This is a genomic window from Leptolyngbya sp. AN02str (genome assembly GCF_050565595.1).
GTDB lineage: Bacteria > Cyanobacteriota > Cyanobacteriia > Elainellales > Elainellaceae > Kaiparowitsia.
Genome location: NZ_JBNXVR010000017.1, coordinates 1 through 57671 on the forward strand (window position 1 = coordinate 1; position 57671 = coordinate 57671).

Below are 57671 nucleotides of genomic sequence, written 5' to 3' on the forward strand. Positions count from 1 at the left end.
AGCGTTGGCAAAAGTCGTCGATGTCACAAAACACTTCTTCTAAACTAGTCATAGGAGGGGCTCTGCTGATGTTTCTCTTAAAGCTCAGCTTATCCAGTCCCTCCCTTTCTTATCCATAACTCAGGTTCTCGTAGCAGAAGAGCATGGTACTCGACCGTTTCGTGGATAGGCAAACTACCCAACTAAGAGTTCCAGCCTTGCTCAGCTTGGTCTAGCACATAAGCAGCGACATCTTCGATCTGGACATCATCCAAACGGCCCTTAAATGCAGGCATGGCATTTTTACCATTCCGAACTTGATTCTGAATCGCTTCGATCGAGGCCATTTCGTATTTTTCTAAATCCGCCTTTTGGAGCGTTTTCGCTGGATTAACCATGTTGCGTCCATTCATATGGCAAGAGGCACAATTTGCCCCAAAAACCTTAGCCCCATTGGAAAAGTCAGCCGCCAGAACAGATGGCGCAAAACTAAATACAGTGACGATGAGCAACAGCACAGCACACAAAATTCGTTTCAAGGGAATACCTCTCTCGGATCTCTGGACTGTTTCCCATTTTCATGACCCCATTTTCAACTGTCAAAAGACGCTGCGTCAAAGATGACAGCAGCTTAATGCATGCTTATGTTTCACTGCCGTGGTACGTAAATGGCTGTTATGAACCAAGAATAAATTCCCCCATGCACAACAACCATTCACATGCCTAGGGCATGCAAAGCCATGAAGCATACAGGGTGAGCATGATCGACCGGATACGGTTAGCAAGGCTAGATTGAAAGACAGCAAGCCACTCACCAAAGAGGCTTATTACAATGCTCAATTGAATACCAATGCTCAACCAAACCGTACTAAAGATAGGAACGCGATCGTTAATCGTTAAGTAGTTGTACTGGACGATTTTGGCATTGCAGTGAGGCTTCCAAGACCACCCATCTGCATTTTTTGATAAATTCCCTTGGTTGGAGCTAACCAGACCTTTCCCGTTCCTCGAAACGTTTGCAGGAATCCCTCACCACTGGCCAAGGTTCCAAACAAACTCTTCGTTGATTTCTCAACCGAAAACTCAATATTACCAGTCCGTAATATGGCAAAATTACCGTCTACTTGCAATGTCTCATTCTTCAACTGAATACATCGAACCTCTTTGGCAGGCACAGGCAACTCAAAGACGCAAATCCCGTCCCCCTGGATCTTCGTTTGGAAGAATCCCTCACCTCCCAAAAATGCTGATGAGGCGTTCTTTTGCATGGCAATTCCCACGTTCAATTGTCCTTCCGAACAGAGGAATATTCCCTTGTCAGCAATCAATTCCTCATTTCGAAGTTGATATATCAAGAAGTGGCCAAAGGATGGCTCTAGGTAAAGCTCACCCGTTCCCCGGTAGCGAGGTTTGAACGCGACCTCACTGGTCAGCATTTTATTCAGCATGGCTTTCCCAATGCCAGCCATCCCCCCCGACTTGTTTTCCATCTCTAAACGGCCATGCATAAAATGCAACGCTCCCGCTTCAATTTGGGCTTCACTGTTGTGAAGCGTAATCTTTACTTGCTTTAGCCGTAGTCCAGCCTGGTTTGCAAAGAAAATAGTCTGAGCTGTAGATGGATCGTGAGAGCCAGACAACGTGCGATAGGCCAATACCTCCACCTTGAAACCATGATTTTTCGCCACGTCCATTACCTGAAGCACATCTTCTGAGCTTTGAGCAGCCAGTTGAGTAGATGCGTTGCTCGTTGCAGAAAAGGGAGAGAGAGGCGCGATCGCATCGGATTCGGATTCAACCATGTCACCCTGCGAAGCACGAGTCTGAGTGAGTTGCTTGGCCCGCTCAAACAAACCACTAACTTTCGAGGCCAGCATCCAATCTCCTGGCTCTTGCCGAACCTCGGTTTCAGGAACAATCAAGCCGTCGATCACAGCCTGAACCAAATCACAAGGAGACAAAGGGCCAACTTCCTGCCCCATTCGCTTGTAGTACCACAAGACAGCCATAGGATTCTCCTTAATACTTACTCCCCAACATAGGGCACACGGTAGCCATCAGACATTGGAGCATGCAGCACATTAACACAAATCCAAACGATCAGCGATTCAAAAATTCGGATTATCGCAAATTCAGAAGGTTAGATTATCGAATTTTCAAAAATTCAAATCATCAAACTAGAAAGTATCTCCTGACATGCCATAAAAGAGATCACGAGAATCTCCTGCCATATAAAGCTTTGAGTGGCCTTCAACCAAAACACTCACTAATCGATTCATCCAAATTGTTGCCAATCCAAATGATAGGATTAACAGATTTTGATTAATTTGAAAATTCAAATTAACAAATTTTTGGATTGCTAAACACTTAAATTAGATATAATTCGGAAATCCAGTAATTTAAGTTGCCATGCAAATCGTGGTCGCAGTTTCTCTAAGTGGGGGACAAGGAAAAACGACTCTAACGTTGTTGCTGTCTCGTCTGCTGAACCAGATGGGGAAAAAGGTGTTAGTGCTTGACGCAGATCCACAAGCGAACTTGACCTTTTACACAGGGACAGAGCTTGCCAGAGATGAACCATCTCTTTTGGAGGTGTTACAGGGGAGTGTCGAGATTGCAGAAGCCATTGTTGAAGCTTCGGATGGTCTATTTATCGTGCCTTCAGACACAACCCTGTCCCAAGTGAATGATTTTTTAGCGGCTTCAGGGGCGTCCGCAAATATTTTGAGGTTAAGGCTGAAACCTGTTCGGGACATTTTTGATTTTTGCTTAATTGACGTGCAACCCACAAAATCTCAGCTTTCCGTCACGGCACTGGGGGCCGCAGATCTGCTCATTATTCCAGCCGAAGCCACGACAAAAGGAACAAACTCAGTCTTAGAAACACTAACGTTTGTTGACAAACAGGAGGCGATCGAAGCGTTTAGAGGCAGCATCCTTGGGATTGTTCCATTTCGAGATCGATGGGTAGGCTCAAATCAGACAGAAGAGAGCCGCGATAATGTGGCTGCAATGAAAGAGATTGCACAAGACCGAGAGATCGCCCTATTCCCTTCGATCCTGGAGTCTGAGCAGTTTAAGCGGGCAATTCGTCAAGGTAAATCATTAGCTGAATTGGGCTATCCAAATCTGGAGTATCCACTTCAAGCAATCGTGGAGGCAATCAATGAGTGATGCGTTAGAACGACTAAGGGCACGCACAGCAGGAAAGAGGCGCGTGCCTCCAAGACAAGATGAATGGGGTCCTCAGCATAGCCCAGAACCGCAAATGCCCGCAGCATTACCAGTTGAACCTAAAAGAAGGGCGGTTGGCAAAAAACGGCAGGGCTGGAAGCAAATTCATCCTTATGTCCCTGAAGAGATCTACGCAGCTCTGAACCTGGAAATTGCGAAAGCGAAAGCGGCGGGAGATGCCGAAATTGACCAAAGTGCTGTTATCCTCCCTCTTCTCGTTCAGTGGCTCAGCGAGCGAGGGGTCGAAATCAACCTAGATCTTGAATAATTGCGCTTCCGATAATCTGGATTTCCATTCATCCAGATTATCGGAAGCGCTTTAGGATTACGATGGGATTCATTGTCGTGAACTTGGATATTGTATGATGCTGAATTACACTAAAATTACACTACAAAATTATTACTATGCCAAGACGCCTCAATCGAAAGTGTGTAGCGTGTGCAGAGCTTAGTGTGGAGGATGCGATCGCGCTCCATGGAGATGAAGGAGACGGTTGCTGGGAGCCTAGCAAGTGCCATCGTCGGAGATCCCACTACCGTCATCGAGATGACAACAATCGGCGGCGACGGCGACAAGGCTTGGCGGTAAAAGATGGTTTGCTACCGTCCCCAACGGCGTATGGAGCGGTACTCTTATTGGTACGTGATGGAGCAGATCAACCAATTCATGCGATTGGGGTTGAGATATGGCAAGGCAATCAAAAAATTGAAGCGATCGCGGCTCAACACACGATTGGCATGCGCAGCAGAGACATTCAAACCTACCTGCAAGAGTTGTTAGGAAAACTAACCGAAAGCTACGGAATCGCCAAATTTGATCCCCCTCCAAAAGAGATCCCAATCAGCCAATGTCCAATTCCAGCCTGCCCCCATACCCATGAGTAGCAAAGAGTTAGACGCTGCAATCAAGGATGCGATCGCGGACCCAAGAGAAGCAAACATTGGGGAATTGTGCATCATGCTCGATGCCGTTTTGGTAGACCTCCCCCATCACCAACAATTAGAGCAAGGTGGTCGTTACATCGCTCAAATTGCTGAAGTATTTTGGATGAGAGTTGATGCCTTAGCTTGTGAGCGTCCAGATGTGGTTGAAGATGCGATCGACCTTTCTAACTTTTTTCGACAAAGTTTATCTTTGCCAATCGAAAATTTTTCTCACTCAATTCCTAGGTACAGGGCACAGAAGGCCAACCCCAACAAGCCTCTCAAGCCCTTACCTCAAAAGACGATTGAAGAGTGGATTGAATCGGCAGAAGTCAAGCGAAAAACGATTTTCTCACTATCTCATCATGAGGATATTGAAGGCTGGGCACGGCGAGTCAGTACAGTTTTACAAAGACCCATGTCCTTTCATGAGCTGCAAATAGCTTTAAAGGATGCACCATGGATTGAGATTTGGATGGGAATTTTGTTGGGCGGGTTTGAGGTTGAAATAGAACCAGAAGAGGCGGATAGCGAAAGTTTTTACAGGGCCAATTTTGTCGTTCATCCCAAATAACGTTTCAATAGTTGGGTACGACCAAATGCTGCGATCGCTCCTCGTCGTGACGATGTTTGAGTAGATCCCTGCTGCCGACCTATACAGATGCATCAACAGATATAGAATTTCCTGCCTGCTTTCAACTGAATTAGAACTCACGCAACATCCATTCCGGACAAGCAGCAACAACATTGAGTGAAATGGACATTACGCAATTTTACTCAATCCACTATGAGTTATGTGTTGTATTTTGTACTGAGCACACAACCCACATGCGCAGGTTTGACCGATATTTTTGGGGAAATTGACCATAGAAGGTTAGCTTCTTCCAAACCCATCAGGGACCTCTAGATGGTTGTGTAGCAAAGCTGTGATCAGTCTTATATTTTACAGGAAGATCCATGAAGCGCATTCCTCTCCTGCTTGCCAGTTCGCTTTTGGCAATGGTGCCAGTATCGGATGGTTTAACTCAACCTTCCGTTTGTACAGATGCTGTAGTGAGTTGCATGGCCCTGCCCAGCCGCATCAGTTCTACAGCAGTAGGCAGTTCGCCCATACGGGTTACCGGGCTCATCATTAACCGACAGCGTCTTGGCAATCATAATTTTCTAAGGTGGGGAGGCACGGTAACCAATGTCGGTCGTCAAACCGTATTCGTTGAAAAACTGATCGTGCGCGTAACCAGGTCGGATGGCCGCACCTCTAGGGTCGAGACAACAGACATCACTGTTTGGAGACATCTTTCGCCAGGGTCTTCTGCCACAATTGACTATCCGATCTCTTTTGAAAGCCCGATGCGGATTACTGGGTTCGAGCTTTTGGCCGTAGATGCTCAATGGTAAAGCTACCTGCTTAATACCGTGATTGATACAACGCTAAGCGCTCTATCAATGTAGAAATCATGGAAAACCCCTCATGAGAATGACTTTTACCGCTCTCATGGGGGGTTCAAAGCTATTCAGCACCATCAGCCTAAACTTTCACAAAGCATGCTCAGTTAATCGTTAAATCAGCCCTCAAAAGCTTTAGATCAATGGCTTTCATGTTCTTGAAGCGATCGCACAAAGTATTTCTTCTTCACTTGGAGCGATCAGTATTGGAAAGGTGGCGATCGCCTCAACTACAGCCCCAACAGCACTGCAAGCTCTATTAACTAAGCCTGACGCACGTGTGTCAGGTACCGAGGGCTGAGCCTCGATACCCGACACACGCACAGCAGATTAGGTAGAATTGCGTAAACCTATCAACCAGCAATGATTGCTTCAATTTGACTGAGCAGTTCTTCGAGCTGCTGACTCTTGTCTGGATTTTTCCAGACCCGCTTATTCTTTTTCGCCTGTTGCATGACCTGTGTTAAGCGATGATGCAATGCTGGTTTCGAGGTTTCCTTAACCTCACTTGTAAGCGATTTCACTCGTTGTTTAATTTCGGAAAGACTAAGCCCTTTTTCCGTTGCTTCTTGAATGAGGTGGAAACGGGTCTCTGCATCTTTCACGCTGGCTAAAATAATTCCCTTGGTGTAGTGAATATCTCCCTGTCGAATACTCGCAAGAATTTCTGGGGGTTTCTTAAGCAGCGGCAGCCGAGTCGCAACAAAAGATTGCCAGGTAATACGCCCAACCGAATCAAAGACCTGTTTAACAACTTCCGCTTCAGGGCTAACCAAAACGTTTTGGTTAGAAATGCCCTTAGCCGCATTGTTCATTCGATAGAGCAAGCTGACCGCTTCTTCCATGCTGCAACCCAGCTGAATTTCAAGCAGGCGCAAGGTATTATCAAGCTCTTCTAATGCACTAAAATCGCGACGGTTTGCATTTTCTGAAATTGCCGCATGAAACGCGGTGCGGTCGTCCCAGTTGAAGACCTTGATGGGAACTGTTTCCAACCTAAGGATTTCTGCCGCTTTGTATCGACGAAGCCCAGCGACTAGCTCATACTTATCCGGCTGAAAAGGATGGGGACGAACCCACAACGCAGAGCGGATACCATTGATTTGAATATCGTTGTGCGCCCATTGGTTCAGCTCATCAGGATCATAGTAGTGACGCACAGGGTTACCGTCTGGCACAAAGGTAAAGGTGCAAAGAACAGACTGAAGCAGAGCGACTTGGTCTTGGGCCTCCTGTGCAGCTTGGGTAATTTGCTGAACAACAGCTTGCCCAAAGACAAAGCTAAGCTCTTCACTTTGGGCGATCGCATCCTTGAGTTTTCGACGAGTAGTCATGATTGAGACTCAAATAACATTAAAGCTTCTGTTAGTAGATTATGAAAACAACGGGCTGCCGCCTTAGCCGCACCTCCCTTCATCCGAAATACAGTGCTGGCTTGGCCCGGAGCATCTTTAATACACTGGCGATCGGGAAGGGTTGTATGCAGCAGCGGCAAAATTCCCTGATTTAGGGCTTCTTGCGCTTCTCGCAACAGAATTGTGTTGTCCTTTACAGCATTGAGATAAAGAGCCGCCGAGGGTGATCCGGATCGGATTTCTTTAGCCTGCCGAACAAACTGAACAATCTTGCCTGTACTGGCCAGGTCTATCATCGAATCTCGACAGGGAATCAGGATGAGGTCAGCGCGAATTAGAATCGCCTTTGTCACCTCATTAGCATTACCAGGGCCATCGACAATGACCATGTCATAGTGACTCGACAGCTTAGGTAATTCGTCAAATAGTAGCTCTGGATCGCTAATGACGGTATACGGTAACTTGAGTTCTGCAATCCAGGCGGAAGAACTTTGCTGCCCGTCTGCATCAACTAAGACGGTAGAGATACCTTGTTGCACAAACCAATCTGCAGCATGCACAGCGCCGGTTGATTTCCCAGCACCTCCTTTTTGGTTGGCAAACGCCAGGATTTTGGGAAGTTTGGCTGGAAGTTCTGAGGGTTTGGCCGCTTTGAGTTTGGGCATGAGTTAAATAACCAAAACCTATGGTTTGATAGTATCACCGTTTACGAGACATGGCACAGAATTTTGGATATTAACCAAAACGTTTTGGTTAATATCCAAAATTCTGTATTGGCATCCTTGCAGCCTCTTTAGTTTTGGCATAGGTGCTGCACACCAGAACTTTATCTGACCTTAAAAACCGTTCCTTCTAGACAATCCAGCACGATTTCGAGGTCGTGATAATTCAGCCAGCAGCTAAACCTAAGTTCATGCTCTTTAGAAACCCATCAGATATCCCATCGTTCACTCACCCAATCCGAAATCACACCAGTCAAAGCTGTATTGATATCTTGGATAAAGGTCTTCAACTATCCCAGAGATTCTAAATCCGTACTTAATTCATGATTTGCTGAAAGAATGAAATCTAGCCGTGTCTCGCTTTTGGCCATTGCCCTGGTGGGTTCCCTGATGGGCGGTTGTTCTGCGATTATTGGCGATCGCGTTGATCCAGGAAATGTTGCTCTGCTGGTTGATAACTACGGTGGTGAAGCAACCCGAGGCGTTGAGAATGCACAGCTCTTCACAGGCGGGCGAGTTACCTATAACTCCGTAACTCAAACGCTGTACGAGTTCCCCGTATTCTTCCAAACCCTAAATTTCGAGGGCGACCAAACCATTCCCTTTTCTCTATCTGGTTCTCGTGCAACGGTTGACTTAGGCGTAACCTATCGATTTAGGACAGATGCGGTCAGTGGCGATCGCCCTAACTACACGTTTGTTCACTCCTTCTTTCAAAAGTATCGAGTGGCCCCTGAAGTGTTCTCAGCCACAACATTGAGAAACGGACTGCGAGACTGCGCAAACGAGGCAGTTGCAGGGAGCAACCCAGTTGAATTTGCCAGTGCTCCCACACGCTTTCAGGAACCATTAACCAATTGTTTGACCGAAATGTTTCCCAAAATTGAACTGAAGGAAGTTTCTTTACTGTCTCCACCAGTTCTGCCCGAGGCCATTCAAGCCTCAATCAACAATGCCTTTCAAGCTCGGCAAGATGCTGAAGTCGCCAATGCTCGCCGCCAGCAGGCCGAAGCAGAAGCGGCGGCTAACCGGGCAAAGGCTGAAGGCGATGCAGCAGTTGAAGTGATTCGAGCCCAGGCCCGAGCTGAGGCAAACCGTTTGGAAGCGGCCAGCATTACCCCCGAATTAGTTCGGTTGCGCCAGACAGAAAACGATCGCATCCGCGCCGAAAAAGGGCTATATTCTCAACCGGGAATGACTGTTCAAGCAGGGAATGTGCAAATTCCCGCACCCTCTGTCTCACAGCCCGCTGAATAAGCCATCGCGATCGCGATTTTTAGGGAAGAGCGCGCGATCGCACCATGACCGCGCCTCTTAAAGCTCCTCCGACGAATGGCAGCCATTCCCTCTAGATCTCATCTGTAAAAGGACAGACGAAACCAGAGATGAGGCGCTTGTCTATAGCGCCAATCTTGTGTAACTTTAGTTTAAATTGCTCCCAGTTACACAAGAAAACGGATATGACTCGACCGATAACTCCTGCCAAGCTCCACGCCACTCTTAAACGCCTCAGCTTAGAGCAAAAACAAGAACTTTTGATATGGCTGAGTGCAGTCATCGCGGATGAGCAAGCATCGCTTTTGCAAGAGTCCGTGGCCAAACCAGTCAGCAGCGAATCACGCCATTATGAAGGCAAAACATATCAGCAAGAAAAGCGTCGCTGCTATCGAGCCGGATGTAAATGTATGAGTGGTGAGCTGTCAGAGGTCGGACATGGCCCCTATTGGTATGCCTATTGGAAAGACGGAGGCAAGATGCACAATCGCTATATTGGGAAACGGGCTCCATGGGAAGCTAAGGCTAAACAGGACAGTCGTACAGAGCCTAAGAGTTGAACAATCTACGATGCTCCTAGGCCGTTTCTGCTGCTCTAGCGGCTCAAAACTACTGCCCTACACTGCGATCGCACAGCAGCCTATCTAACCTGGAGAAGAACAGCTTAATTGCTCAGGATTAATCTGAAATTGGATGCTCGCAGAGCTGCGTTTTTTCCCAGGCAATTCCTGCGCACTCAGGATATAGCCGCTCTCGCGCAGCTCATCCACTGTCCGCCAAAAAATCTGGTTATTCCGAGACGAGTTGCTGCCCAGCAAATCTAAGTTTTTAAATAGATATTGCTTCGAGATCTTTAGATATTTACCGTCTTCAGGGCTATCCCATTTCATACGGCTTGCCAAATACATCAAGAGCTTCGTTTTATAGTCACTCTTGGCGTTACTCCCCAGCTTTTGGGTAATGTCGATATTATTTGCAAACAAGACGTAGTCACCAGTACGCCCCGGACCTTCAAAAAACTCTAGCGACACCGTATAGGCATCTGCCAACTCATAAGTATAGTCAGCAGCTTTCGCTAAATCAAAGTCTCGTGGAATATTGTCGATTTCATAGTCTTTAATCCGCAATACGCTCTTGATTGTGACCTTTGCCCCTACATTTTTGCCCTTGCGCAAGGATTGGGCAAAAACCAGCTCTGTTCGGTGTAGGGCAACCAAGTCTCGATTGAGCTGCGATCGCAGTTTTGAGGGAAAGCCTCCATCTTTGGTGCGCGTGTAGCCCAAGCTCTCTAATAAATCGTTGGACCGAAAGTGAACCAACGGCCCCCGTCCTTGTTGTGCCGCTTGCTTATATAGATAAAGCACAATCGAGACCTGACGAGGGTTCAAGAAGGTTAGCAACGCCATAAACAAGCGTTGTAGCTTACGGTCCTGAATCTTCTCTAGTCCCTTGCTAATTCCTTGATCGACACAGGCACTGAGATCAAGTTCAGCATACTGACGATTGAGCTCTTCCCACTCCTCACTCGACAGGTCTTCCAATGGCACTCGACGAGTCACAGCCACTTCTGTTGATTCTTGGGGATCGGCCTCAACCCGCATTTCAAGGTAATAGCCATCTTCATCGGCTTGAAGAATCGGTAGCCGAATATCTGGATTTTTGATGGAAGCTCCAGCCCTCGGCAACACCATCAGCAACTGGCTATCAACGGGAAATCCCTTATCGTCTAATTTGTTCACCCTAGCGTCCTCTATCCTTGAAAACACAGTGCAATAAGCTTTTTGCCGACAGATGGTTGGCCCACAGATAGTCGAGCCAGCAACCAGGATTCACATTTCCTGAGGAGATTGCCCAAATTCTAGCAGTGGATCTAGCGATCAGTGCACTCCTCCCAAAACTTTGTGAACCAGCATCTATGGGTGCAGGCTCTACACAAGCGGCATTGAACACTAGATATAGTCCTCTTCCCACCTCTGTTATAGGAGCATGATCAAGAGCCTGTAACTCCGGCGTATGTTTTTCACGAGTTGACCTGTCACTCCGGCGTACAAATTCAGCCTGTAACTCCCGCGTATGGGTTGAGACAAGCCTGTAACTCCGGCGTATGTTTTTCACGAGTTGACCTGTCACTCCGGCGTACAAATTCAGCCTGTAACTCCCGCGTATGGGTTTCAGGTAAGCGTTTACCCTCAAAGCATTTGCGCCAAATGTTCTTGATAACAAGCCTGGATTGTGAGCGAAAAAGAGCCTGTAACTCCCGCGTATGAAGCTCATTTAGCTTTTACTTTTGCCATAGAGATATACCTGTCACTCCGCCGTATTGAAGACCTATCACTCCGGCGTATGCTCAGTGATCCCCAAAGGCTTTGGCTCTCGCTAGAAACCTGTAACTCCGGCGTATCTGGTATCTGTAACTCCCGCGTATTGGCTGTTTTGCCCTCTTGAGAACCAAAATTTTCAGTGTTAACCTTCAGGCAATCTTGTACGAATGTACTGAGTGATTAAGCTGTCATTCAGCTTTGGCAACTGATGCCAAATCAATTCAGACAGGGCGAGATTTCATAAATAGACCCCTAGGCGTCCCTACCACAGTCGGCCAAGGGGTCTGGTTAACTTGTTCACTCCAATAAAAGTTGGAGCTAAAGTCATGTGTCTAGATTTTAGCAAGCGATCCAGCATCGTGATGGATTCTTGTGTCTTTGTGCTGCGGGAGGATCACGGGTGTCCTACCAGTGTCCTTTCTCTTGATCAGGGAGGTGATGAGTTATCGTCGCTTCTCTAAGACTGAATTCGTTTGGGCCGATTACCGAGTGGGGGAATGATTTTTTACAATTGTTCCCTCATCGGTATGACTATATTTATGCGCCTCATCCTCAACCAGGAAACCCGCCCGAGTGGCAGACCGAAACGCGCCACCCTCTGTCAGATCGGTTGATAGAGCAGGGAGCATTTCTTTACGGGGTTCGATTTGGAGCAGAAACGGCTTATGTCCTATTAGATATTGATAGACAAAGCTGTTATCACCCCATTCACGATCCATTCATTCTGAAACGTTTGACGGCTGCTCTTGAGCCTCTAGGGATAACCCATGCGATCGCGGTGTCGAGTTCGTACAGTGGGGGTATTCATATCTATGTGCCGTTTTCACAATCTCAAAAATCATCGGCGATCGCTCTAGCTGTACAAACCTTAATTGAGGTAGCTGGATTCAAGATTGCCCCTGGACAGTTAGAGCTGTTTCCCGATGCAAAACCCTACATTCTTGGGAGCCGTCCGCGTTTGTATGCAGCACATCGTTTGCCCTTGCAGTCGGGTTCTTATGTTCTGAATCAAGATTGGGAACCTGTACATACAACCCACTATACGTTTGTGAAGCAGTGGCATTTTTGTGCTTCCCAAAATAGCGTGACTACCCACACGATTGAACAGGTATTACAAACGTATCGACGTCGAGCTTATCCAGTTTCTGCTAAGGCTACGAAGTTTCTGAATGATCTCAATGCTGAAATTGAGCCGGGGTGGAGTGGTCATGGTCAAACCAATCGTCTTTTGGGACGCATTGCCATGCGGGAATATATTTTTGGCCATCTCTTAAGTGACCATGCTCCGCTAGCTGGAGATGAGCTAGTCCGCAAAATTGTCCAAATCGCAACAACGCTTCCCGGCTACTCCCAGTGGTGCCGCCATCAGCACGAGATTCATAAACGAGCTGAGGATTGGGGCCGAGCTGTGGAAGCAAGCCACTATTTTCCATACGGTACAAGCTCTCAACGGCTTCGGCCTTTGAAAAATACGGCAGGGTCACTGCCATCTACGTTGTCTTGGAATGAACAGCAAACAAAAGGAGCTCGAGAAAAAATTCGCCGAGCGATCGCCCATATGCTTAATGCAGGAACGCTACCCGCTACCGCAACTGCTCGATTCTCAGCATTAGTTCAATTTGGGATTGGTGGCAGCACTCTATATCGCCATCGGGATTTATGGCACCCAACAGAATTTCAAACAGAGGATCAGCCTGACCTGAATGATGCCGAATTCCCCCCAAACCCCCCTGATCAACTAAAGAATGGTGCTGGGGCGCAATCTTTGAGAGATTACGTCCCAGCTACCAAAAGCTTATTGGAGCTATCTGCCCGTAATCCCTTATGTATCAAGGGTTTGAAAGATCAACAAGCCTCTCAAATTCTCTCAGCTCGTAATTCTGTGAAGAGCGTTAAAGAACAACCTTTCCCGAGTGCCTCGCAACCCCTGCATGAACCTCCCGCAGAGGTTGCATACTTGCACCAAAAACGAGCAACTCAGCGCTTCTTAGACCGGATGCAGCAATACTTGTCATCGGGGGATTCAATTTTGATGGCTGAGGCGCAATCTTGGCTCCCTCAAGCTGAGCAGCTATTTACCAAAACGCAGGATGACTCGACTCACCATCAATTGAATGAGGTGAATGAGGCGGATGAGGCGGATGAGGCGGATGAGGCGGATGCCAAATCGACCTCGCCGGTTCACCTAGGACGCATTACCAATGCTCAGGAGCTGCGCCAAGTCTTTAGTGCGATCGCAGCTCACCTAGACCGATTACGATGGACATCAGAACAAATTCACCAATGCGTGCGGGCTCAATTTGGGAAGGGATCTCCAGCATTGTTGACCGATGAGGAGCTTCTCAAATGGCTCCATGAGCTTGGCCACCAGTAATCCTGTGCAACCAGCTGTGGATGGTTTTGTTTTGACCTGCGCAACGCTTGATGCAGAAGGTCTCGTCTGGATGGGTTACCGGCTTGAGCCTGGAGACTTGGTTGGTAACCAGATGTAGAACTCGGTTCCTTTTCCTAACTCTGACTGCACTTCTAAACGACCCCCATGTTTTTCGACGACTATTTGATGGGCGATCGCCAATCCTAAACCTGTTCCTTTTCCGACCTCTTTTGTGGTGAAGAGATGATCAAATACTCTCTGTTTGACCTCTTCACTCATGCCTCGGCCATTGTCACCAATGCGAATCTCCACCGCATCTTGTTCAGGCAGTGCTGCGGTTTGAATCGTAATGTGTTGCAGACCCTCTGCATGCTTATCAAACGCAGGCTGCTGCGCTAGCTCGTCAAATACATCAATTGAATTGGCGAGGATGTTCATAAACACCTGATTTAACTGCCCAGGAAAACAATCAATCAGCGGGAGATCGCCATAGTCTTTGAGCACTTCAATAGCGGGACGGAACTCATTGGCCTTGAGTCGATATTTCAGAATCAAAATCGTGCTGTCGATGCCTTCGTGCAGATCTGCACGAACTTTGTGCTCAGTATCAGCCCGAGAAAAGGTGCGTAAGCTTGTGCTGATGCTGGTAATGCGATCCGTGGCTCCCTGCATAGAATTCAGTAGCTTGGGCAAGTCCTGTAGCAAAAACTCCAGGTCGATATCCTCAGCATGTTCCTGCACCGGTTTGGTCGGTGGCAAATGGCGCTGATATGTTGCAAGGTGCTCAAACAAATCTTGCACATAGTCTTTGGCATTGTTGATGCTGCCATTGAGAAATCCGATGGGATTGTTGACTTCGTGAGCCACGCCTGCGACCAAGTTGCCCAGGGTTGCCATTTTTTCATTTTGAACCATTTGCAACTGAGCGTGCTTCAAATTATTCAGGGCCGCTTCTAGTTCTGCTGCTTGGTATTGCAGCTTCAATTCAGCAGTTTTTTGATCGGTAATGTCATCTGCCAGCGAGGCAACTCCAATTAATTCACCAGCTTCGTTGACAAGAGGACAGTTATACCAAGCGCAAAAGATAGTTCTGCCATCTTTTGTCACGTTTTCGTTCACGCTGGAGTTGCTGCCCTTCTGCACCAAAATTTCGGAGGAAATTTTTTCGATTTGGGCTTGAATACTTTCAGGGACGAGTAGTTGAATTGGACGCCCCAACACTTCGTCTTGGGTGTAACCAAATATTTTTTCTGCGGCTGGATTCCAGCTGGTAATTTGCTGATCAATATTCCACTCGATAATCGCTAGGGGGGTTTGTTGAACAAGGAGTTGGTTTCGTTGTTGAGAGGCTCGCAGGTTGGCTTCGACAATACTCAACTCATTGAGCGATCGCTCCAGTTGCTGAGAATGTTGTTGCGACTGGGCATAGAGTCGAGCATTTTCTAGGGAAATGGCCGCTTGAGTGCACAACAGATTGAGGAGTTCAACCCGGTCGGCGGTGAATGCACCTGCAACGAGGCTGTTTTCTAAGTACAAGACACCCAAAAATACCCCTTGGCGCATAATGGGGCTGCATAGAAGGCTTTTAGGTTGTTGGCGACGAATGTAGGGATCGCTCGCAAGAGTTGCATCTGCACTCGCATCGAGCAACACAACCGTTTGACCCTCATGTTTAACTTTGTAAACAAGTTTTAGAGGAATATCTTGGCTCTCTTCGATAGGAATACGCTGAAAAACAATTGGCTGCGATCCTGCCGTCATAGATCCTTTAATCAATAGGCGATCGTCTCGCAAAAGCATCAACACGCATTTATCTGCCCCAGCACTTTTGAGCACAATCGATAGCAGCGATGCCAGCAGTTTTTCCAGTTCAATTTCGCTAGAGAGCGTTTGAGACGCCTTTAAAATCGTTGCCAGATCGAGTGAACCCGAGATGGTAGAAGCAGAACTGCTAGACGTACTGGCTCCTGATGAAAACACTGTTTCGTGAATGGAAGGCGACGTGGAAGACTGCTGAAGGATAGGAGCCAGCAAATGGGGATAGCGACGTTCCAAATCCGCAACTTTGGGTTTGGCTCCCCAGCGGGCATAGCCATAGTAAGCCTGCGTCATATAGTCCTGGGCAATGCGGACTTTTCCCCAAGCCAGGTAGAACTTAGCCGCTAGTTCATTGGCCAGCGCCTCTTCTTGAAGATAAGCATTGGCTTGGGCATCGGCGATCGCCCGGTCATACAAATCAATGGCCAAAACCCGATCCTGTAGCAGCCTTGCCTTTTCTGCCTCGATCAAGGTGTACTTGTGTTCAAAATTTTCGGGTGCATCAACCATCCACACCTTCATGTGAGCTTGGTTGACTTCAACTTGTTGAAGAATTTGGGAGAGTTGCCTGAACATCCTCTCCAGGGCTATGTTCAGCTTGATAAGAATCATCGCATTGAGCCAGCAGCGCTAGAGAGTAATAGAAGTTGTGAGTACTGACCGTAATAAATCCAGGCACAGCGGCGATGTAATCGGTGGCCTGAGCTGCATAGTTAGCAGCGGCTTCATACTCGCCAAACAGATAGTTGAGAATGCACTTGGCCACGTACATTGCAAACGGCAGCGTTCGGTCGTTTCCAGCGCAAAACAGGGGAAGCAACTCAGCTTCGTCAAAATTCTTGCCCGTTAGCTGCAAAACAGACTCGGATTCCCCCAGCAAGTTTGAGACTAACTGCTGCCAAACTGCTGCATTGTAAAGCGCATGGTCTTGCTTTGTTTTCAGCAGAATCTCCAGTGCAAGAGATTGCTTTTTTTGAACCTCCTCTAACGGTTCTCCCGATAGGAAAGAGTGGGTACAACCATGAGCTGTTGCATAGCTAGCATATTCAATATCTCCAGTTTCAAAGCCGATGTGGCTGGCTCGGGTGAGAGGTTCGATTGTGGCTCGAATGGGCTGTTTCCAGGGTTTAATAAAGCTGTTGAACAGGTTGTTCACTCGGCATTCCAGATCTTTTGCCGAAAACCGCTCGACGAGCTTGAGGGCCAGTAAGCCTGCCTCATAGCCAGTATCCAGCAAATGGTCTTCCAACCCACCTAACAATAACCCGTAATAGATATAGCCAAGGGCCGTCGCTGAGGCTTGACCATGTTTTAGGCTCAGCGCAATCATGGTGGTCACCATGCGCGGCAACAGCTCTGGCTGGGTGGTGTAGGCCGATGGAAATAAGGCCATTAAGGTGTGCTGGATGGCAAGCTGATTTGGGTCGTCCATGGTTGGCATGGATTCAAGATCAGCCACTGTGGGTAATTGAATGTCTAACAGTGAAGGGGCCTCATTCAAGTCCACTCCTAACAGCTCAAGTGCTGACATCCCTGCTGCCAAGGCTTTGGGCATTTCAGCCTGAGCCATGTACATTTGAATTTGTAACTCGTAAATTTTGACGCGATCGCGCAAATTCGTTGTGTGTTGCGCCACCACATTTGCTAGGGCTTGTGCCTTGGCAAAATGAATGTTCAAATATTCGGCTTCAACGGCCGCTTCATAGAGGGCCAATGTCAAATGATATTGATGTTGCCAACTGTCAGATGCCAGTAGCTGAATTCCGGTGTCAAAATACTGAGCGGCGGCGGCATAGGCGGTTGACGAGCGAGCTTTCCGCCCTGCCAAAAGATTCAGGTTCGCCAGGTGGTTCCGTTCATCCTGGGATAGCACGAGTTCCACGCCTGCGTTCAAATGGTTGACAATATCAAAGATCTTGTCTTCTCGATCGCTTGCCGATGTACTGTTGAGAAGCAGCTGTCCGATTTTGAAGTGGGTTGCTTGTTTCTGATCTTCTGGAATCAGCGTATAGGCGGCTTGTTGCACGCGATCATGTAAAAACCGATAGGTGCAGTTGCCCGCCTGCTGTAGACGGGTCAGGGTTTCATCCGTAGCATCGGCAGCCTCGGCGGTTTGTTCCGCTGGCGAGAGTTGATAAACCTTGTAAACGTCGCTGCTGGGCAAAATTAACCCCTCTTGCAGTGCCTTCCATAGCTTGAGTGCGACTTGGGCAGCCGTTTGTTCAGAAACGATGGCTAAGGTGTCTAGATCAAACTGGGTTCCCACACAAGCGGCCAGCTTCAGCATTTGCTGCGTTTCTGGCGGCATTTTCTGAATCTGAAGCGCCATAAACTCGACGACATCATTGGCGATCGCCGAAGTTTTCACACCAGCCAGATCCCATTGCCAGCATCCAGCATTTGGCTCAAATGCAATGTAGCCATCCTGCCGCAGAGCTTTGAGAAACTGGGTGGTGAAGAAGGGATTACCCTGAGTCTTTTGATAGGTTAATTGGCTGAGGGGTAATGCTTTCGCCAGATCACAGCTGAGTGTGTCTGCAATTAAGTGATGCATATCGACTCGGCTGAGGGAGCCTAGAGTCACTGTAGTGAGGGTTGCGCCAGCTTGGGCGATTTCTCCCAGGGTTTGCATCAGGGGATGGGCTGGAGAGACTTCGTTATCTCGATAGGCGCCAATCATGAGCAGATGGCCGATTTCTTGCCCAACAAACAACACCTGCATCAAGCTGAGGGAAGCGGCATCTGCCCACTGCAAGTCATCCAGAAATATCACCAGGGGATGCTGCCGAGTTGCAAACACCGCAATGAACTTTTGAAATAGCAAGTTGAAGCGGTTTTGAGCTGAGTTCCCTGAGAGTTCAATGGTCGGTAACTGCTTACCGATAATTTGTTCCAGCTCTGGAATGACATCAATCAGCACTTGCCCATTTTCGCCAACGGCAGAAAGGATGCGCTGTTTCCACTGGTTGAGCTGCGTGTCGCTTTCACTTAGCAGTTGGTCCATTAAATTGCGCAATGCCTGAACAAAGGCAGAAAATGGAATATTGCGGTTGAACTGGTCGTATTTGCCTTTGATGAAGTAGCCTTGCTGCTGAGTTATTGGCTTGTGGACTTCATGAACGACGGCTGTTTTGCCAATGCCAGAAGACCCTGCTACAAGTACGAGTTCTGGGGTTCCTTGAGTGACCCGCTCAAAGGTATCCAGTAATGTTTGAACTTCTGCTTCGCGCCCATATAACTTTTCGGGAATCATGAAGCGATCGCTGACATCCCGTTGACCAAGTGGAAAGGGAACGATGGCTCCGGTTGCCTGCCATTGGCTCAAACATTGCTGGAGGTCGTGTTTGAGACCCAGCGCATTTTGATAGCGATCTTCTGCATTCTTCGCCATCAGTTTTGCAACGATTGCCCCCACGATGGCGGGCACAGCGGCGTTGACCTGCTCAACGGGGGTGGGCATTCTTGCAATGTGGCAATGTACCAATTCCAGCGGATCGTCTGTGGTAAAGGGCAAAACCCCGGTGAACAGTTGGTACAGGGTTACACCCAGAGCGTAAAAGTCTGCTCGATAATCCACTCCCCGATTCATGCGTCCGGTCTGCTCTGGAGCCAGGTAGGACAGCGTTCCCTCTAAGGTGTTGGGGCTTTGGATTTCTTGGGTTTCTTTGGGTAGTAACGACGCGAGGCTGAAGTCAATGAGCTTGACCTGTTTGGTTTCTGGATGAATGAGGATATTGGAGGGTTTAATATCTTTGTGGACGACCCGGTGTTGAGCTAAGTCGTGCAGAATGTCAGCTAGTTGGATGGCGATCGCCAACACTTCTTCCAGCGTTGGGCTATGCCGTTGAAGGTAGTGCCCTAAGTCGATGCCACCCCAATCCTCCATCACCAACGCGTAGCCTTTGCCCAACGGTTCTAGCCCAAGCGGTTGAATGATGCCAGGAATGGACAGATGTTTGGCGATTGTATACTGGTTGCGAAACTGCACCAACTCTCCAAAGCTAGGGTACTCTCGCTGCAGCACCTTGATGATCACCGATTGTTGAGTGGTGGTTTGTACTGCTCGATAAACCGCTGTTCGAGATCCCAGATACAGTTGCTCAACAATCGTGTAGCCAGAAATCGTATCAAGGGCGTGAGCAGAGGTGCCGACTAAAGAGATCATAGAACCAAGAGAACGCGATGTGGAGAGATCAGTCTTATCCATAGAGTTCCCGCTCTCCAGGCTAACCCAACAGATACCCGATCCTCTGGTCCCACGAGGAACGCGCTTTGTTTAACTGACCACGGGGCGATCGCGGTCTTCGCAACCTGTGTACTAAGCTAAAACAGCTCATCCCTTATCTCCTGCCATGCCGAAGCCGTCATCCCTATTTCCGAGCGATGAAGCCTATACGGACTTCTTAAGTAGCCTAAAGACCCGAATCCGCAGTGCACAGATACGGGCATCGCTGGCAGTTAACCAAGAATTGGTCATTCTGTACTGGCACATTGGTCGAGAAATCTTGGCTCGTCAGCACATGCAAGGGTGGGGAGCCAAAGTAATTGAACGGCTGGCCAAGGATCTGAAGCAAGAGTTCCCCACCATGAAAGGGTTCTCCCGTACGAACCTCCTGTATATGCGGGCGTTTGCCCAGGCATGGCCAGACGAAGAATTAGTCCAGCGATGCGCTGGACTAATTCCATGGCGACACAATCAAATTCTGCTGGACAAACTGAAAGATCCAGAGGAGCGAGTATGGTATGCCCAGAAATCTCTTGAACATGGCTGGAGCCGGGATGGTTTGGCGATTCAGATCGCAACTGGCTTGTTTCAACGCCAGGGTGGGGCAATTACCAACTTTGAACGAACCTTACCCTCTCCCCAGTCAGATTTAGCGCAACAGCTCATCAAAGACTCCTATCACCTCGACTTTTTGGCCCTGGGGGAGTCGTTTCAGGAGCGCGAATTGGAGAAGGCGCTCGTGGATCATATTCGGGATTTTCTCCTAGAGTTGGGCGTTGGTTTTGCCTTTGTTGGCAACCAGTACCGCCTCGAAGTATCCAGCAATGAGTATTTTCTGGATTTGTTATTTTACCATCTAAAGCTTCGTTGCTTTATTGTGATCGATCTCAAGGTGACAGAATTCAAGCCCGAATATACCGGCAAAATGAACTTCTACATTTCGGCTGTGGATGATTTGCTTCGGCACCCAGATGATAACCCGACGATTGGTATCGTGCTGTGTCGGTCAAAAGATCGAACCATTGCTGAGTATGCACTGCGAAATATCAATACTCCCATGGCAGTTGCAACCCATCAATTGCCCGAACAGTTGAAAGATAGCCTGCCAACTGTTGAGCAACTAGAAACAGAACTCAATGCTGCCCTTTCAGGCTTAACACAAGCAGAGGATCGGAATTCATCTCAGTCGAATTTGGACTAGGTTGCACAATTCAAATCATCGTTGATTCGAATTAGCAGAAATCTGCTGATTGAAAGTCTGGGCGATCGCCACGACTCAACGATCCGTTACAAAATCAGCACGAATGTTCCTATCAGGACGAGGCCGGTTCCTAAAACCACTTTGAGGGTTAACGGCTCACCCAAAAATAAAACAGATAGGAGCAGCACCAAAACCAACCCTGACTTATCAACGGGTGCAACTAACGACGCATTGCCAATTTGTAACGCTCTGAAGTAACACAGCCAAGATAATCCGGTTGCCACTCCAGAAAGAACCAGAAATAGCAATGTTTTGTGTGAGATAGAAAACACGTCCTGAACATGACCATTCACCCAGACAATACCCCATGCGATCGCCAGAATAACCACTGTCCGGATGGCGGTTGCCAGAGTAGAGTCGACATTCTCAACTCCAACTTTGGCAAAGATTGTTGTTAGCGCTGCAAAAAACGCGGAAAGTAGGGCGAAGATCCACCAGGCTTTCTCGTACCCCATTATTTTCTTATCTCAGCTATTGTTGTGCTGCTCATGATACGTCTCTCCATTTGTCACCATCGGTTTATCCATAGAATATGACCCTACAAAGTTGGAAGCATCATTGATGGAATGCTAGCCACTCACTTTAATTTCTTAAGGCTTGATTAAAACCAGGGTCGATATCGAACTTGATGCCATTATTAAAATTAATTCTCATTAGACTTTTTTAGGGCCTACTCCCGCTGAGACCTGTTGAACTCGCATGGCGCTGTTGACAGGTTATCATTCAACGCGATCGCCTCTCATCTGAGAGCTTAATTTTTTGCAATCAGTTAAAAGGATGAATCGGTTTTTGAGAGTAATTTTCTGAAAAAGCTGTGTCGATTGATAAAAATATGACTTGATTGCTTAATAGCTTTTGAGTTATGTTTGTCAGGCGAGATTCGCTGGGCACATTTGAGAGAATTTATCAGTAAGTTGCCGTTGAGGAAGATCTATGAGCAAGGAAGATAATCGCATGCAGGATGAGCTTAATTGCGCGAATTCCTCAAATTGGCAGGGGTTTATTTACCTCAGTGACATGGTCGAGAGTGACATGGTCGAGAGTGACATGGTCGAGAGTGACATGGTCGAAGGCTCTCATGGCTTATTCAGTTCACCGACCCGTTTGGCAGAAACCAAGCGCGCCCCGAAAGGAATGCCCTTGTCCGTTATGCAGACGGGCGATCGCGTTCAGATTGTTTCCCTGAATTGTGGAGACGCCAATAACCGTTTCATTGGCATGGGGCTGATGCCAGGAGTAGAGCTAGAGGTGATTAGCTGCACCTCGACAGGCTCCGTCATTGTGGCACTTCAGGATCAGCGATTGGGGTTAGGGTTCAAAATGGCGCAGCGCATTCGGGTGATTGATGTTGCACAAATACCGAATGGGCATCCAGATTTTTTTAGCAATAGGATGACAACGATGCAAACTACGTCGTCTGCACTTTCTTCGGTTGAGATTTGTACGGTGAAGTTACGGGATGTGGCGATCGGAGCCACATTACGAGTCGTTGGTTACGAACCGACTGCCCGTGACTACAAGCGCAAACTTTTAGCGATGGGGCTAACCCCAGGAACGGAATTACAAGTAAAACGTCACGCGCCCCTGGGGGATCCAACGGAAGTTACGGTACGAGGATTTCAGTTGAGCTTACGCAAAGCCGAAGCCGACGCCTTGATTGTTGTGCCTACTATCAGGAGCTGAAATATGACACAACTGACAGAAAAACACCCGCAAACGAAACAGCAAACAATCGGATTGGTCGGAAATCCAAACTGCGGTAAAACCACGTTATTTAATGCACTAACTGGAGCAAATCAGCGGGTGGGCAATTGGGCAGGGGTCACCGTTGAGCGCAAGGAAGGAAGTTACCGCCATCAGGGAGAATCGATTACGGTTGTTGATTTACCAGGAGTCTATTCCATTGATGCCGAAGATACCACTACCGGATTAGACGAACTGGTTGCACGAGATTATTTACTGTCTGGTGAAGCAGATGTAATTATTAACATTGTTGATGCGTCGAACTTAGAACGCAATCTCTATCTCACCACTCAAATCCTCGAAATGGGCGTGCCAATGGTGGTTGCTCTCAACATGATGGATCTGGCAGAGCGGCGCGAGATTCAGATGAATCCCCAGCGATTATCTGAACGGTTGGGGTGTCCGGTGATTCCCCTCTGTGCTCATACGGGCAAAGGTGTGCCGCTTTTGCGGGAGGCAGTACAGCAGGCTTTGTCACATCCGGTGCTTCCTCAAACCTATGTCGCTTACCCCAGTGTGATTGAAGAGGCCATCACAGAGCTAGTTTCTCTTTTGGAAGCACAAACGGATGTTCAAACCAAACATATTCGTTGGGCTGCCCTTAACCTGTTGCAGTATGACGATCGCCACCTTCCAAATTTAGGACACAATACCCTACAGTGCATTGCAACTCATCGCCATCGCATCCATCAAACGTTGGGTGAAGATACGGACCTGATCATTGCGGACAGTCGCTATACCTGGATTCATCAATTGGTTCAGGGTGTTTTGAACCGTACTCATGTGGTGCAACAAACCATATCCGATCGCATTGATCGAGTGGTGCTCAGTCGCTTCTGGGGCATTCCCATCTTTTTGGTGGTGATGTATCTCATGTTTTTAGTCTCCATTAACTTTGGAGGTGCTTTTATTGATTTCTTTGATATCGGCATTGGTACAATTTTTGTGGGTGGAACCGCGCATCTGCTTCAGCAAATCAATTCTCCCGGTTGGTTAATTGGGTTGTTGGCTGATGGGGTTGGGGGCGGTATTCAAACGACTGCTACATTTATTCCTCAAATTGGTTTGCTGTTTATCTTTTTGGCGATTTTGGAAGACTCGGGCTATCTGGCACGCGCTGCATTTGTGATGGATCGGTTGATGCGGTTAATGGGGCTTCCTGGTAAATCATTTGTGCCCATGATGGTCAGTTTTGGCTGCAATATTCCTGGCATTATGGCAACCCGAACGCTGGAAAATCGGCGCGATCGCCTCATGACCATCTTAATGAATCCGTTTATGTCCTGTGGGGCACGGTTGCCCATTTATGCGTTGTTTGTTGCTGCTTTCTTTCCCACCAATGGACAAAACATTGTCTTCCTGCTGTACATCCTGGGAATTTTGGCGGCCATTTTTACCGGATTGGTGATGAAACACACCCTGTTTCGAGGGGAAGCAGCCCCCTTTGTCATGGAATTGCCTCCCTATCACATCCCTACGGTTAAAGGCATTCTCATTCGTGCATGGGATCGGCTGAAAACTTTCATCAGCCGTGCGGGCAAGATGATCGTGATTATGGTGTTGGTTCTAGGATTAATCAACTCGGTCGGGGTTGATGGTTCTTTCGGGAAGCACGACAGCCAGGATTCGATTTTGAGTGCTTTTAGTCGCACAATTACGCCTGTTTTTACACCCATGGGCATCCAACAAGACAACTGGCCTGCCACGGTCGGGCTGTTTACTGGAGTGTTTGCCAAAGAAGTCATGGTTGGCACGATGGACTCGCTCTACACCCAACTGGCCCAGCAGGAAACTGGAGCCAGCAACGAACCGCCAGAGGTATTTGATTTTTGGGGTGGTATTGGAGAAGCCTTTGCCAGCATTCCAAACAACCTGGCAGACTTGACCAATCAGGTACTTGACCCAATTGGACTGGGCATTTTAAGCAACACGAATGACCAGCAAGCCCTTGCCGAAGCTCAGGAAATTCACTACACCACTTTTGGGCAGATGGCACTCCGCTTTGGTAGCACGACTGCTGCAATTTCTTTTCTACTGTTTGTCTTGCTATACTTTCCTTGTATTTCCGCGACTGCAGTTGTTTATCGGGAAACAAACCTGGGTTGGACAATTTTTGTGGGAGCTTGGACAACGGGGTTGGCTTATTGGGCTGCTACGTTCTACTACCAGTTCATGAGGCTGAATCAGTACCCAGTGAGTGCGATCGCTTGGTTGGTTGGGCTGATGTTGGTCATGGCAGGAACCGTGTTTGGGCTGAGAACGTTTAGCGATCGCAAAGGACAGCGTACTTGCGGCAGACGAGATAGAGTATGCTAAGAGACTTGCAAACTTACCTGCAACGACAGCGTCGAGCCTCTTTACACGAGATTGAACAGCATTTCCATACTGATGCCGATGCATTGCGAGGAATGCTAAATCAACTGATTCGCAAGGGACGGGTTCACAAAACAGAAGGGAGTAAATGTTCTCACTGTTGTCAGTGTGCACCAGAGGCGATCGAATTCTATGAATGGACAAATTAGGAGAAAGAGATGTTATCAAAAGCGATGACCGATCGATTGAATGAACAAATTAACCTGGAGATGTTTTCGTCTCATCTGTATTTACAAATGAGTTCTTGGTGTGCGTATAAAGCGTTAGACGGTTGCGCCACATTCCTCAGTCAACACGCGGATGAAGAGATGATGCATATGCGCCGCCTCATCAGCTACCTGCAAGAAACAGGTGCATTTGCCATTATCAGTGGAATGGAAGCACCCCCGAAGGAGTTTAATTCCTTACAGGAACTGTTTGAAAAGATTTACAGCCATGAGCAATTCATTACCAGCAAGATCAATGAATTGGTTCATCTTGCAACCACTGAATCGGACTACTCAACCGTACAGTTCCTCCAGTGGTATGTGGCCGAACAACATCAGGAAGAATTCTTATTCAAGGGCATTCTCGACAAAATTAGGCTGATTGGCACGGAAGGACAAGGTCTATTCTTTATCGATCGCGAGGTAGCCAATCTTGCTGTCACTACAGGTAAAGAAACAACATCGATGTCTACTACGCCGGCTTGATGGTTGAATCATGATGTGTTGTCTAGTCTCGAACACTAGATAATTGAAAAGATTGCGATCGCCAAATTCGGGCAAGCTAGTGGTTCTCGAAAATCTTTGTTCCAGAGTGCAGGAAGAAGAGCAACCTGAATTCGCCAAGAGCGCTTATGCGATCGGCGCTGCGGATGGTGATAACGGGTGATGTAGCCGATCTACGTACTGTTGTAGATCGGCTATCACGAGACTGCCGGGAACTAGATGCCTAGGTTCACTCAATGAACTGAGTTACTGATTTGATTGAAGATTGAACGATCATGAACTGATTTGCTGAATCGATGAGGATAGGGTGAGGGAATGGATTCTATGCGGGAGAAATAATTGATTTCTTCCCTCCAGATCGAGCTAATCGATTGAGAGTTCGAGTCAATAAATCTTCCCTGGCAATTGGTTTAGATATATAATCATCTGCGCCGAATATAAATAATTGGTGAATTGCCTCTGTGCTACCTCGAGAAGTTAGAAACAAGATAGGAATCTGACTCCAGAATGGATCTGTTCTAGTTACCTGGCATAAATCGATGCCGGTTAAATTGGGCATATCCACACTCAGCAATAGCAGGTGAGGAAGAAACTCGTTTAATGTTTGCCAGAATTGTTGAGGATCGTCTAAAAGTTTAACTTGTAATCTCCACGGGGTTAAAGTATGACGAATCTTCATTAAAGTCTGCCGATCACTATCAACCGCTAAGATCCGAGATCCTCTAAGTTGGGCATACTGGAGCGACTGAGTTATCTGGTCTAAAACAAGATGGAGTGGCATTGTTTTTAATAGAAATCTATATGCACCGCATTTTGATATCTCAAGCCGTTGAGCAAAGTCATCGTTCTTTGCTATCACCAGAACTGGCATTGATAGTTGCTCTGATAGTTCAGTGATCAACGTTGTGATTTGTGATAATGGAGCGATATCTACATCGATTAGCAAGACATTGGGAGGTTGAAGCTGAATACGGTGTAGGACTTGAGGGATCCATTCAACCCCTGGAGGAATTGAGACAGATTTAACCTCAATTGATCGTGCATCAGTAAACTGAGCCAATGTCTGTAGCCATGAATTGTCATCACTTAAGAGCCATAGTTGAGGATGGGTAGAATCAATTTCTGGATTGAAAGTTGGCTCAAACAAAAATGTCTCTAGCTCTGTAGATAGCTTTTCGACAAGCTGCCGTAGCTGCTGCGCTTGCTCCAATGATAAAGGGTAAATTTGTAGGAGGTTTTCGATTGCCTCTGCGAATTGGGAGGCTTCAGTCAATCCAAATGTTCCCAGCGTTCCAGCAAATCGGTGTGCTTCATTGATAGCCTGCTTGTGTAGTTCGATGGTTAAAACACCTATTTCCAATTCCTTCACAGTCTGCTGAAAGATACGCAGGCGATCGCAAATTTTATTCTTAAAACTATCTCTTGCTCTGGCCACTGCATGGAAGACTTTTTGTTCTTTCCAGCTTTGTTCAGCCAACTCATAAGCAGGTTGCGCAACTGCGTTTTCAGAATACGGATCTGGTTTTAAGCGGTAACCTAGTCCATATACCGTTTTAATCAAATCTGTAGGTGCACCAACGGCTTTGAGCTTTTGACGCAGGTTCTTAATGTACGTTTTAACTGTTGCTGCTTCGGGTTGGTCGCCAAATGCCCATAGGTGTTCAACGATCGCGCTACGACTAAAAACACGCTGAGGATTGCGCAGAAAAAGTTCTAGCAATCGATGCTCTGTTGCCGTGAGATTTAAAGCATGACCATCATAGGTTACTTCGAGGGATGTGGGATCTAAGGTTAAATCAGTCCACGTCAATACTGATGGGGTTGTCAGTCCCCGGCGCAATAACGCACGGACACGAGCAAGGAACTCGTCAAAATTGACCGGTTTAACTACATAATCGTCGGCTCCAGCATCTAGTCCTATGACTTTATCATCCGGGCTATTTTTGGCAGTCAGCAGCAGAATCGGGGCTTGATTCCCAGTTTGCCGCAATTGTCGACATAGGCTCACCCCATCCAGTTTCGGCAACATGACATCCAGCACAATTAAATCGTAGGAAGTGGCGATCGCAAGTTTTTGTCCAACATCACCATCCAAGGCCATGTCGACAACATGCTGCTGTTTCGCAAGAATGTTGGTTATCGCCTGAGCGAGTAAGTCATCATCCTCAACTACCAGAATTCTCATGCTGGATGCCCTCACGAAGAATTCTACTGCTGCAATAGCTTGCGATTGCGGTAATCAAGTCTTCACCCTTAATTGGCTTAGTAAGATGCTGCCTAAATCCTGCCGCTAGAGATTTTTTAACATCGTCTACGCTAGCGTGAGCTGTTAAGGCAATCGCAGGAATGACTTGCCCAGATTGTTGTTCATGATGCTTCAATGCATTCATCAAGGTGTAACCATCTTTCTCCGGCATGGCAATATCGCTTACAACCACATCCGGCACAACAGATGTCAATTTGGTAATTGCATCATTGGCAGAACCAACTGCAATTACGCTAGCTTGGTGCATTTCAAGAATGTTTTTCAACCAAATTCTGGTATCTGCTTCATCATCAACAACTAATATTGATAAACCTTTGAGGCTGAATTTGGTTGTTGTGTCTGCCTGCAATGAGTGGCGATCGCAGTTATTCTGAATGGGTTGCAGTAAGGGGAGTTTGACCGTTATCGTTGCTCCCTGTCCTTTCCCCAAACTTTCTGCCCAAATCCGACCAGCCTGACGCTCCACCAAATAGCGGGCGATCGCCAATCCTAATCCAAGACCCTTATAGGACCGAGTGTTTGTACTGTCAGACTGGCGAAAACGATCGAATACATGGGGTAAAAACTCGGCTTCAATTCCAATGCCAGTATCTTTGACTTGGAGTTGAACCTCATAATTCGGGGAATGAACAGCAATGGAATTAATTTTATCAAGCTTACTTGGGGATTGAATTTCTGATAAACGATTTACAACCGATAAACTAACCGTTATCTTTCCATTGTTGGGTGTAAACTTAATTGCATTGGAAAGTAGATTCAACACAACTTGTTGTAATCGTTCGGCATCCCCTAATACGACAAGAGAAATGGGATCAGTTTGCCGATTTCGATCATTTAATAATTCTCCATCAATTGAGCTAATCTCAAACAAAAAATGAATTTGTTTTTCTTCAATCTTTGGCCGTATAACTTCGATTGCCTCCTGAATAATGTCAACTAAGCTGACAGGCTGACTATCTAGCCAGAGGTCGCCCTTAATAATGCGCGAAATGTCGAGCAAATCTTCAATCAGCTGCATTTGCAATGTAGCATTTCGCTCAATCGTTTCCAAAGCGATCTTGGTTCTGACATCATCTAGCTTCCCAGAACGCAACAACCCAACCCAGCCCGTAATGGCAGTCAATGGAGTTCTTAATTCATGAGAGAGAAATGCTAGAAATTCATCTTTAGCTTGGTTTGCTGACTCTGCTTCTTGCCGGGCTAGCTGTTCACGTTTTAGGAGTTGGCTACGTTCTTCTTCCGCTTTTTTTCGTGCAGTAATGTCCTGCATAATCTTGGAAAAACCTGCAAGGTTTCCAGCTTCATCTTGCAAAACAGAAATAACGCAATGTGCCCAAAACTGAGTTTTATCCTTACGGATCTGCCAACGATTTTCCTTGCAAAATCCTTGAGTTTTGGCTAGGTCTAGAACTTGCCTTGGTCGTTCTTGCTGAATTGCTTCTTCAGTAAATAAAATAGAGAAGGGTTGGCCAAGGATTTCAGTTTCCTGATAGCCTAAAATACGCTCTGCTCCAATTGTCCAACTCAGGATGCACCCTTCTGGATCCAAGATAAAAATGGCATAATCAGTTACTCCCTCAACCAATAAACGAAATCGCTCTTCACTTTGTTGGAGATTTTTCTGGTTTTGTAATAGAAGATCTTGATTATGTTGTGCTTCGGCTGCACTAATTTCAGCATAACGTTGAGCATACCGAATTCTTGCATTAAGCGTGCAAATTAAAATAGCAACACCCGCAAAATAGCTAATACGGCTCCCATTTTCCAAGCTAATGGCAAACGATTCTTGGGGTGGCAAGAAGAAATACTCGCTCAAAAGCGCCCCAAACAAGGTTGAAACTAGCCCTGGACCGAATCCCGCTAACCATGAGCTCAACATGACAGATGCTAAGAAGAAGGGATAGAGTGCTGGCTCCATGTAAGGCCACAGCATCTGCGTTAAAGCTAATGCTGCGAAGGAGAAAAACACTGCAACGCCATAGCGTAATACCCAAGATTGCTTCATTCGCACCATGTTGACATTGCTTGATGTTGCCCTATGGCAAAGTGTTAATGAAAATCAGCAAGTTTTCATATCCACAGATAGACCTATTCCTTTGAAAAGAGGATTATTTTTATTTCATTCTTTCATTAAAGCTGGAATTAAAGGTCTTACCATAGATATAAATTTGTCCAAAACAAAATGATATTTTCCGAGTAAGCAAGGGCAAGCGTCTAGTGGAATTAGCTTTTTTAAGAAATAGCCAATAGTGTACCCTTCAGAATATTGACGCCAACACTAGCTGAGCTATGACACTTCGCTGGAAATCTTAAAGCGACTTGAAATCGATAGCATGCAGTTATGCAGAAAACCTATAGATCTTGGGAGAAGGCATTTGTGAATCGAAAAATATTAGTAGTTGATGATGAGTTTGATTTGCAAAATTTAGTGAAGACATGTTTGGAAATTATGGGGGGCTGGCAGGTTGTAACAGCGGGCTCAGGAGCTGAAGCCTTAGGAAAAGCCCAAAAACTCTATATTGATGTTATTTTGTTAGATTTGATGATGCCGGAAATGGATGGGCTAGCGGTTCTGCAGGAATTGCGATCGCGAGACGATACCAATCAAATTCCTGTTGTATTGTTAACAGCCAAGGGGCAAGCAATTGAGGCCGATCAATTCGCTCATCTCAAGGTGTTAGGAATCATCAAAAAACCTTTTGACCCGATGAGGTTAGCTGATCAAGTCGATCAATTACTCAGCAATGAACTTGAGTCCTGAAATGTGCAGCGGCAGTATTAAGCAACCACCTTAGGGTGATCATCATCTAAAATTACTGTTATGTTGAGAACGATTAAAGTTTGATTTTTTCATATGTTTCTATTGATGGATGACAGACTTTAATCAGGCTTATGGCTTGCCAAATATGTATATTTACAAGGGAAGATAATTGCTGGATTTTCTGGATCTCCACTAGTTCTCCACCTTTGCTTTTTACAGTGAAGGTATAGATTCTTCTGTACAAATTGAGTATTTGATGTGGAGCCTGACTGACCTCTTGCTTACTCGGTGGACAAGTTTTTGCCTATAACCATAGTCGAACTCTAATTTGCCAGCCATAAGATCGCTTGCTAGCTAAATACCGTAGCCCAGGACGCTGATATTGGGAAGTACGATTGAGCTTGGCGATTGCAAACGAGTTGATCCCTATTACATTCTCGCTCCAGAAAATTGTAGAGCTTGCCAGGGTTAATTGAGGCTTAAGTATGGGCGTCGAAAGCAACTATGTGTCATCTTTTGAGTGGCTGAAAAACGGATTGGAAATGCATCAATCTTTTTACGATGCTAGCCAATTTCCAACATAAGACAGATAAAACTAAACCAGTAAAACAATAAATTTAAGACAAGCTTACAGGAAGTTGACGATGCAAACCGGTGTTGAGTTAGAGATAAAGCCTAATATTCATTTGCAAAAAGTTGCAGCGATTTTACGGATTGCTGGATGGTTCAGCTTTATTATTCAGATCAGCCTAGCAGCAATATCTGGCGTGCTATTACTATTGGCTGTGTCTGGACGGAGCTTTAATCAGGAGATTGTAGATCCCCCTGGAACGTCGAGTGTCGGTGTTCCATCTACCCAAGCAACAACACCGGGTTTAGGAATTGGAATTTTTTGGGCTGTAAGTGGTCTAGTGGTACTGCTGTTTGGAATTTATCTTGCATTTCGGTTGATCCGTTTTTCTAAGCGGCTCCGCAACCCCAACCCAGAGATTCACCCTAAAAGAACGAAGGTAATGGAAGTGTTGAAATTAGCCGTCATGACTGGGTTAGTTGGGTTGCTACTCACCATCTTTGGAAATGGGGCAACAATTGGAGTTTTGTTGGCAAAATCAGTTGCCCAGCCTCAAGGGGTTGCTATTTATGATCCAAATCGTATTATCCGATCGCTCGATGTGTTTGCAGCTGCGGCAAACACGTTGGGGGTGACAGCCCACTTTGTTGGTCTAGCAACTGCACTCGGTATTCTTAACTGGTTGCACCGCCCCTCGGACCCAATTTAGGTCAGTCGTATCTTAGCAATGATAAGTTGACTCTTGAAGTTTAATTCCTGCGAGCTGTATCTTCTATGCCCAATACTTTATCTCAAACGTTGGAATAAGGGGTTGAGTGTGATATTCGCTGACCCATTTCGTTTCGCCATTGAAGCAAAACTTAAAGCAATAAAATTGTCATTTTGGTTGCTCTAATATTGCGTTGTGAACCACCAGCTCTTTGCCTTTCGCAATGAGAGCAATTCGTTTCGTTTTGGGATCGAGCAGACAGATTTGATGACGACCTAGCTGAAAAACTAACAAATCACCTGACAAGTGTGCAGCACGACTAATTGACCAGAAAATGAAGGGAGTTTCTAGGCTAAATCGAACACTAGATTTGGTGCGGCGGTTCAGTCCAGTCAGGCCGCCGCCTGCAAATACGTTGGCATAATAATCCCAATCGGTTGTTTCTGTTAATTTGGGAACTGGCCCGAAGGTTTGGTTCAACTCAGGTGCGATCGCCAGAAATTCGGATTGGTCGATTGCGGTTGGTTTCAGCTCTGGTAAATTTAAGCGCATAGGCTGCCCACTGTCGCTCGCCAGAAAGTACAGCGTGTAGCGCTCACTGGTCTGTAGCTGTGCAGCCGGAACCAGACTGAGTTCGGTCAGCAGGCTAGTTTGGCTGTTGAGGCCGTACCAACCAAACAGGAGAAGGTAACTGATGCCGTGAATCACGAATGCAGCTTTGAGCGCAGTTTGAAGTGCCTGTTTGCGTTGGCGCAACAGAAACCAAATGAACGGATATTCAATGAGCAATGTCAACAGGAATGCTGCAATCACTAAAACAACGATCCAAACCTGCAAATTCTCCAGGGTGACAGCAGGATGGTTGGACAATCGTCCCACCAGCAGCAGCGTGCCGACCCATGTCGAAGCATAGTTGGCAAGGATCAACACTCCCACGGATAGCCGCTTAGCTGTGCCAAACAGCTTGGATAGCAAACGTCCCTCAACATAACCAATTATCAGGTTGCCCACTAGCAGATGGATCAGGCCAGTCCACATCAAAGCAGTACCCGCATTCGCAAGAGCCGGTGAAGGGGTAAGAGATAAAATCAACCCAAATCCCAGCCAGGGCAATTGTTTGATTTGGGAGCTTGTACGGAGGGAAGATAAAACGCTTCTCATGGTAGTAAATGATGCTGGAGATAGTTTGTGGAACTGGGTATTACCCTGCTCTAGCGAACGGATCTCAATCAAAGCAGATATCCACAGTTTGCGCCCCAACGTCATATTGCCCATCAACGACTAGGCGATTACCTACGGCACATCACGTGAACACTGTTACAGAGTTGGACTATGTTGCTTTTGCACTTCACTCCAGAATGGATTTTAAGGATACACTCATCGTCTCTTTTGTATTTTTTATTTGTGTTCTTTAAATTTCTCTATCGATTCAGTTGGAATTTAATTTCGCGAATTATCATCTCAATCCACGCCAATGTTCCTGAAAGACCTTGCAGCATCACTGAAAGAGCCAAAATAATCAACGGAATTGAGGCATAGTAAATCAGCCCCCAATAAATCATTCTGCCAATCGGCTGACGGCGATGGCGACGATAAAATATCAGGAGGATTAGTGCAAGTGGAGCAAGTGTATGAATCACCAAGCTGATTGGCATTGCAATGTAAAGTGCAGCCAGCCCTCCCCACATAGCTTGATTGCGAATCAGCACATAAACGGCGATCACAAGCCAACTGAGCGGGCCAACCCAAACTAAACCCTTGCCCCATTGGTGATTCCATTGTTCAATGTTTCGGTATGTCATCGCTATTCACCGATGTCAGCGAGTTTGTCCATCCGGCCGATCCATGATGGTAATACCAGCGGATTGTAACTCATTGCGAACGCGATCGCTCTCGATGTATCGTTTTTCCTAATGTGCCTACTGTCGTTTTTGCAGCAGGGATTCAAACCAACTGACATTCATTGGCTTGTGACGTCAAAGCCCGACAGTGTAAAGTGATGGTGACAGTCTACGGAGAGTAGTCCAGCCACCATCAGATCTTACAGATTGAGAGATTGAATACTCAAATCTTTCAAGGTAATCGTGAAGTGCCGTTGTTCTCCTGTTGCAACAAAAGAAGCGATCGCTTCACACGCTATCGCTACGGTTAACATCACTAAGTTACGTGCGAGTGGATAATCGCAAACATCATCATTCACATCAGATGGAACTCGATAAACCTCATTCCAGATGACTTCTGCGTAGTCGGCAGAGAGTCCAGCATGAAGGCAGGTCGTTCCAGTTTGGTCAGCGTAGTCTTTCACCGCTTGACGAGAAGTGCTGTTGTCAAATACATCAACAATCAATTTACTTTCTTTGAGGAGTTGAGCCGCATTCGTCGCTGTCAGTTCTTTGGTTTCAGCGTCTACCTTGGTTCCGATCGCCCGATACAAGTTATTTGCCAAAATTTTGGCTTTGAATGCACCGACATCTGAACGGTAGTAGGGCTGCGTGGAAAGATTGCGTTCCTCAATGCGATCGCGATCAATGACTTTGAGCTTACCAAAGCCAGCACGAGCTAAATTCTCAGTCAGGTTTGCCCCCAAAGCTCCTGCACCACAAATGGTCACCGGAAACTCCTTCAGCTTTGCCATGATGGAATCTGTCCGGTAAAGCTGTTCATGAAAAAAGATGCTCATTGTTTCACCACTCCCGGTGTTCCATCACACCTACTAACGATTGCAGGTCAAAGTCGCGATCGCGTCCACTCAAGCAAATGCCAGAACTCACCACCGTTAGATCTTCCTTGGCGATCGCACTGGTATGACGCATACCATCCGCTGTTGTCCAATCCACTGTCCAGTAATCCCCTCGATCTTGGAACTGATGCAGTTCACCGCCGCCCAACTTGAGAGCTTGCTGCAGTCGCTTTTCATCTCGCTGGGGCTGGGCAAATCCTTCTATCTGCTGAGTTGCTAACTCGTAGAGCGATCGCACCTCTGGGGTAATACCCTTAAACTGCAATTTCTCAACGGGAGTTAACTGCTTGAGACTGGATTGTAGGGTCTCAGCGATCGCAGGGTCAGCGCGGCGATCGACTTCTTCAAACCAGCAGGAGTTGCCATTCCAGCGGGCCAGGATTTGCTCAAAAGCAATCTCTTCGGTCACTAGATGTACAGGCATCGGTTTGACCGTCTTAAACCGCTGCTGCATATCGGCTTCATTCACGGGATATGCCAGCCAAGTTTGATGGTGTAAGCGACACGCCAACCGCAACCGAATTGTTGGAAACTGCTGCAAGTAAGCCGCAATCTGAGGCGAATCTGCCCCTTCAATCAGCGTTGCGGTTTGTTCATCCGTTGGCTGAAAAATGCCCCAGCCTTCAAATTTTTGAGGCTTTGGAGTGAAGGTGTAGACCATTCCTGCTACCCGTGTGCGAACTTGTCCACCTTTGACACAGGGCGCGAGAAATTGGGTTGTTTGCAGTTGCGCTTCAGCACTGGCAATTTGGTTGAGTAGTTTGTGGATGTTGGTCATTGTCAATTAAGCGGTTGAGAGCTGGTTTAGCTGCTGTCTACCCAGAATAAACGGCAGCAATTTAGCAATATTTCTGGCATCGTCAATACCCCGGTGATGGGTTCCCTCCAGTGCAACTCCTGCCAGTTGTAGGGCTTCTACCATGCCATATCGTTTGGGTAAACCTTGAGCCTCACTGAACACCTGTTTGAGGTTGACGTGCGGATAGTCAATGGGAAAAGGAACGTTATGAAACTTGCTATCCTTTCTAAACTGGTTGCGGTCATAATCACCCCAGGAACCAAACACCCCATTGGGATATTTGGACAGCCATTGTTTCAGCAGAGTAACGGCCTCTACGTAACCTGGAGCCTGATCAACGTGTTCTTGGGTAATAGAGGTTAATGACTTGCAGAACGGTGTGAGGATGGAATAGCGAACGGGTTTGACGAAGATTTGGAACTCGTCAGTAACGTTCAAGCCTTGTGCTTCAACCATCACGGCTCCAATTTCGATAATTTCCGTCTGGTGCCGCTTGATCGTTGCTTGATCACAACAAGTTGCCTCTAAATCAAGGACTAAGTAGTAATCGTATTGAGCTAAGTCCATCATCTCCTCCCTTCCCCTCACTTGCATTTATCAAGTCTCGTTGCGTAAAATCTCACGTACCTCCATCAAAATTTGCCCCAGCTTATTTTTGCCACTGCCATCTTTGCCACAGCCCCAGTAGTAATCGATCGAGGTATTCTCCACAAGCACTTCTTTTCCAGTTGCTAGCAATATTTCTCGAATGTCTATATGGGTTCTAAACTTTTGCAGGACTGCTTTTCGCATGACATCATCTTTGACCTGCTCCCAGTCAGACCGTAATGGTAAGGAGCGATCGCGCCCCATATTGGCTGCATCTTTTGGGGTTTTAGTTTGCCGTACTTTTTCCAAGTAGGGAGTATCGACAAATTTCTGTGCCTGGAAGTAATGCTCACTGGTTACCCAATACAACTCATCCAGCATGAAACCATGTGCTGAAAAGTTGGAGAAGCAACCGTAAGGCTTTTCTCGTTCAACATAAAAGTAAATCGTCATGGTTGCTCCTTGTGCTAGGCAAAGATTTTTGAAGGGCGATCGCGGCCACCTCACACGCTTTGTTCTGTCGCTCATTACAATCATCTCCCGTAATGCAGGGAGTCTTTGAGGCTAGTTAATAAATAGCCTCGTTTGTAGTTGGTAGCTGCCGTTCATCAGCAGGATTTGAACCTGCGACACTTTTCCGAATAGGAAAGGGCTCTACCACTGAGTTAGTATATAAGCTTTTTTCGGTAGAGCACGAAGTGAATTTTATAGTTTAGAAAGTTGATTTAGAATCAATCGAATTTCCTTCTTGTTACACTGTCGTTTCTTTGCCGCATATAGCCTGTGGCCATTGACTCGTCTTGTAGCACTTCGAGAAATGATACCTTCCAAAACATCTGTAGCCCATTCCGCGGGTAGAGGTGGAAATTCCTCAAACGTAACCAGATACCAGATCTCGCTGATTTGATGGTACTGATGATACTCATCTAGAATCACTCTATCCCGCTGGGGTTGATTCCGTTTTTGCTTCCGAGATGTCTTTGCAGACGCACACAGAATCCCGGTTTCGGGATGTACATAGAATTTATCCCTGGAATGGCCATCCAAACGATGACGAGAAAACCGATAGGGCTTGCTGTAGGGGATGCCATCAATCAGTTCAACGTGCCGCTCAACGTAGTCCCACACATGACTCAGAACGTGTTGTCCTGCCATTGTGTTACTGTCTAATTGCTGACACAGTTTGCTGTACACGTCGTTCCACGGTTGTCCAACGTGCGATCGCAAGAAGCGACGCAAAGGACCGAGATGATCAGAGAGATATTTGGACTTGTTTCGAGATTTGATCAGGTAGGGACTGAGTAATCCATCCTGGCTGGCATCCTCAGTGATTTTTTGTAATTGCTTCTTAAAACCCTTTAGCTTCTTGAGGCTAATTCTCATTCCACCGCGAGGACGTTCAATTACAATTTCGCTCAAACGATGTTCGCTCATGTTTTCGATGATTCAATTGAGATTGTGCTGAAGTTATTTTTTTCGTTGTTTTAGTGAACATCATTGAGATCACCTCCGTATCTGTGATTGAGTAAGAATCAAGGACGCGAAATAGAGTATTTATCCGTAAATTGCTTCAGGGCGAATGATCCAATCACCACTTGGACGGCGATCGAGCACATAGGCAGAGAGCCGATTGGCATTAACATCCGGGTGTCTGGAAACTTGTTCTTTGACAGCCATATCACTCATACTTGTTGTGATTCTCAGTTGAGTTTCTGGGCTATCGAGCGATCGCCCTTCAAAGCGAATATGCACCATTGCTATCACACCTCTTGCTTATCGATAAAACAACGGAAGGAGGAGTCGTTCGCAAATCGTCTCTGTTAGGAGACACCAGTATCTCCGTGATTCAGAGTTACAGCGACTTTCCATGGCGTTCACTCGGCAATGAATGACTGCCCCAGTAGGACTCGAACCTACACCCCTTTGCTTAACAGGCGATCGCTCCGCCATGGAGCTATGGGGCAATACAACTCCATAAGTGAGGGATGGGAACGGCAGGAATGGAACCCGCGTCTCCAGGGCTTCAACCTGGCGCTAAACTCAGCTCAGCTACATTTCCAAAAGGCGGAGGTTAAGAGAATCGAACTCTTGACGCTGTATGTCACCCGCAGTCGTTTTCAAGCCGCTTTCCTTGTCCGTGCCGGACAACCTCCATCATTGGCGAGGACGGAGGGGCTCAAACCCCTACTCTACCCTTCGGGAAGCAAGCTACGTCCACAAGGCTTTACGGCTTTTTCTGTTGTTTAGTGCGAAGCACTAAACAACAACGAATTGAAAGCTGTACGGGGATGATGGGATTTAAGCCCACGATCTTTCCCTTGACAGGCGACTGCTTTTAACCGGGCTAAGCTACATCCTCCGTGTTTCATCTTATGCTACAAATATAATACAATATGCTACAAAGCGTCAAAGAGGTAATACAACTTTTTTGGGGAGATGGGAGAGAACGACTATAAGAAAATCCTTGTATCGCTCTCTCCCGATGGATTTACTCACTATGCCAAGGAGGAAGTGTGGACTTCGCTCATCTGCCACAGCTTGTAGATTAGGAACTCAATTCGCTCGCTCATCACCGCCAAGAACATCCCTTCATGAGCGTCCTTGTCCTCGGCAATCCAGCTTCCGCTCAGCCCGACTTCGACAAACTCCTCATCGACAGCCATGAGGGTGGCTGCTGCGTCGTACTCCCGCTGTAACGTCATCTCCAGTTCTTTTAGTTCAGGTAAATCCGCAGGTAATAGAAAGGAAGCACGACCGGGTTCAACATGGAGCATTTGCCCTAACCGCATGGCCAGGAGGACTCGCTGGGCAATCAATAGTTCGGGGTTGGTCATGGTTTGCTCCATGTACAGCCCAACGTCGGTGTAATTCAGCTTCAACATCGGTCATGCCTCCTTTCTAGGCTTGAGGTCAGGGTTCAAGGCTGCTGTTCTTTCCAAAACTGCTCGGCGAATGCGATCGCAGGATGCATCGGTGCTTTGGGTTTGGTTTGGAGTACCATTCCGATTTCATGCAGGAGGCGATCGCCCTTACTGGAATTGCACTTCTCGCAGGCTGCTACCACGTTGTCCCAGGTATGGGGTCCACCTTTGGAGCGGGGAATCACGTGATCCAGCGTCAGGTACTTGGTGCTGCCACAGTACTGACAGGTGTGGTTGTCGCGGCGAAAAACTTCCCGCCGATTGACGGGAGGAAGTTTCCAGTGCCGCTCTGGATTACCACTGGTTAACCGAATGTGGTCGGGAATCTGTAGTACGACACTGGGAGAGCGGACTTCCCAGTGCTGGGTGCTACTGAACTCCAGAGTCTCGGCCTGTCCGGTAACTAGTAAAACGATCGCCCGCTTAAGGTTGATCCGCGCCAGGGGCAAGTAGTTCTTGGAGAACACCACCACCTGGTTCTGGAGTATTGGAATTTTCTGTCGCTGCTCAGTCTGCATGAGTTTTCTCCTCAAAAAATAACCCCCGCTCCTGGTACTCAGAAGCGGGGGTTGGGGAAGTTGATATGCTTTCCCTATGTCGGTGTCAGGATGGTCCTGCACCTCCCGCTGCTAGTGAGTTGATCCGGATTGAGTCGTCCGGCGTTCGCGAAGCGTTCCGAAGGAATTGTGCTATCCATGCCTTCGCTGACGGATTGACCGTCACCAAAGCGATACGTCCCCTCACACGCAAACAACGCCGCTGCTTTGCCCAGACCTGAATGGGGTCGGCACTGCATGGCGCGGGTTAAGGTGGCGAGGATGCGTATCATAGAAGGCTGTAGTATATGTATTACAATCTGGCTGTATAAATACTACACTTGTAGTATTAACTTGTCCACCCTTTCAGAGAAATTAGGGCGTTGGTTATGAATACACCCAAACGAGGCGGCACTTCGGAAATGCAGGTAACTGGAAAGTGAAGAATTTATCTCGAAGTAGGAATTGCTTTTGCGATTACAGAAGTTTTTGCTTGCTTCCAGTAATTAGCGATACATCAATTCATGCCGTTGTTGTACCTTGCCATATTGCCTGGAAAGCCGTTTGAGCTGACGACCATAATCCGGGCTTATCCAGCCACAGAATCATTGGCAATGGCTTGTGGAGATTCAACAATCTAAAGCTTTTCCTGCATATGTCGCGATCGCTGCTCACTACTTGAGAACATAAAACTCCAGGTGTGAGACAGTAACTATGCCCAGGATGAAGCGTCGCCATTTTCTTCAGGTTGCAGGTTCAACGTTGGCTACGATTGGCTTGAGCCAACTCAACATTGTGCAGCAGGCCGATCAATATGGCAAAGCCCTCGCGCAAAGTACACCCCGCAAACTGGCATTACTGGTAGGGATTAACCAATATCCCAACTCTACAATTTCGAACCTCAGCGGCTGTCTCAACGATGTCAACATGCAGTATGAGCTGTTGGTGCATCGCTTTGGTTTTCATCCTCGCGATGTGCTGATACTCAAGGATGATGCAGAGCTATTGCCTACCCGCGCGAATATTCTGCAAGCGTTTGAAGAGCATTTAATCGCTCAGGCAAGACCGGGGGATGTGGTGGTGTTTCACTATTCTGGGCATGGCTCACTGGTGACAGATCCCAATCCCATCACAGTGGCTCAGTGTGGCAACAATCAGGTGAACGGGCTAAATGGAACCCTGGTTCCGCGCGATGCGTCTCGCCAAAGACAGGCCGAATCGGACATTGTGGTGCCTGACATTACTGGACGTAGTCTGTTTTTGCTGACACGACGCCTCGATACCGATCATGTGACGATGGTGTTAGACAGTTGCTTTGCGGGAGCGGGGACACGGGGCAATGCCAGAGTGCGGTCTGCTACGGGCGATCGCCTTACTAATCGTACTAGAGCCCGCCTGCTGCCCAGCCCAGAAGAGTTGGAAAATCAGGAACGCTGGCTGCGGGAATTAAACTTACCGCGCGATCGCTTTCAGCAATTGCGAGAGTTGGGCATTGCAAAAGGGTTAGCCCTTGGGTCTGCCAGTTGCAACCAACAAGCTTATGAACTTCCCTTTGATGTTGGCTATACCGCCGGAGCCTTTAGCTACTTGCTGACGAGTTACCTGTGGCAGGCTACCAGCGGCGAACTGGCCGACACTACCAAGGTAAACCTCATTCGCAGTACGCGCCTTGCCGTCCAGCGGCGGGGTGTTCAGGTGCCCCTGTTTGAGGCAGCACCCAACAGTGGCAACCTGACTCGACCCATCTATTTCACGAGTGCGCCGACTCCCTATGCCGATGCGGTGGTGCAGGCGGTTACCGGCTCACGGATTCAGCTTTGGTTAGGGGGCGTTGCAGAAGCCAGTTTGAAAATGGTGCGACCGGGCACGGTCTATTCCAGCATTGATGCAGCGGGTCATCCGATCGCAGAGGTTGTTGTTGAGTCGCGTGTTGGGCTTGTTGCAGAGGGCCGGCTGGCCGAGGGCCAGTCGGTTAGCGTTCGATCGGGGATGCTACTGAGAGAAAAGCTGCTGGCCATTCCAACACCGACGCTACGGATTGGGGTGGATAGTTCATTAGGGACTGACCAGGCGATCGCAACATCTGCCCTGCAAACTGTACTACAGGGTACCGCTGAGAATGATCCCGAGTTCATCACGGTGCTGCCCATCAACCAACAAACCGACCTGGAGTACATTTTGGTGCGCGTTACAGAAGGCATTCGCAACCAACTTGATCCAGCCTTGAACCGTCCCCTGCCGCCCATTGGAGCGATCGCCCTATTTTCTGCCGATCTGAGCCGGGTCATTCCCAACACCCTTCGCGTGAATGAGTCGGTGGAGGTGGCCATTCAGCAGCTTCAGTCTCGCTTCAAGGCATTGTTGGTTACCAAGGTGCTGCAAGAGTTGGCGGGCATGTCATCCGACCTGCGGGTATCTGGAAGCATTGCTACGGTGAGCGGCAATGGGCCAGTGATTTCGATTGTGAGTCGAGGGGGGGAAGGTGGGCGATCGCCCTCTAGCCCCACATCGCAGGTGTACCGCTCAGGCGAAACGTTCCAAATTCAAATCACCAATGCTGAAAATGAGCCTGTCTACCTCAGCAGCCTGGTGATCGATGGCTACGGTGACATTATTGCGCTGCATCCGGCTCGTTGGGATGCGCCTGATGAGGCAGCCCGCATTGACCAGGGCGAAAGTCTAACAGTGCCCCGTGCAGAGGATGGGGTGCGGTTTCGGATTGCGCTGGAGGAGGGTAGCGATTCGGCTTACATTGAGGTGCTGACGCTGGTGAGCCGACAGCCGTTGCGAGGTCTGTTGCGCAATTTGCAGGCGATCGCCGCCCAGCGCACGGGAGCGAGCCAAAATCGCGGAGCCGTTGGCTTTGGTGAAGGCGACTCCATTCGCCTGCTCAACAATTTGCTGGGAGATGTCAATGAGATTTCACGAGGGGCAACCGTTTTAACGGAAGCCGTTGATGCCGCCGATACTGCTGTCGATTCCCAAGCGATCGCTGCCTTCTCCACCCTCATCGAAGTTATCCCATAACCCCACCCCACCCATGAAATCAGTTTTTCTCGCCCTTTTGCTCTTCACAGTCTCGCCAACATTAGTCAGCTCAACTCCTGTCTCCATCGCTCAGGCTGCTTTTGCACCAATTACGCTGCAAGGTCGGCTCAGCAGCAACAGCCCAAGATTGCCTGACGGTAGTTACTATGTGCTTCACACGTTTGAAGGTACGGCAGGCCAATCCGTTGTGATTGAGATGACGAGCACTGCCTTTGATTCGTATCTAATGCTTCTAAATCCGGCTGCAGCTAAAATTGCTGAGAATGATGACGGTCCCAATGCTCCCAATGCTCAATTGGCTGTCACTCTGCCTGCGACTGGGACTTACCGTGTTCTGGCAAATTCGTTTGCGGCAGGAGCAACAGGAGACTATAGAATTACCATTCGCCCTGGCTCAGCGAACGCAATTGAGCAAAGCCCAGCGATCGCCCAGGCTGAACAGCTTAGCCGACAAGTGGTTCAGCTTTATCAAACGGGCAGATCTGCAGATGCTATTCCGCTGGCCGAGCAAGCTCTGGTATTGCGGCAGCAAGCGCTCGGCATCAATCATCCTCTGGTTGCGACCAGCCTCAACATTCTGGCCGTTTTATATCAAACACTTGGGCGGTATGACGAGGCGGAAGAGCGATACCAACAATCGCTTGAGATACGAGAGCAACAGCTCGGCCCCAATCATTCAGACGTTGCCACCAGCCTCAACAATTTGGCAACTCTATACCAGGAGCAAGGGCGCTACCGCGAAGCAGAACCGTTACTGGGGCGATCGCTCGATATTGTTGAGCAGCAATTTGGAGAACTTCATCCTGATGTGGCGCAGAACCTGAATAATTTAGCGTCAATTTACTATCTACAAAATCGTTACGAAGACGCAGAACCGCTCTACCAACGGGCTCTATCAATCTATCAGCAGATTGACCCAAACCATTTCGAAATTGCCAGCAGCCTCAGCGGACTAGCCCTCATTTATGATGCCCAGGACCGTTACACCGAAGCGGAGCCACTTTTGTTGCGATCGCTTGCCATTCGAGAACAGCAATTAGGAGCAGACCATCCCCTCATTGCCCAAAGTCTCAACAATCTGGCGCATCTTTATCGGAGTCAAAATCGCTATAGCGATGCAGAGTCGTTTTTGCAGCGAGCAATCACTATTACTCAGCAGCGCCTGGGTTTCGACCATCCTGATATGGGCCAGCATTTAAAGTTGCTAGCCGACTTGCATCAAGCCCAGGGGCGCTATAGCGAAGCAGAACCATTGTACGAGCAGTTAATCTCCATTCAGGAGGAGAAGCTGGGGCCAAACCATCCTGATGTTGGTGAAAGTTTGGACAGCTTGGCAGGGCTTTACCAGGCACAGGGGCGTTACAGCGAAGCAGAAACTTTGTTGCAGCGATCGCTTGCTATTGCTGAGCAGGCATTTGGTGCTGATCATGCTGCGATTGCAACTCTCCTCAACAATTTGGCCAATCTCTACAGTGACCAGGGGCGCTACAACAATGCTGAGCCGTTCGCTTTCCGTGCGCTAACCATTATGGAACGCGTTTATGGCTCGAATCACTCATCCGTTGCAACTGCCCTGAACAACCTGGCACTGCTCTATCAGCAGCAGCAGCGTTACGGTGAAGCGGAACCGCTCTATCAGCGATCGCTCAATATTTATGAACAACAGTTAGGGAAAGACCACCCGCTTGTCGGCAAAGGCCTTAACAATTTGGCAGGGCTTTATCAAAGCATGGGACGCAGCCGTGAGGCAGAGCTGCTTTATCAGCGATCGCTCTCGATTTATGAACAACAGCTTGGAGTAAATCATCCCGATTTCGTGCACAGCCTTGGCAACCTTGCGGTGCTGTATCAAGCTCAAGGACGATACAACGAAGCAATCCGCTATTTACAACGAGAACTAGAGATTCAAGAACATCATTTAGCCCTCAATTTGGCAACCCTAACCGAGAGCCAGCGCCAAGATTATGCAACAAAAATTGCAGGAGGAATCCAGGGTGTTATTTCTCTCAATGTGAACGAATTACCAGACTCGCGTGAAGCGGCTGAACTGGCCCTCACCACATTGCTGCGTCGCAAAGGTCGCCTGCTCGATGCTGCCACTACCAGCCTGCAAACCCTACGCCAAAACCTCACACCCGACGATCAAGCATTGCTCGATGCGCTCACGGTCACCCGCACCCAACTCGCCACCCTCACCTACAATCCGCCGCCCAACCTAACAGCAGAGCAATACCAGGCCGAACTCCGCCGCCTAGAGACAGAAGCCAACACTCAAGAAACCACCCTGGCGCGTCGCAGTGCTGCTTTCCGGGTCGAGGTGCAGCCCATTACGCTAGCAGCTGTACAGAGCAAGATTCCCGCAAATGGTGTATTGGTCGAATTTGTTCGCTATCGTTCTTATAATGCTGCCCAGCCCATGAACCCGTGGGGAGCCGAGCACTACGCCGCCTACCTGCTGTCGCCCACAGGTGAGATTTATGTGGTGGATTTGGGTGAGGCTGCTGTGATTGATGATGCGGTGCAGTCCTTTGGGCGCTTGTTGCAAGACCCAACTGCCGACCCACGGTCGGCAACTGTGAATGTTGAACGGCATCCCGACGCTGTGGAAGCCGTCACAGGCCAAATCCAATCCTTGGTTTTTGACCCCATTGCTCCCTATCTTCAGGGTCGCCAGCACTTGCTCATTTCGCCCGATAGCCAACTCAATCGTCTTCCCTTTGAGGCGTTGCAAACCGACAACGGCCAGTACCTTGTTGAGCAATACCAAATCAGCTATCTCAACTCTGGACGCGACTTGTTGAAGTTTGGCCTGGTTCCGCATAGCACTCAGCCTCCGGCTATTTTTGCGAATCCCGATTACGCGACGATAACAATTGCCGCTCCCTCAGTTTCAAACACTCGCTTTGGCAGCGAGGCGATCGCCTTACCCACAACCAATCAGCGCTCTACGAGCCTTAACAATCGTTCGGTTGATCCACTTCCTGGGACTGCCCAAGAGGCAGAAGCCATTGTTCCTTTGTTACCTAATGCTCAACTCTTTTCTGCGGCAAGCGCGACGGAGACTGCACTGCGGCAAATACAGGCTCCTCGCATTCTGCACTTGGCCACCCACGGCTTCTTTCTAGAAGATGCGGCACGTCCAGATTTATCTGAGATTCGGAGCGTTGCGCTGGCCAGGGGTGAGGGCGATCGCGCCTTTGCTACTGCAAATGCCCCCATCGAGAATCCTTTGCTGCGCTCTGGGCTGGCGATGGCAGGCTTCAACTCTCGTCAGGCTAACGAAAACAACGATACCGATGATGGTGTCTTTACTGCATTAGAAGCCTCAAACTTGAACCTGTTTGGCACGCAACTGGTGGTGCTTTCGGCTTGTGATACGGGGCTGGGCGAGATTGCCAGTGGCGAGGGAGTATACGGCTTGCGACGAGCATTTGCGATCGCGGGTGCAGAAACGCAGCTTATGAGTTTATGGAAGGTGAGCGATGCAGGCACTCAAAATTTAATGACCCGTTACTATGCCAAGCTGATGAGTGGTATGGGCCGCAGCGAAGCCCTGCGGACAGTGCAATTGGAGATGCTCCAGCAAGGAGGGGAATATGCTCGTCCCTACTACTGGGCTGCGTTTATTTTGGCGGGAGAGTGGCGATCGCTCTAAAGTATTTCAATCAACGTGGATGAGCTTTGCTGTCAGCAATTGCATAGGTTCCAAATCGGTGAAATAGGAAGGTTACAGGAAGGCGCTGAAGCGGATTTCCCAAAACCAACTAATCCAACATTGGAGTCATTCTCATGAAATTTATGCAATCTGAAATGTCTGCTCAGCATGTTGAAGCAGAGACCATGACCTCGGCACCCATGGCCGAAACTTCTATGACTGAAACTTCCATGAATGAGGTATCAATTTCCGAATTGTCGGAAGCAGATTTGGACACCTGTGCAGGAGGGCTATCCCTAAACCTAGGCGATTTCAGCAGCTTGCTCTCGGGTTCTTCTAGCCAGTTCGGCCAGCAAAATCTGTCCTTCGGCCAAGCAACCTTTGCGGGTCCTGGAGGCAGCGGCACGATCTCTCAACTCGATATTAGTTCAATTTTCTCCAGTGCGGATCAGTTCACTGCCGTGAAGCAGTCGTGAATGATGTGGTGATGATTGTTCGATAAGACCAATCATTCTGGTTACTTCTTTCCTGGGTTGATGCAGAGGCTCTATCCCGATCGTGAAACCACTCGGTGCTTCATCTTGCATGACGAGCTGAAATTGGGGCTCACCTGTCTGATAGTCCTCTGCTTCCTTGTCCCGTGTTTTGCACCCCTTGAGGAAGGTCTATGTCGATTCAATCCCAATCCCATGTAGAAGACCACGGGGATGCTATCTCTATGAAATCATCAGGTGCATCAACATACGCATTGGCTGAATCCTCAGACTGTAGATTGCAAGAACTATCTCAACAAGAATTGGACGGCGTTGCAGGAGGTCTCGATATCACCCTGACGTTTGTGAATATTGAAATGGCAGATAACCTCTCTGCAAAGCCGCTCAATGATGGTTCTTTATCTACAGAATCGTCAAAGTTTTCGCTCTTTTCACTATCTGCGTTTCAGATTAGCCTGTCAGGTTTCAGCTCGCTAGAGCATGCGACAACCTTTCTCTCTCGCATGTTTGGTTTGTTTCGTTAGTCAGTCTATCCATGACTAGTGAACACAGAGATTAGCGAACGCAGAGTCAATCCAATCCTACTTGACCGCAATTCGCGAATCAATCATAGCAAGATCAACGCTCTCCGTGGTGGTAGAGGTGTGAGTTGAGCTGCGTTCTTTTAGATGGTGAACAGGGTTTAACGATGGTTCCAACTGTATTAAACGAACTTAATACTTCTGATCTGGATTGGATTGTAAAAACTGGCAAGTCAGTTGATATTGCTGAAGGGACGATCCTTACCCAGTCCAATCGCTCTAGCGATGTTATTTTTTTCATTCTTGATGGCCTATTTTTATTAGGAGCTGATGCGCAAACAACGTTCTCCTCTCAATCTTCTCAATTATCATCAGCGATCGCGTCTTCATTTATTCCATTGATTCAGCTCACGTGTGGAGAGATTGTTGGCATCCTGTCTAGCTTGGATTCAGAGTCGTCTTCGAGTGTCATTTACAGCCAATCTGCATCAACGATTTTTGCTATTCCCCGTTCAGTGCTGGCGCAAAAGCTCCAGGAGGATTTTGCCTTTGCAGCTCGCTGGTATCGAACCGCTGGTCGCTTGCTATTTCACCGGACTCAATGTTTGAAACAGCAATTGGCCAACCAGGGAGCCCCGGTCGCGCGATCGCACCAGCGGCAGGCCATTACCCTCTTTGCAGAACTTGAGGATAGTGATCTCGACTGGTTGGCAACGGTTGGCCAGGTTCAAACGCTGGCAGGCAATACGGTTTTGGTGCCCTGTGGGCGATCGCCTAGCGCACTTCACATTGTGCTAGATGGTGCTTTGGGCATGAGCCAGCCTAACGGAGCGGAGCAACTGGCCCAAAGTCATATACTGCTGCATGCGTTCTCGCGAGTGCATTTGGCTGCACCTGCCAACGAGGTACGGCTATCGCGAGGTGACCTAATTGGCGATATGGGATTGATTCATGCCTATGAACCTGTCACTCAGGTGTGGGCGGTTCGAGAGTCCCAGGTGCTATCTGTTCCCGGTTGGCGGCTGGCGGCCAAACTACTTCATGATGTGGGTTTTGCGTCTCGGTTTTACCGGGTATTAGCCATGTTGCTAGCAACAGACTATCAAGCGATTTTGCACACGGTTTACACCCGACATCTAGCCGAACAGGTTAACCGAGCTGGTGTTGAACCCTCTGCTTTTGGCCCTATCTCCAACGAGAGCAAATTGTTGACCCGCCTTTCTTTAGCAGAGGCCCGGTTTGAGTGGCTGCTGCAACGAATTCAGGCTCAATAACCCATCAATCCCCCAACTGGAAGATAAGCCCATGGTCACACCCCAACCTCAACTACATCCATCATCTAGTCATTCACGTCAGAGTTCGCAGTCCAATTTATCTAATCATTCACCAACTCATTCATCAGATCATTCATCCACGGTTTCCCAATCTGCAAAAAGCAAATTATTTCGTCCCGAAGCATTAGAGCGCAGTGCCTCTCCCGACGAGTTGGACCAATTGGTTCAGGTTGTGAGTCCACATCGATGGCTGTCCCTTGCCGCGCTGGGAACGGTTGTTGTGGCAGGTTGCTTGTGGAGTGTGTTTGGCCGTATTCCCATCAATGTTTCGGGTCAGGGCGTGCTGGTGCCCTTGCCGATTACCGAAGTGGCGACCAACCAGTGGCGGGTTGATCCCAGTCAGATTGTGCGTATCCAAACGCCGAGTGCGGGGCGATTGCTCACGGTTGCTGTGCGGACGGGCGATCGCGTTCAGCTGGGGGATGTGTTAGCCACATTGGAGCAAACTGAAGTGGAGCAACAATTGCAGTTGGCCCAGGATAAATTGGTGCAGTTGCAACAACAAGACCAATCAGCCCGTACGGCTCAGCGCCAGCGCGATATCTATCAGCAAACTGCGATCGCCCAACAGCGACAAACCCTCCAGCAAAGTTTGCAAACGGTGCAATCCCTTACTCCCATTTTGCGAGAGAAGGGAATTGAAGCCATTCAGCAGGAACGGCGAACCTTGCAACAGCGGCTGCAAACCCTACAGGCCCAAATTCCTACCTACGAGCAGCGCTGGCAGGCCCGACAAGTCGCTCACTCGGAGGGCGCACTATCGCGAGATATGGTGCTGCAAGCCGAGCAGGAATACTTGAACGCACAGGCCCAGCTCAATGAAGCGGAGTCGCAGCTCAAACAGCTGGATGTGCAAGAAGCCGATGCCCAGAGGGAATACCTGAACAGCGTGAATCAGGCCGATGAACTGCGAGCACAACTCAGTCAATTGGAAACCCAAGCTGCCTCCCAGCAAGAGCAAGATCTGGTTGCAGCTACGGCCCGCCAGAAAGAAATACAGGAAACCCAGCGGGCGATCGCCCAATTGCAGCTCCAGCTCCAGCAAGCGAGTAAAATCACCAGCCCATACGCAGGCAAGATCTTGGAAGTTTCTGCCAAGCCCGGTGAACGAATGGATCCAGGCATGAGTGTGGTAACACTATCGGCTCAGGGAGACTCGACGCCCCTGGTTGGGCTGATGTTTCTGCCCGTCAGCGAGGGCAACAAAATTACGCCGGGAATGAAGGTGCAAATGACGCCCACTACCGTTAAGCGGGAGGAGTATGGCGGTATTGTGGGCACGGTGTTTGAGGTGTCGCAGTATCCCATTACTCGGGCCGGGGCTGCTAGCCTCATCGGCAATCCCGATATGTTGCCCAGCCTCATGACGGAGGAACCACACGTGGCCGTATTTGCCCGCTTAGAAACTCACTCAGCGACTCGCACCCAGCTTGCGTCTAATACTACTGCAACGTCCGAAACCCTACGCTATCGCTGGTCTTCGTCTCAAGGTCCCAACCAGGCGATCGCACCTGGCACCACCGCGACTGCCCGCATCACCGTTGAAGCACGCGCTCCCATTTCCTATGTGCTGCCCGTTCTCAAGTCGCTGACGGGGTTGAACTAAGATGACTCAGCAACCACCACAAAACCCAGTCAACAGAGCCTATCGGTGGGTACAGGCGATCGCTGCTGACATCCGTCACCGCCTGCACCGTCTTCCCCAGGAGGTCAGGCAGCTACCGCAAACGGTGCAGCAGTTGCCCACCACCTTGTGGGGCCATGGCCGCATTCGCCGCACTCCTACAATTCTGCAAATGGAAGCCGTTGAGTGCGGGGCAGCCTCGCTGGGGATGATTTTGGGCTACCACAGAGCGATCGTCTCCCTGGCGGAATTGCGGCAAGCCTGTGGTATTTCCCGCGATGGCAGCAAAGCCTCCAATTTGCTCAATGCTGCTCGCAGCTATGGACTACACGCCAAAGGCTTCAAGGCTGATCTGGCGGCATTGCAGCAGTTACCCTGTCCGTACATCGTATTTTGGAATTTCAACCATTTTTTAGTGGTGCAGGGATTCCATCGGCAGCGCGTCTATCTCAATGATCCGGCGATGGGACCCCGCACCGTTTCCCTGGCAGAATTTAGCGAAGCATTCACGGGTGTTGTTCTCACCTTCGAACCCAAACCCGAGTTTCAAACGGGAGGGAAAAAGCCAAGTATGATTCGGGCATTGGGCGATCGCCTCCAAGGGTCTGTCAGTTCCCTCATCTTTTGCGTAATAGTGGGATTCTTGCTGGTGTTGCCTGGTTTAGCAATGCCTGCTTTTTCCCAGGTTTTTGTCGATCAAATTTTGATTCAAGGACGGGATGATTGGCTGCGCCCGCTCGTGCTAGCGATGGCATTCACGGCTACATTAACGGGATTGCTCACCCGTTTGCAACTGCAATTACTTCGTCGCTTAAGAATTAAGTTATCGATGAAGATGTCCAGCCGTTTTCTATGGCATCTTCTCTACCTTCCCGTTAGCTTCTATGATCAGCGCTTTTCTGGTGAAATTAGCAGTCGTATTCAGCTCAACGATCGCCTGGCTAATCTGTTGTCAGGACAGTTAGCCACAACGGTGATCTCCTGCGTGATGGTAAGCTTCTACGGTATTGTCATGTGGCAATACGATAGTGTGTTAACGCTGATTGGCTTTGCCTTTGTCACGATCAACCTGTTGGCTTTGCAAATGGTGGGACGACTGCGAGCCGACACAAACTTGCGCCTGATGCAGGAGCAAGGAAAAGTGAGCGGTGTGGCGATCGCTGGATTGCAGAGTATGGAAACCCTGAAGGCATCGGGCCTAGAGTCCGATTTCTTTACTCGCTGGGCTGGATACTACGCCAAGTTTCTCAACGCTCGGCAAGATATGGATGGATTAAGCCAGCGTCTGAGCACCTTGCCTACATTGCTCAGTAGCCTCAGCGCCATGCTGCTGGTAGTGGTGGGTGGTCTGCGAGTCATGGATGGACACCTTAGCATTGGTATGCTGGTCGCGTTTCAGTCCCTAATTCAGCAATTTATGCAGCCAGTCAACCAGCTCATTCGCTTAGGTGGCGACTTTCAAGAGTTGGATGGAACGCTCAATCGTCTAGACGATGTTTTGCAAAACCCAACTGATCCGCTGGTGAAACAGCATCCCTCTACGACAGAACTGCCGCCTGACTACGCTCAGCCCAAGCTAGAGGGATACGTCGAAATCCGCAATCTCACCTTTGGCTATAGCCGCACCGCTCCACCTCTGATTGAAAACTTCAATTTGTCACTCAAGCCGGGGCAGCGCGTCGCGCTAGTGGGCGGTAGTGGTTCTGGTAAATCCACGCTGGGCAAGCTGGTTTGCGGCTTGTACGAACCGTGGTCTGGTGACATTTTATTGGATGGTCGATCCCGCAGCCAGATTTCGCGCCCTGTACTGACCAATTCCCTCGCCATGATTGAGCAGGATGTGCTGCTGTTTGCAGGCAGTGTGCGCGACAACTTAACCCTGTGGGATACGACTCTTTCGGATCATCAGTTAATTCAAGCCTGCCGGGATGCTGCCGTTCACGACATCATTTTGTCGCTGCCGGGTGGGTATGGAGCAGAATTGGCTGAAGGGGCAACAAACTTGAGCGGCGGGCAGCGGCAACGGCTAGAAATTGCCCGTGCCCTGGTCAGCAATCCCAGCATTTTGGTCATGGATGAAGCGACCAGTGCCCTCGACACTGAAACCGAACGCACGATCGACTACAACCTGCGGCTTCGTGGCTGCACCTGTTTGATTGTGGCCCATCGCCTGAGTACGATTCGAGATTGTGACGAAATTATTGTGCTAGAGCGTGGAAAGGTTGTGCAACGCGGTAATCACGATGCGTTGAAAGCAATGGACGGCCACTATCTTCAACTGATTCGAAGCGAAGGTGAATCTATTGAAGATGCCTAGATGAATGCAATGGCGATCGCTCTCAATCCATCTTTAATGACACAAATAACCATAGGAGAAATTTCGTGTTCGCCCAAGACGCCTTATGTCAACACGATGCGACCCTTGAGTCCCTATCCAGCAATGAACCCCGATTCCTGAATCAGCCTAATATCGTTTGGCAAGTGCACACGGGAACATTAGCGGTATTTGCCGTGCCAGTTCACAAAGGTATTCCCAAAGGCCAACGGCGTTATTTATTCAACGTCAAGGCAGGAGAAGCCGTATTTCCCTATGTTCCGCTGTTTGATGAGGAAACTTCCTATCAGTTATTAGCCGTAGCCATTGAGCTTACACAAATCAAAATTCTTACAGAATCCGAATTTTGTACCTGGGCCGCTGATCACCCTGCCATCGCCCTTCTTCAAATTGAAGCCTGGGTTTACAACTTGGGCTCTACGTTGGCAGACATAGCCCCCGCCAAACTACCAACGCCGATCGCAACCTGTGGCGTATTAGACTATCCCGAAATCTTTCAAACCACACAGGGCTGTGTGGTTTGGGTACGAGTGCTGCAAGGGCATGCCGCCTTGTGTGGCATGCGTGGGCAATGGGTGAGGAACTGGTGTCCTGTGCAAACCCATCTTTGGCTGCAAGCAACGGACATTGTTGAGTTGGAGGTGATGCAGTTGACGGAAGACCAGCTTGCGACACCTGCCGCAGTTCAGCAGTTCCTGGCAGGTCTGAATCAGATGCAGGTATTGGTGATGCAAGGCATTGACCAATTGGAGCAGCAGAAATTGCAGCAGGAACTTCAGCGCTATCAGGAACGGCAACAGTTGAACACCCGCGCCGTGACTCAAACGCTTCACGAATTGGCTGGGGTCTTTAATCCAACGACGCGATCGCCCCACTTACCGCATGAATTTGCAACTTCCCAAACGTCTGACATGGCGTTGTTAGAGTCTGCTGGAGCCGCTGGCCGAGCTTTAGGCATTCCCATCTTGCCACCTGCCGAATCCGAAGATTGGCGACGGTTGAAAGATCCATTGGAGGCGATCGCCCGGGCCTCCCACATTCGGTTTCGCCGGGTTGCCCTGCGCGAGGGATGGTGGAAACGGGATGGTGGGCCACTGCTGGCCTACACCCTGGCGGATAATCGCCCCGTTGCCTTGCTACCCAAAACCGAATCCTGCTACGAACTGGTTGATCCAGCGCAGCAAACCCGCACAGTTTGTGATGTGCGCTTAGCGGCAACCCTGGCTCCTGTGGCCTTCACCTTCTACCGACCGCTGCCAAATCCGCTCAAACCTATCAACTTAATGCACTTTGCTCTATGGGGACACTTCAAAGAGTTGGGCCTGGTGCTGGTGGCAGGGGTAGGCGCAACGCTGTTGGGCATGGTGACTCCTCAGGCAACGGCTCTGCTGATTGATCAGGCCATTCCCGATGCTAACCGTCAACTACTGGTGCAAATCGCGCTGGGATTGCTCGCCACTACCTTGGGCGTCACGCTGTTTCAAATTGCGCAGGGCATTGCCCTGATGCGGCTGGAAACCTTTGCGGATGCTTCTACTCAGGCGGCAGTGTGGGATCGATTGCTCAAGCTCAAGCCATCATTTTTTCGGCAATATTCCATTGGCGATCTCAGTGCTCGCGTGTCTGCGGTCAGCCAAATTCGCCAAAAACTAGGCAGCACCATTCTCAAAAGCTTGTTTTCTAGCCTGTTTTCGTTGCTGAATTTGGGTTTGCTGTTTTACTACAGCGCACCCCTCGCCCTGATTGCGTTGCTGGTGGCTCTCATCAACATTAGCGTTACGGTTGTGTCTAGCATGCTCACGCTCAAAAAAGCACGTCCCCTGCTTGACCGCCAAGGCAAACTCTTCGGCATGATGGTGCAAATTATTAACGGGGTCGCCAAGTTTCGTATAGCAGGTGCCGAAACGCGGGCCTTTGCCTATTGGGGCAAGCAATATAGCCAACAACTCAAGCTCACATTAGCCTCTCAAGGGATTGAAGATAACTTAGCTGTCATCAATAGTCTCCTCTCAGCGTTAACGCCAGCTGCTTTATTTACCTGTGCAATTTATCTGCTCCAGCAAGCACAAACTGCTGAAGGCGGCTTTTCCATTGGTACCTTTTTAGCGTTCAACGCAGCATTTGGCACCTTTATCGGGGGAGCTACCAGCTTGAGTACAACGGTTGTCGATGTGATGGAGGTATTGCCCATCTGGCAGCGATCGCAGCCTATCCTCCACGCCACTCCCGAAGTCACAAGCGACAAGGCCGATCCAGGCCGACTTTTGGGCCAAGTCACGATTGATCGCGTGACCTTTCGCTATCGCGATGATGGCCCGTTGACCCTCGACAACGTTAGCGTTTGTGCAGAGCCGGGTGAATTTATTGCTTTGGTCGGACCATCGGGCAGCGGCAAATCCACCCTCTTTCGCCTGCTGCTCGGGTTTGATACCCCTGAGTCAGGCACGGTCTATTATGATGGGCAAGATTTGGCTGGGCTGGATGTGCATGCGGTGCGCCGACAGTTGGGTGTCGTTCTCCAAAACAGCCGACTCATGTCTGCATCACTCTTCGAAAATATTTCCAGCGGATCGCTGATCAGCATGGATGAAGCCTGGGATGCGGCACGCATGGCAGGTTTGGCAGACGACATTTTGGCAATGCCAATGGGCATGCACACGGTGGTGAGCGAAGGCGGCACCAACCTATCGGGCGGACAGCGTCAGCGACTCTTGATTGCGCGATCGCTGGTGTTACGGCCCCGCATTCTGTTGTTTGATGAGGCCACCAGCGCGTTGGATAACCGTACCCAGGCTATCGTGAGCGACAGCCTGGAGCGGTTACGGGTGACTCGAATTGTCGTGGCCCATCGCCTCAGCACCATTCGCAATGCCGATCGCATCTACGTCTTGCAAAATGGTCAAGTTATCCAGCACGGCAACTTTGAGACGTTAGCAGCCCAGTCCGGTTTATTTCGCCAACTGATTCAGCGGCAGCAGGTATAGTTCTGTTCTTGCTCTGTCAAACAGGTTGAATTCTGGCGCTTTTTAGAAATTCATTCATGGAGACCCTATGCAAGCGATGCAATCGTCTGTTTGTGCCAATTTTGTGTTGCAGCCCGTAGCGAAACCCTCACCTCCCAGCGGTCTGGTCATTGGTTTGTGGCTGAATGCGCTGGTTATGACGGCGATCGCGCTGATGATGTGGAAACAACGGCGCGATCGCCAACGCACTCGCCACATCCGCCAACATATAGAAACCCTCGAACGCCTTTGGCAATTGGAATCTGATTTTCAATCTTGATTCCTGCTGGATACGATTACTTGCGATCGCCTCCCAAGATAGGCCACACCGTTACGCTGAAGTTTTTTGACATTAGCTGGCAGCAAGGAAATACCCACGCCACCTGCCACAAGGCTAGGAACGTGGAAATCCAAGCTGTTTTCTGAGTCGTCTATCAGAAAAAAGTGAGGAATCAAGTTGCTTGAACACCCGTTTAAGTTTACATCAGAAACTCCAGCAAATTGTTGCAGAAGATGTATCGAAATCATGAATGGATTAGAGATTGCTTAAAACCAGCAGAAAACTAACCGGATGCATTTAGCGATAAAGATCCTTATGAAAAGGGCATTATGTGCAATATCCTTTTCATAAGGATTTCAGCCTTTTGAATTGACACGATGTTGAACACAGATACTAGCTGGAAACAATTCTGTCTAAATTCTGTAGAATTGGTTCCGGTACTTGACGAAAAAGCTTAAAGACTAATAAATAGTATCCAGAGTAATGCTTGCCTTGTAGCTTTTGGAGATAGTAACTCCTGCTATGGATTAGCCTTTGGGTGGAGATTTTTCTAAGGAAAATGTTGGCGATCGCATCATGTATCAAAGATTGCTGAAAAGCCTTAGATGAAATCTCCTTTCCGGTGCTAATTATCTTCTGTTTCTACTCGGGAAACGTTCCTTATTCTTGATGTCTTTTAATTGCGTTTCATCATGTAATTCAAGCCAATGACAGTATGGTAAAAGTTGCAAATTTTTATGTTGGATCAGCGATCGCCATCCTTACTTCCGTTGGTCTTGCTGTTGCTGCCAGAGCCGACACCGTCGATGCCCGCTGCGATATCTACCCTGTAGGAGAGGATCGCGCAACCTCCTCCGGTCTTTGCAGCTTCTCTCAGCGACAAGGTGCTGTGGGCATTCAACTGCAAAATGGCCAGCGCTATGATCTGCAACCTGTTGGCGACCAGCCCGGTAACTATGTGGATCAAAATGGACAGGCCGCTTATCGACAGTCAGGATTGGGCGATCGCGGTCAAATCTATCGCCTCTCCAACGAATCAATCTACGTGTATTGGGATACGGCTCCCTACGAGAGTGGGGCAAGCAATTCGGCTCCCACTAGCCCCGTTGCCAACAATCCCAACGATGGAACCTTAACAGCCAGAAGTTCCAACGCCCGTATTAATGTGCGATCGCAACCCACGATCAATTCGAGTGCGCCGCATTATGGGCTGGTGGGCGATCGCGTCCAGATCCTGCGCTGTGTGCAGGATACCGACACCAGAGGCAGTGATCTCAATTGGTGTAACGTTCGCTTCCCCAATTCCGGTGCAACAGGCTGGATTCGCAGTGATTTCATCATCTTTTCCGATGGTGGCGAATAATTTAGCGCAGTATCGGTGTATTCAAGCTTGAGGAGGATATACGATGAACCGTCTTAAACAAACTGCTGTGGCTCTCTCGATTGTTGCCGTCAGCGGCATTTGGGGAGTTGCCAATCAGGCTAGCCCGACCCATGCCCAAACCGTTCAATCTGCCCCTATCCTGATTGCGGCTACCCCAGTAACCTACATGACCGTCATTGATCGAGACCACGTTGTGGTTCAGATCTCCGAAGGTGAATTCTTGTTCCATGGTTGGTTAGAACGGACTTCCGGCAGCATGTTTGTTGGAGAAGATGGGCAGGTTCGCGTGATGTATGACATGGACACCAAGCAGATGGTCGTTATTAACGTTCGTACAGGCGAT

General features: G+C 48.6%; 47 protein-coding genes and 3 tRNA genes (1 of these 50 running past the window's edge). 27 read left to right on the forward strand and 23 right to left on the reverse strand.

Annotated elements, in window-relative coordinates:
• Window positions 1–182: 182 nt before the first annotated feature.
• Both petJ and ACQ4M4_RS14300 read right to left on the reverse strand, forming a co-directional pair.
• Window positions 183–518, reverse strand: coding sequence for a cytochrome c6 PetJ (gene petJ, locus ACQ4M4_RS14295; RefSeq protein ID WP_430685174.1), 336 nt, complete (start codon window positions 516–518; stop codon window positions 183–185).
• 357 nt (window positions 519–875) lie between these two features.
• Entirely contained in the window at window positions 876–1988 is a 1113-nt protein-coding gene (locus tag ACQ4M4_RS14300) for an AIM24 family protein (RefSeq protein WP_430685175.1), read from the reverse strand.
• Window positions 1989–2388: 400 nt separating this feature from the next.
• On the opposite strand from ACQ4M4_RS14300, the gene ACQ4M4_RS14305 reads away from it, so the two are divergent.
• The 5 genes from ACQ4M4_RS14305 to ACQ4M4_RS14325 all read left to right on the forward strand — a co-directional run bounded on the left by ACQ4M4_RS14305 (window position 2389) and on the right by ACQ4M4_RS14325 (window position 5535).
• Window positions 2389–3153: a ParA family protein gene (locus ACQ4M4_RS14305; protein ID WP_430685176.1), complete on the forward strand. Its 765-nt coding sequence runs from the start codon at window positions 2389–2391 to the stop codon at window positions 3151–3153.
• 94 nt (window positions 3154–3247) lie between these two features.
• The gene (locus ACQ4M4_RS14310; protein ID WP_430685177.1) at window positions 3248–3481 is read left to right on the forward strand and encodes a hypothetical protein; all 234 of its coding nucleotides are present in this window, start codon (window positions 3248–3250) and stop codon (window positions 3479–3481) included.
• A gap of 137 nt (window positions 3482–3618) precedes the next feature.
• The gene (locus tag ACQ4M4_RS14315) at window positions 3619–4098 is read left to right on the forward strand and encodes a hypothetical protein (RefSeq protein ID WP_430685178.1); all 480 of its coding nucleotides are present in this window, start codon (window positions 3619–3621) and stop codon (window positions 4096–4098) included.
• Window positions 4091–4711 (forward strand): hypothetical protein, encoded by a 621-nt coding sequence (locus ACQ4M4_RS14320; protein ID WP_430685179.1) that lies wholly within the window; start codon window positions 4091–4093, stop codon window positions 4709–4711. The genes ACQ4M4_RS14315 and ACQ4M4_RS14320 overlap by 8 nt, the downstream gene beginning before the upstream one ends.
• 383 nt (window positions 4712–5094) lie before the next feature.
• Window positions 5095–5535, forward strand: coding sequence for a hypothetical protein (locus tag ACQ4M4_RS14325; protein WP_430685180.1), 441 nt, complete (start codon window positions 5095–5097; stop codon window positions 5533–5535).
• A 401-nt stretch (window positions 5536–5936) separates the two neighbouring features.
• On the opposite strand, the gene ACQ4M4_RS14330 is transcribed toward ACQ4M4_RS14325, so the two are convergent.
• Both ACQ4M4_RS14330 and ACQ4M4_RS14335 read right to left on the reverse strand, forming a co-directional pair.
• Window positions 5937–6917, reverse strand: a complete 981-nt coding sequence (locus tag ACQ4M4_RS14330) for a ParB/RepB/Spo0J family partition protein (RefSeq protein ID WP_430685181.1) — start codon at window positions 6915–6917, stop codon at window positions 5937–5939.
• On the reverse strand, window positions 6914–7603 hold the full coding sequence (locus ACQ4M4_RS14335; RefSeq protein ID WP_430685182.1) for an AAA family ATPase: 690 nt from the start codon (window positions 7601–7603) through the stop codon (window positions 6914–6916). The genes ACQ4M4_RS14330 and ACQ4M4_RS14335 overlap by 4 nt, the downstream gene beginning before the upstream one ends.
• 396 nt (window positions 7604–7999) lie before the next feature.
• Between ACQ4M4_RS14335 and ACQ4M4_RS14340 the strand changes: the two genes are divergently transcribed.
• Complete coding sequence (locus ACQ4M4_RS14340; RefSeq protein ID WP_430685183.1) at window positions 8000–8917, forward strand: hypothetical protein; 918 nt, start codon at window positions 8000–8002, stop codon at window positions 8915–8917.
• A gap of 203 nt (window positions 8918–9120) precedes the next feature.
• Entirely contained in the window at window positions 9121–9495 is a 375-nt protein-coding gene (locus ACQ4M4_RS14345) for a DUF6788 family protein (RefSeq protein ID WP_430685184.1), read from the forward strand.
• 84 nt (window positions 9496–9579) lie between these two features.
• Here ACQ4M4_RS14345 and ACQ4M4_RS14350 read toward each other — a convergent pair whose 3' ends face one another.
• Entirely contained in the window at window positions 9580–10674 is a 1095-nt protein-coding gene (locus ACQ4M4_RS14350) for a hypothetical protein (RefSeq protein WP_430685185.1), read from the reverse strand.
• Window positions 10675–11767: 1093 nt separating this feature from the next.
• Here ACQ4M4_RS14350 and ACQ4M4_RS14355 point away from each other — a divergent pair.
• A complete protein-coding gene (locus tag ACQ4M4_RS14355; RefSeq protein WP_430685186.1) occupies window positions 11768–13630 on the forward strand; it encodes a hypothetical protein in 1863 nt (620 codons plus the stop codon).
• 75 nt (window positions 13631–13705) lie between these two features.
• On the opposite strand, the gene ACQ4M4_RS14360 is transcribed toward ACQ4M4_RS14355, so the two are convergent.
• Together ACQ4M4_RS14360 and ACQ4M4_RS14365 are read right to left on the reverse strand one after the other, a co-directional pair.
• Complete coding sequence (locus ACQ4M4_RS14360) at window positions 13706–16024, reverse strand: ATP-binding protein (protein WP_430685187.1); 2319 nt, start codon at window positions 16022–16024, stop codon at window positions 13706–13708.
• Entirely contained in the window at window positions 15987–19613 is a 3627-nt protein-coding gene (locus tag ACQ4M4_RS14365) for an ATP-binding protein (RefSeq protein ID WP_430685188.1), read from the reverse strand. The genes ACQ4M4_RS14360 and ACQ4M4_RS14365 overlap by 38 nt, the downstream gene beginning before the upstream one ends.
• A gap of 187 nt (window positions 19614–19800) precedes the next feature.
• Here ACQ4M4_RS14365 and ACQ4M4_RS14370 point away from each other — a divergent pair, with 187 nt between their 5' ends.
• Window positions 19801–20874, forward strand: coding sequence for a PDDEXK nuclease domain-containing protein (locus ACQ4M4_RS14370; protein WP_430685189.1), 1074 nt, complete (start codon window positions 19801–19803; stop codon window positions 20872–20874).
• Window positions 20875–20960: 86 nt separating this feature from the next.
• Here ACQ4M4_RS14370 and ACQ4M4_RS14375 read toward each other — a convergent pair whose 3' ends face one another.
• Window positions 20961–21389, reverse strand: coding sequence for an EamA family transporter (locus ACQ4M4_RS14375; RefSeq protein WP_430685190.1), 429 nt, complete (start codon window positions 21387–21389; stop codon window positions 20961–20963).
• A 478-nt stretch (window positions 21390–21867) separates the two neighbouring features.
• Between ACQ4M4_RS14375 and ACQ4M4_RS14380 the strand changes: the two genes are divergently transcribed.
• Genes ACQ4M4_RS14380 through ftnA form a run of 4 tightly spaced genes read left to right on the forward strand, consistent with a single transcriptional unit; the run spans window position 21868 to window position 25742 of the window.
• Entirely contained in the window at window positions 21868–22617 is a 750-nt protein-coding gene (locus tag ACQ4M4_RS14380; protein WP_430685191.1) for a FeoA family protein, read from the forward strand.
• A 3-nt stretch (window positions 22618–22620) separates the two neighbouring features.
• Window positions 22621–24993 carry a Fe(2+) transporter permease subunit FeoB gene (feoB, locus tag ACQ4M4_RS14385; protein ID WP_430685192.1) on the forward strand — a complete coding sequence of 791 codons (2373 nt, stop codon included), beginning with the start codon at window positions 22621–22623 and terminating at the stop codon, window positions 24991–24993.
• Window positions 24987–25199, forward strand: a complete 213-nt coding sequence (locus ACQ4M4_RS14390) for a FeoC-like transcriptional regulator (protein ID WP_430685193.1) — start codon at window positions 24987–24989, stop codon at window positions 25197–25199. The genes feoB and ACQ4M4_RS14390 overlap by 7 nt, the downstream gene beginning before the upstream one ends.
• Before the next feature lie 9 nt (window positions 25200–25208).
• Window positions 25209–25742 (forward strand): non-heme ferritin, encoded by a 534-nt coding sequence (gene ftnA / locus ACQ4M4_RS14395; RefSeq protein WP_430685194.1) that lies wholly within the window; start codon window positions 25209–25211, stop codon window positions 25740–25742.
• Window positions 25743–26082: 340 nt separating this feature from the next.
• Here ftnA and ACQ4M4_RS14400 read toward each other — a convergent pair whose 3' ends face one another.
• Together ACQ4M4_RS14400 and ACQ4M4_RS14405 are read right to left on the reverse strand one after the other, a co-directional pair.
• Window positions 26083–27945 (reverse strand): response regulator, encoded by a 1863-nt coding sequence (locus tag ACQ4M4_RS14400; RefSeq protein ID WP_430685195.1) that lies wholly within the window; start codon window positions 27943–27945, stop codon window positions 26083–26085.
• On the reverse strand, window positions 27926–30040 hold the full coding sequence (locus ACQ4M4_RS14405; RefSeq protein ID WP_430685196.1) for an ATP-binding protein: 2115 nt from the start codon (window positions 30038–30040) through the stop codon (window positions 27926–27928). Before ACQ4M4_RS14405 ends, ACQ4M4_RS14400 begins: the two co-directional genes overlap by 20 nt.
• Between ACQ4M4_RS14405 and ACQ4M4_RS14410 the strand changes: the two genes are divergently transcribed.
• The 3 genes from ACQ4M4_RS14410 (at window position 30039) to ACQ4M4_RS14420 (ending at window position 32067) form a co-directional block, all read left to right on the forward strand.
• On the forward strand, window positions 30039–30212 hold the full coding sequence (locus ACQ4M4_RS14410) for a hypothetical protein (RefSeq protein ID WP_430685197.1): 174 nt from the start codon (window positions 30039–30041) through the stop codon (window positions 30210–30212). The two genes, ACQ4M4_RS14405 and ACQ4M4_RS14410, sit on opposite strands and share 2 nt — an antisense overlap.
• A 155-nt stretch (window positions 30213–30367) precedes the next feature.
• Window positions 30368–30787, forward strand: coding sequence for a response regulator (locus ACQ4M4_RS14415; protein ID WP_430685198.1), 420 nt, complete (start codon window positions 30368–30370; stop codon window positions 30785–30787).
• A 644-nt stretch (window positions 30788–31431) separates the two neighbouring features.
• Window positions 31432–32067: a DUF3611 family protein gene (locus ACQ4M4_RS14420; protein WP_430685199.1), complete on the forward strand. Its 636-nt coding sequence runs from the start codon at window positions 31432–31434 to the stop codon at window positions 32065–32067.
• A 168-nt stretch (window positions 32068–32235) separates the two neighbouring features.
• Here the strand turns inward: ACQ4M4_RS14420 and ACQ4M4_RS14425 are convergent, their stop codons facing one another.
• The 13 genes from ACQ4M4_RS14425 to ACQ4M4_RS14485 all read right to left on the reverse strand — a co-directional run bounded on the left by ACQ4M4_RS14425 (window position 32236) and on the right by ACQ4M4_RS14485 (window position 39633).
• Complete coding sequence (locus ACQ4M4_RS14425) at window positions 32236–33108, reverse strand: hypothetical protein (RefSeq protein ID WP_430685200.1); 873 nt, start codon at window positions 33106–33108, stop codon at window positions 32236–32238.
• 380 nt (window positions 33109–33488) lie between these two features.
• A complete protein-coding gene (locus tag ACQ4M4_RS14430) occupies window positions 33489–33869 on the reverse strand; it encodes a hypothetical protein (RefSeq protein WP_430685201.1) in 381 nt (126 codons plus the stop codon).
• Between the two features lie 239 nt (window positions 33870–34108).
• Window positions 34109–34747, reverse strand: a complete 639-nt coding sequence (locus tag ACQ4M4_RS14435) for a HesA/MoeB/ThiF family protein (RefSeq protein ID WP_430685202.1) — start codon at window positions 34745–34747, stop codon at window positions 34109–34111.
• Window positions 34748–34751: 4 nt separating this feature from the next.
• Window positions 34752–35585 carry a hypothetical protein gene (locus ACQ4M4_RS14440; protein WP_430685203.1) on the reverse strand — a complete coding sequence of 278 codons (834 nt, stop codon included), beginning with the start codon at window positions 35583–35585 and terminating at the stop codon, window positions 34752–34754.
• 6 nt (window positions 35586–35591) lie between these two features.
• Window positions 35592–36176, reverse strand: a complete 585-nt coding sequence (locus tag ACQ4M4_RS14445; protein WP_430685204.1) for an exonuclease domain-containing protein — start codon at window positions 36174–36176, stop codon at window positions 35592–35594.
• A gap of 27 nt (window positions 36177–36203) precedes the next feature.
• Entirely contained in the window at window positions 36204–36647 is a 444-nt protein-coding gene (locus ACQ4M4_RS14450; protein ID WP_430685205.1) for an NADAR family protein, read from the reverse strand.
• A 252-nt stretch (window positions 36648–36899) separates the two neighbouring features.
• Entirely contained in the window at window positions 36900–37628 is a 729-nt protein-coding gene (locus ACQ4M4_RS14455; RefSeq protein ID WP_430685206.1) for a hypothetical protein, read from the reverse strand.
• 120 nt (window positions 37629–37748) lie between these two features.
• A complete protein-coding gene (locus ACQ4M4_RS14460) occupies window positions 37749–37949 on the reverse strand; it encodes a hypothetical protein (RefSeq protein ID WP_430685207.1) in 201 nt (66 codons plus the stop codon).
• Window positions 37950–38086: 137 nt separating this feature from the next.
• Window positions 38087–38158: transfer RNA gene (locus ACQ4M4_RS14465), tRNA-Asn, on the reverse strand.
• 22 nt (window positions 38159–38180) lie between these two features.
• Window positions 38181–38253, reverse strand: a tRNA-Phe gene (locus ACQ4M4_RS14470).
• Window positions 38254–38259: 6 nt separating this feature from the next.
• Window positions 38260–38347: transfer RNA gene (locus ACQ4M4_RS14475), tRNA-OTHER, on the reverse strand.
• A gap of 342 nt (window positions 38348–38689) precedes the next feature.
• Window positions 38690–39076, reverse strand: coding sequence for an alr0857 family protein (locus ACQ4M4_RS14480; RefSeq protein ID WP_430685208.1), 387 nt, complete (start codon window positions 39074–39076; stop codon window positions 38690–38692).
• Between the two features lie 35 nt (window positions 39077–39111).
• Window positions 39112–39633: an HNH endonuclease gene (locus ACQ4M4_RS14485; protein WP_430685209.1), complete on the reverse strand. Its 522-nt coding sequence runs from the start codon at window positions 39631–39633 to the stop codon at window positions 39112–39114.
• Between the two features lie 732 nt (window positions 39634–40365).
• On the opposite strand from ACQ4M4_RS14485, the gene ACQ4M4_RS14490 reads away from it, so the two are divergent.
• The 11 genes from ACQ4M4_RS14490 to ACQ4M4_RS14540 form a co-directional block, all read left to right on the forward strand.
• Window positions 40366–42678 carry a caspase family protein gene (locus ACQ4M4_RS14490; RefSeq protein ID WP_430685210.1) on the forward strand — a complete coding sequence of 771 codons (2313 nt, stop codon included), beginning with the start codon at window positions 40366–40368 and terminating at the stop codon, window positions 42676–42678.
• Window positions 42608–46354 (forward strand): tetratricopeptide repeat protein, encoded by a 3747-nt coding sequence (locus tag ACQ4M4_RS14495; RefSeq protein ID WP_430685211.1) that lies wholly within the window; start codon window positions 42608–42610, stop codon window positions 46352–46354. The genes ACQ4M4_RS14490 and ACQ4M4_RS14495 overlap by 71 nt, the downstream gene beginning before the upstream one ends.
• A gap of 134 nt (window positions 46355–46488) precedes the next feature.
• Entirely contained in the window at window positions 46489–46830 is a 342-nt protein-coding gene (locus tag ACQ4M4_RS14500; RefSeq protein ID WP_430685212.1) for a CTB family bacteriocin, read from the forward strand.
• 191 nt (window positions 46831–47021) lie between these two features.
• Window positions 47022–47372: a hypothetical protein gene (locus ACQ4M4_RS14505; protein ID WP_430685213.1), complete on the forward strand. Its 351-nt coding sequence runs from the start codon at window positions 47022–47024 to the stop codon at window positions 47370–47372.
• Window positions 47373–47536: 164 nt separating this feature from the next.
• Complete coding sequence (locus ACQ4M4_RS14510) at window positions 47537–48643, forward strand: hypothetical protein (protein WP_430685214.1); 1107 nt, start codon at window positions 47537–47539, stop codon at window positions 48641–48643.
• A gap of 31 nt (window positions 48644–48674) precedes the next feature.
• Window positions 48675–50309: an NHLP bacteriocin system secretion protein gene (locus ACQ4M4_RS14515; RefSeq protein WP_430685215.1), complete on the forward strand. Its 1635-nt coding sequence runs from the start codon at window positions 48675–48677 to the stop codon at window positions 50307–50309.
• A gap of 1 nt (window position 50310) precedes the next feature.
• Window positions 50311–52644: an NHLP family bacteriocin export ABC transporter peptidase/permease/ATPase subunit gene (locus ACQ4M4_RS14520; protein WP_430685216.1), complete on the forward strand. Its 2334-nt coding sequence runs from the start codon at window positions 50311–50313 to the stop codon at window positions 52642–52644.
• A gap of 65 nt (window positions 52645–52709) precedes the next feature.
• Window positions 52710–55646, forward strand: coding sequence for an NHLP bacteriocin export ABC transporter permease/ATPase subunit (locus ACQ4M4_RS14525; RefSeq protein WP_430685217.1), 2937 nt, complete (start codon window positions 52710–52712; stop codon window positions 55644–55646).
• 67 nt (window positions 55647–55713) lie between these two features.
• Entirely contained in the window at window positions 55714–55944 is a 231-nt protein-coding gene (locus ACQ4M4_RS14530; RefSeq protein WP_430685218.1) for a hypothetical protein, read from the forward strand.
• A gap of 715 nt (window positions 55945–56659) precedes the next feature.
• The gene (locus tag ACQ4M4_RS14535; protein WP_430685219.1) at window positions 56660–57307 is read left to right on the forward strand and encodes an SH3 domain-containing protein; all 648 of its coding nucleotides are present in this window, start codon (window positions 56660–56662) and stop codon (window positions 57305–57307) included.
• 43 nt (window positions 57308–57350) lie between these two features.
• Window positions 57351–57671, forward strand: the 5' portion of a protein-coding gene (locus ACQ4M4_RS14540; protein WP_430685220.1) for a hypothetical protein. The gene runs 48 nt beyond the window's last position; 321 of the gene's 369 nt are visible here — the first part of the coding sequence; it begins with the start codon at window positions 57351–57353; its stop codon lies off the right edge, out of view.

What these genes read in the sequence shown, in the direction of transcription:
- ACQ4M4_RS14535 (WP_430685219.1), top strand. Translation starts at nt 56,660, where the DNA reads ATGGTAAAAGTTGCAAATTTTTATGTTGGATCAGCGATCGCCATCCTT.
- ACQ4M4_RS14310 (WP_430685177.1), top strand. Translation starts at nt 3,248, where the DNA reads ATGCCCGCAGCATTACCAGTTGAACCTAAAAGAAGGGCGGTTGGCAAA.
- ACQ4M4_RS14460 (WP_430685207.1), bottom strand. Translation starts at nt 37,949, where the DNA reads ATGGTGCATATTCGCTTTGAAGGGCGATCGCTCGATAGCCCAGAAACT.
- ACQ4M4_RS14345 (WP_430685184.1), top strand. Translation starts at nt 9,121, where the DNA reads ATGACTCGACCGATAACTCCTGCCAAGCTCCACGCCACTCTTAAACGC.
- ACQ4M4_RS14485 (WP_430685209.1), bottom strand. Translation starts at nt 39,633, where the DNA reads ATGCAGACTGAGCAGCGACAGAAAATTCCAATACTCCAGAACCAGGTG.
- ACQ4M4_RS14505 (WP_430685213.1), top strand. Translation starts at nt 47,022, where the DNA reads ATGTCGATTCAATCCCAATCCCATGTAGAAGACCACGGGGATGCTATC.
- ACQ4M4_RS14530 (WP_430685218.1), top strand. Translation starts at nt 55,714, where the DNA reads ATGCAAGCGATGCAATCGTCTGTTTGTGCCAATTTTGTGTTGCAGCCC.
- ACQ4M4_RS14335 (WP_430685182.1), bottom strand. Translation starts at nt 7,603, where the DNA reads ATGCCCAAACTCAAAGCGGCCAAACCCTCAGAACTTCCAGCCAAACTT.
- ACQ4M4_RS14415 (WP_430685198.1), top strand. Translation starts at nt 30,368, where the DNA reads ATGCAGAAAACCTATAGATCTTGGGAGAAGGCATTTGTGAATCGAAAA.
- ACQ4M4_RS14410 (WP_430685197.1), top strand. Translation starts at nt 30,039, where the DNA reads ATGTTGACATTGCTTGATGTTGCCCTATGGCAAAGTGTTAATGAAAAT.
- ACQ4M4_RS14325 (WP_430685180.1), top strand. Translation starts at nt 5,095, where the DNA reads ATGAAGCGCATTCCTCTCCTGCTTGCCAGTTCGCTTTTGGCAATGGTG.
- ACQ4M4_RS14375 (WP_430685190.1), bottom strand. Translation starts at nt 21,389, where the DNA reads ATGGGGTACGAGAAAGCCTGGTGGATCTTCGCCCTACTTTCCGCGTTT.
- ACQ4M4_RS14495 (WP_430685211.1), top strand. Translation starts at nt 42,608, where the DNA reads ATGCCGCCGATACTGCTGTCGATTCCCAAGCGATCGCTGCCTTCTCCA.
- ACQ4M4_RS14420 (WP_430685199.1), top strand. Translation starts at nt 31,432, where the DNA reads ATGCAAACCGGTGTTGAGTTAGAGATAAAGCCTAATATTCATTTGCAA.
- ACQ4M4_RS14365 (WP_430685188.1), bottom strand. Translation starts at nt 19,613, where the DNA reads ATGATCTCTTTAGTCGGCACCTCTGCTCACGCCCTTGATACGATTTCT.
- ACQ4M4_RS14510 (WP_430685214.1), top strand. Translation starts at nt 47,537, where the DNA reads ATGGTTCCAACTGTATTAAACGAACTTAATACTTCTGATCTGGATTGG.
- ACQ4M4_RS14305 (WP_430685176.1), top strand. Translation starts at nt 2,389, where the DNA reads ATGCAAATCGTGGTCGCAGTTTCTCTAAGTGGGGGACAAGGAAAAACG.
- ftnA (WP_430685194.1), top strand. Translation starts at nt 25,209, where the DNA reads ATGTTATCAAAAGCGATGACCGATCGATTGAATGAACAAATTAACCTG.
- ACQ4M4_RS14520 (WP_430685216.1), top strand. Translation starts at nt 50,311, where the DNA reads ATGACTCAGCAACCACCACAAAACCCAGTCAACAGAGCCTATCGGTGG.
- ACQ4M4_RS14390 (WP_430685193.1), top strand. Translation starts at nt 24,987, where the DNA reads ATGCTAAGAGACTTGCAAACTTACCTGCAACGACAGCGTCGAGCCTCT.
- ACQ4M4_RS14330 (WP_430685181.1), bottom strand. Translation starts at nt 6,917, where the DNA reads ATGACTACTCGTCGAAAACTCAAGGATGCGATCGCCCAAAGTGAAGAG.
- ACQ4M4_RS14440 (WP_430685203.1), bottom strand. Translation starts at nt 35,585, where the DNA reads ATGACCAACATCCACAAACTACTCAACCAAATTGCCAGTGCTGAAGCG.
- ACQ4M4_RS14515 (WP_430685215.1), top strand. Translation starts at nt 48,675, where the DNA reads ATGGTCACACCCCAACCTCAACTACATCCATCATCTAGTCATTCACGT.
- ACQ4M4_RS14435 (WP_430685202.1), bottom strand. Translation starts at nt 34,747, where the DNA reads ATGAGCATCTTTTTTCATGAACAGCTTTACCGGACAGATTCCATCATG.
- ACQ4M4_RS14430 (WP_430685201.1), bottom strand. Translation starts at nt 33,869, where the DNA reads ATGACATACCGAAACATTGAACAATGGAATCACCAATGGGGCAAGGGT.
- ACQ4M4_RS14360 (WP_430685187.1), bottom strand. Translation starts at nt 16,024, where the DNA reads ATGTTCAGGCAACTCTCCCAAATTCTTCAACAAGTTGAAGTCAACCAA.
- ACQ4M4_RS14405 (WP_430685196.1), bottom strand. Translation starts at nt 30,040, where the DNA reads ATGGTGCGAATGAAGCAATCTTGGGTATTACGCTATGGCGTTGCAGTG.
- ACQ4M4_RS14340 (WP_430685183.1), top strand. Translation starts at nt 8,000, where the DNA reads ATGAAATCTAGCCGTGTCTCGCTTTTGGCCATTGCCCTGGTGGGTTCC.
- feoB (WP_430685192.1), top strand. Translation starts at nt 22,621, where the DNA reads ATGACACAACTGACAGAAAAACACCCGCAAACGAAACAGCAAACAATC.
- ACQ4M4_RS14480 (WP_430685208.1), bottom strand. Translation starts at nt 39,076, where the DNA reads ATGTTGAAGCTGAATTACACCGACGTTGGGCTGTACATGGAGCAAACC.
- ACQ4M4_RS14450 (WP_430685205.1), bottom strand. Translation starts at nt 36,647, where the DNA reads ATGACGATTTACTTTTATGTTGAACGAGAAAAGCCTTACGGTTGCTTC.
- ACQ4M4_RS14370 (WP_430685189.1), top strand. Translation starts at nt 19,801, where the DNA reads ATGCCGAAGCCGTCATCCCTATTTCCGAGCGATGAAGCCTATACGGAC.
- ACQ4M4_RS14320 (WP_430685179.1), top strand. Translation starts at nt 4,091, where the DNA reads ATGAGTAGCAAAGAGTTAGACGCTGCAATCAAGGATGCGATCGCGGAC.
- ACQ4M4_RS14380 (WP_430685191.1), top strand. Translation starts at nt 21,868, where the DNA reads ATGAGCAAGGAAGATAATCGCATGCAGGATGAGCTTAATTGCGCGAAT.
- ACQ4M4_RS14445 (WP_430685204.1), bottom strand. Translation starts at nt 36,176, where the DNA reads ATGATGGACTTAGCTCAATACGATTACTACTTAGTCCTTGATTTAGAG.
- ACQ4M4_RS14455 (WP_430685206.1), bottom strand. Translation starts at nt 37,628, where the DNA reads ATGAGCGAACATCGTTTGAGCGAAATTGTAATTGAACGTCCTCGCGGT.
- ACQ4M4_RS14490 (WP_430685210.1), top strand. Translation starts at nt 40,366, where the DNA reads ATGCCCAGGATGAAGCGTCGCCATTTTCTTCAGGTTGCAGGTTCAACG.
- ACQ4M4_RS14400 (WP_430685195.1), bottom strand. Translation starts at nt 27,945, where the DNA reads ATGAGAATTCTGGTAGTTGAGGATGATGACTTACTCGCTCAGGCGATA.
- ACQ4M4_RS14500 (WP_430685212.1), top strand. Translation starts at nt 46,489, where the DNA reads ATGAAATTTATGCAATCTGAAATGTCTGCTCAGCATGTTGAAGCAGAG.
- ACQ4M4_RS14300 (WP_430685175.1), bottom strand. Translation starts at nt 1,988, where the DNA reads ATGGCTGTCTTGTGGTACTACAAGCGAATGGGGCAGGAAGTTGGCCCT.
- ACQ4M4_RS14315 (WP_430685178.1), top strand. Translation starts at nt 3,619, where the DNA reads ATGCCAAGACGCCTCAATCGAAAGTGTGTAGCGTGTGCAGAGCTTAGT.